Origin of the sequence: Ruegeria sp. ANG10 (assembly GCF_040705255.1) — a bacterium.
Classification (GTDB): Bacteria; Pseudomonadota; Alphaproteobacteria; order Rhodobacterales; family Rhodobacteraceae; genus Ruegeria.
Genome location: NZ_JBFCVU010000013.1, coordinates 1 through 57,671, shown reverse-complemented (window position 1 = coordinate 57,671; position 57,671 = coordinate 1). Strand labels below are relative to the sequence as shown.

At 58.3% G+C, this 57,671-nt stretch carries 52 protein-coding genes (1 of these 52 running past the window's edge); 18 read left to right on the top strand and 34 right to left on the bottom strand.

Going from position 1 to position 57,671, the window contains the following annotated elements; translation table 11 throughout:
• The 6 genes in view from AB1A64_RS20465 to AB1A64_RS20440 are tightly spaced (at most 58 nt apart) and all read right to left on the bottom strand, a layout consistent with a single transcriptional unit that may run on beyond the window.
• A protein-coding gene (locus tag AB1A64_RS20465; RefSeq protein ID WP_366553719.1) for a DUF6638 family protein crosses the window boundary here: on the bottom strand, positions 1-1,184 show its 5' portion. The gene continues 154 nt to the left of window position 1, outside the view; only the first 1,184 of its 1,338 coding nucleotides appear in the window; the start codon lies at positions 1,182-1,184; its stop codon lies beyond the left edge, outside the window.
• Positions 1,185-1,242: 58 nt separating this feature from the next.
• Entirely contained in the window at positions 1,243-1,593 is a 351-nt protein-coding gene (locus tag AB1A64_RS20460; protein WP_366553717.1) for a hypothetical protein, read from the bottom strand.
• On the bottom strand, positions 1,590-3,524 hold the full coding sequence (locus AB1A64_RS20455) for an ATP-binding protein (RefSeq protein ID WP_366553715.1): 1,935 nt from the start codon (positions 3,522-3,524) through the stop codon (positions 1,590-1,592). The genes AB1A64_RS20460 and AB1A64_RS20455 overlap by 4 nt, the downstream gene beginning before the upstream one ends.
• Positions 3,525-3,580: 56 nt before the next feature.
• Positions 3,581-4,702 carry a hypothetical protein gene (locus AB1A64_RS20450; RefSeq protein ID WP_366553713.1) on the bottom strand — a complete coding sequence of 374 codons (1,122 nt, stop codon included), beginning with the start codon at positions 4,700-4,702 and terminating at the stop codon, positions 3,581-3,583.
• Positions 4,702-5,016, bottom strand: coding sequence for a hypothetical protein (locus AB1A64_RS20445; RefSeq protein WP_366553711.1), 315 nt, complete (start codon positions 5,014-5,016; stop codon positions 4,702-4,704). Before AB1A64_RS20445 ends, AB1A64_RS20450 begins: the two co-directional genes overlap by 1 nt.
• Positions 5,017-5,030: 14 nt before the next feature.
• Positions 5,031-6,113, bottom strand: a complete 1,083-nt coding sequence (locus AB1A64_RS20440) for a hypothetical protein (protein ID WP_366553709.1) — start codon at positions 6,111-6,113, stop codon at positions 5,031-5,033.
• Between the two features lie 249 nt (positions 6,114-6,362).
• On the opposite strand from AB1A64_RS20440, the gene AB1A64_RS20435 reads away from it, so the two are divergent.
• Together AB1A64_RS20435 and AB1A64_RS20430 are read left to right on the top strand one after the other, a co-directional pair.
• On the top strand, positions 6,363-7,838 hold the full coding sequence (locus AB1A64_RS20435; protein ID WP_366553707.1) for an NAD-dependent succinate-semialdehyde dehydrogenase: 1,476 nt from the start codon (positions 6,363-6,365) through the stop codon (positions 7,836-7,838).
• 397 nt (positions 7,839-8,235) lie between these two features.
• Positions 8,236-9,102 (top strand): alpha/beta hydrolase, encoded by an 867-nt coding sequence (locus AB1A64_RS20430; RefSeq protein ID WP_366553705.1) that lies wholly within the window; start codon positions 8,236-8,238, stop codon positions 9,100-9,102.
• Between the two features lie 135 nt (positions 9,103-9,237).
• Here the strand turns inward: AB1A64_RS20430 and AB1A64_RS20425 are convergent, their stop codons facing one another.
• The 6 genes from AB1A64_RS20425 to AB1A64_RS20400 all read right to left on the bottom strand — a co-directional run bounded on the left by AB1A64_RS20425 (position 9,238) and on the right by AB1A64_RS20400 (position 15,445).
• A complete protein-coding gene (locus tag AB1A64_RS20425; protein ID WP_366553703.1) occupies positions 9,238-9,705 on the bottom strand; it encodes an Hsp20 family protein in 468 nt (155 codons plus the stop codon).
• A 122-nt stretch (positions 9,706-9,827) separates the two neighbouring features.
• Complete coding sequence (locus tag AB1A64_RS20420; RefSeq protein ID WP_366553701.1) at positions 9,828-10,643, bottom strand: trypsin-like serine protease; 816 nt, start codon at positions 10,641-10,643, stop codon at positions 9,828-9,830.
• Positions 10,640-11,431 (bottom strand): trypsin-like serine protease, encoded by a 792-nt coding sequence (locus tag AB1A64_RS20415; protein ID WP_366553699.1) that lies wholly within the window; start codon positions 11,429-11,431, stop codon positions 10,640-10,642. The genes AB1A64_RS20420 and AB1A64_RS20415 overlap by 4 nt, the downstream gene beginning before the upstream one ends.
• A gap of 118 nt (positions 11,432-11,549) precedes the next feature.
• Positions 11,550-12,866 (bottom strand): glycolate oxidase subunit GlcF, encoded by a 1,317-nt coding sequence (gene glcF / locus AB1A64_RS20410; RefSeq protein ID WP_366553697.1) that lies wholly within the window; start codon positions 12,864-12,866, stop codon positions 11,550-11,552.
• Positions 12,867-12,870: 4 nt separating this feature from the next.
• Positions 12,871-13,971, bottom strand: a complete 1,101-nt coding sequence (glcE, locus tag AB1A64_RS20405; RefSeq protein WP_366553695.1) for a glycolate oxidase subunit GlcE — start codon at positions 13,969-13,971, stop codon at positions 12,871-12,873.
• Between the two features lie 25 nt (positions 13,972-13,996).
• Positions 13,997-15,445, bottom strand: coding sequence for an FAD-linked oxidase C-terminal domain-containing protein (locus tag AB1A64_RS20400; RefSeq protein WP_366553693.1), 1,449 nt, complete (start codon positions 15,443-15,445; stop codon positions 13,997-13,999).
• An 82-nt stretch (positions 15,446-15,527) separates the two neighbouring features.
• Here AB1A64_RS20400 and AB1A64_RS20395 point away from each other — a divergent pair, with 82 nt between their 5' ends.
• A complete protein-coding gene (locus AB1A64_RS20395; protein ID WP_366553691.1) occupies positions 15,528-16,238 on the top strand; it encodes a DUF599 domain-containing protein in 711 nt (236 codons plus the stop codon).
• Positions 16,239-16,273: 35 nt separating this feature from the next.
• Entirely contained in the window at positions 16,274-16,621 is a 348-nt protein-coding gene (locus AB1A64_RS20390) for a hypothetical protein (protein WP_366553689.1), read from the top strand.
• Between the two features lie 3 nt (positions 16,622-16,624).
• On the opposite strand, the gene AB1A64_RS20385 is transcribed toward AB1A64_RS20390, so the two are convergent.
• The 4 genes from AB1A64_RS20385 to AB1A64_RS20370 form a co-directional block, all read right to left on the bottom strand.
• Complete coding sequence (locus AB1A64_RS20385; RefSeq protein WP_366553687.1) at positions 16,625-17,110, bottom strand: NAD(P)H-dependent oxidoreductase; 486 nt, start codon at positions 17,108-17,110, stop codon at positions 16,625-16,627.
• A gap of 1 nt (position 17,111) precedes the next feature.
• Entirely contained in the window at positions 17,112-17,582 is a 471-nt protein-coding gene (gene rlmH / locus AB1A64_RS20380) for a 23S rRNA (pseudouridine(1915)-N(3))-methyltransferase RlmH (RefSeq protein ID WP_366553685.1), read from the bottom strand.
• A gap of 44 nt (positions 17,583-17,626) precedes the next feature.
• Complete coding sequence (gene rsfS / locus AB1A64_RS20375; protein ID WP_058276550.1) at positions 17,627-17,986, bottom strand: ribosome silencing factor; 360 nt, start codon at positions 17,984-17,986, stop codon at positions 17,627-17,629.
• A gap of 164 nt (positions 17,987-18,150) precedes the next feature.
• On the bottom strand, positions 18,151-19,500 hold the full coding sequence (locus AB1A64_RS20370; protein WP_366553682.1) for a mechanosensitive ion channel domain-containing protein: 1,350 nt from the start codon (positions 19,498-19,500) through the stop codon (positions 18,151-18,153).
• 90 nt (positions 19,501-19,590) lie between these two features.
• Here AB1A64_RS20370 and AB1A64_RS20365 point away from each other — a divergent pair, with 90 nt between their 5' ends.
• The 7 genes from AB1A64_RS20365 to AB1A64_RS20335 all read left to right on the top strand — a co-directional run bounded on the left by AB1A64_RS20365 (position 19,591) and on the right by AB1A64_RS20335 (position 25,539).
• Entirely contained in the window at positions 19,591-19,689 is a 99-nt protein-coding gene (locus AB1A64_RS20365) for an isopropylmalate isomerase (RefSeq protein ID WP_170351859.1), read from the top strand.
• 53 nt (positions 19,690-19,742) lie between these two features.
• Positions 19,743-21,146, top strand: a complete 1,404-nt coding sequence (gene leuC, locus AB1A64_RS20360; protein ID WP_366553680.1) for a 3-isopropylmalate dehydratase large subunit — start codon at positions 19,743-19,745, stop codon at positions 21,144-21,146.
• Between the two features lie 37 nt (positions 21,147-21,183).
• Positions 21,184-21,738, top strand: a complete 555-nt coding sequence (locus AB1A64_RS20355) for a DUF308 domain-containing protein (RefSeq protein WP_366553678.1) — start codon at positions 21,184-21,186, stop codon at positions 21,736-21,738.
• Positions 21,739-21,780: 42 nt separating this feature from the next.
• Positions 21,781-22,386 carry a 3-isopropylmalate dehydratase small subunit gene (gene leuD / locus AB1A64_RS20350; protein WP_366553676.1) on the top strand — a complete coding sequence of 202 codons (606 nt, stop codon included), beginning with the start codon at positions 21,781-21,783 and terminating at the stop codon, positions 22,384-22,386.
• Between the two features lie 331 nt (positions 22,387-22,717).
• On the top strand, positions 22,718-23,548 hold the full coding sequence (locus tag AB1A64_RS20345) for a hypothetical protein (RefSeq protein ID WP_366553674.1): 831 nt from the start codon (positions 22,718-22,720) through the stop codon (positions 23,546-23,548).
• The gene (locus AB1A64_RS20340; protein ID WP_366553672.1) at positions 23,545-24,588 is read left to right on the top strand and encodes an endonuclease/exonuclease/phosphatase family protein; all 1,044 of its coding nucleotides are present in this window, start codon (positions 23,545-23,547) and stop codon (positions 24,586-24,588) included. Before AB1A64_RS20345 ends, AB1A64_RS20340 begins: the two co-directional genes overlap by 4 nt.
• A gap of 57 nt (positions 24,589-24,645) precedes the next feature.
• A complete protein-coding gene (locus tag AB1A64_RS20335; protein ID WP_366553670.1) occupies positions 24,646-25,539 on the top strand; it encodes a LysR family transcriptional regulator in 894 nt (297 codons plus the stop codon).
• On the opposite strand, the gene AB1A64_RS20330 is transcribed toward AB1A64_RS20335, so the two are convergent.
• Positions 25,536-26,063, bottom strand: a complete 528-nt coding sequence (locus AB1A64_RS20330; RefSeq protein ID WP_366553668.1) for a redoxin domain-containing protein — start codon at positions 26,061-26,063, stop codon at positions 25,536-25,538. The genes AB1A64_RS20335 and AB1A64_RS20330 overlap by 4 nt on opposite strands.
• Positions 26,064-26,154: 91 nt before the next feature.
• Between AB1A64_RS20330 and leuB the strand changes: the two genes are divergently transcribed.
• Positions 26,155-27,258: a 3-isopropylmalate dehydrogenase gene (leuB, locus tag AB1A64_RS20325; RefSeq protein ID WP_366553666.1), complete on the top strand. Its 1,104-nt coding sequence runs from the start codon at positions 26,155-26,157 to the stop codon at positions 27,256-27,258.
• Positions 27,259-27,320: 62 nt separating this feature from the next.
• Here the strand turns inward: leuB and AB1A64_RS20320 are convergent, their stop codons facing one another.
• Positions 27,321-29,504 (bottom strand): PBP1A family penicillin-binding protein, encoded by a 2,184-nt coding sequence (locus tag AB1A64_RS20320; protein ID WP_366553664.1) that lies wholly within the window; start codon positions 29,502-29,504, stop codon positions 27,321-27,323.
• A gap of 259 nt (positions 29,505-29,763) precedes the next feature.
• Between AB1A64_RS20320 and AB1A64_RS20315 the strand changes: the two genes are divergently transcribed.
• Positions 29,764-30,102, top strand: a complete 339-nt coding sequence (locus AB1A64_RS20315; RefSeq protein WP_170351849.1) for a P-II family nitrogen regulator — start codon at positions 29,764-29,766, stop codon at positions 30,100-30,102.
• Between the two features lie 34 nt (positions 30,103-30,136).
• Positions 30,137-31,465 carry an ammonium transporter gene (locus tag AB1A64_RS20310; RefSeq protein WP_366553662.1) on the top strand — a complete coding sequence of 443 codons (1,329 nt, stop codon included), beginning with the start codon at positions 30,137-30,139 and terminating at the stop codon, positions 31,463-31,465.
• Positions 31,466-31,537: 72 nt separating this feature from the next.
• Here the strand turns inward: AB1A64_RS20310 and AB1A64_RS20305 are convergent, their stop codons facing one another.
• The 4 genes from AB1A64_RS20305 to AB1A64_RS20290 form a co-directional block, all read right to left on the bottom strand.
• The gene (locus tag AB1A64_RS20305; protein ID WP_366553660.1) at positions 31,538-32,722 is read right to left on the bottom strand and encodes an amino acid aminotransferase; all 1,185 of its coding nucleotides are present in this window, start codon (positions 32,720-32,722) and stop codon (positions 31,538-31,540) included.
• Entirely contained in the window at positions 32,722-33,576 is an 855-nt protein-coding gene (sseA, locus tag AB1A64_RS20300; protein ID WP_366553658.1) for a 3-mercaptopyruvate sulfurtransferase, read from the bottom strand. The genes AB1A64_RS20305 and sseA overlap by 1 nt, the downstream gene beginning before the upstream one ends.
• Positions 33,577-33,656: 80 nt before the next feature.
• Positions 33,657-33,926 (bottom strand): hypothetical protein, encoded by a 270-nt coding sequence (locus AB1A64_RS20295; protein ID WP_366553656.1) that lies wholly within the window; start codon positions 33,924-33,926, stop codon positions 33,657-33,659.
• 29 nt (positions 33,927-33,955) lie between these two features.
• Positions 33,956-34,519: an XRE family transcriptional regulator gene (locus AB1A64_RS20290; protein WP_366553857.1), complete on the bottom strand. Its 564-nt coding sequence runs from the start codon at positions 34,517-34,519 to the stop codon at positions 33,956-33,958.
• A 106-nt stretch (positions 34,520-34,625) separates the two neighbouring features.
• Here AB1A64_RS20290 and ilvD point away from each other — a divergent pair, with 106 nt between their 5' ends.
• Positions 34,626-36,458, top strand: a complete 1,833-nt coding sequence (ilvD, locus tag AB1A64_RS20285) for a dihydroxy-acid dehydratase (protein ID WP_366553654.1) — start codon at positions 34,626-34,628, stop codon at positions 36,456-36,458.
• Positions 36,459-36,573: 115 nt separating this feature from the next.
• A complete protein-coding gene (locus AB1A64_RS20280; RefSeq protein WP_366553652.1) occupies positions 36,574-37,020 on the top strand; it encodes an NUDIX domain-containing protein in 447 nt (148 codons plus the stop codon).
• A gap of 1 nt (position 37,021) precedes the next feature.
• Here the strand turns inward: AB1A64_RS20280 and AB1A64_RS20275 are convergent, their stop codons facing one another.
• Positions 37,022-37,840, bottom strand: a complete 819-nt coding sequence (locus tag AB1A64_RS20275; protein WP_366553650.1) for a sulfotransferase family protein — start codon at positions 37,838-37,840, stop codon at positions 37,022-37,024.
• 140 nt (positions 37,841-37,980) lie between these two features.
• Here AB1A64_RS20275 and AB1A64_RS20270 point away from each other — a divergent pair, with 140 nt between their 5' ends.
• Entirely contained in the window at positions 37,981-39,558 is a 1,578-nt protein-coding gene (locus AB1A64_RS20270; RefSeq protein WP_366553648.1) for a DUF5928 domain-containing protein, read from the top strand.
• Between the two features lie 36 nt (positions 39,559-39,594).
• On the opposite strand, the gene AB1A64_RS20265 is transcribed toward AB1A64_RS20270, so the two are convergent.
• Together AB1A64_RS20265 and AB1A64_RS20260 are read right to left on the bottom strand one after the other, a co-directional pair.
• Positions 39,595-41,091: an aldehyde dehydrogenase family protein gene (locus AB1A64_RS20265; RefSeq protein ID WP_366553855.1), complete on the bottom strand. Its 1,497-nt coding sequence runs from the start codon at positions 41,089-41,091 to the stop codon at positions 39,595-39,597.
• 18 nt (positions 41,092-41,109) lie between these two features.
• Positions 41,110-42,216 (bottom strand): saccharopine dehydrogenase NADP-binding domain-containing protein, encoded by a 1,107-nt coding sequence (locus AB1A64_RS20260; protein ID WP_366553646.1) that lies wholly within the window; start codon positions 42,214-42,216, stop codon positions 41,110-41,112.
• Between the two features lie 401 nt (positions 42,217-42,617).
• Here AB1A64_RS20260 and AB1A64_RS20255 point away from each other — a divergent pair, with 401 nt between their 5' ends.
• Entirely contained in the window at positions 42,618-46,208 is a 3,591-nt protein-coding gene (locus AB1A64_RS20255) for a flavoprotein (protein ID WP_366553644.1), read from the top strand.
• Here AB1A64_RS20255 and AB1A64_RS20250 read toward each other — a convergent pair.
• The 9 genes from AB1A64_RS20250 to AB1A64_RS20210 form a co-directional block, all read right to left on the bottom strand.
• Positions 46,205-47,368: a hypothetical protein gene (locus tag AB1A64_RS20250; protein WP_366553642.1), complete on the bottom strand. Its 1,164-nt coding sequence runs from the start codon at positions 47,366-47,368 to the stop codon at positions 46,205-46,207. The two genes, AB1A64_RS20255 and AB1A64_RS20250, sit on opposite strands and share 4 nt — an antisense overlap.
• Positions 47,369-47,384: 16 nt before the next feature.
• A complete protein-coding gene (locus AB1A64_RS20245) occupies positions 47,385-50,648 on the bottom strand; it encodes an adenylate/guanylate cyclase domain-containing protein (protein ID WP_366553640.1) in 3,264 nt (1,087 codons plus the stop codon).
• Positions 50,649-50,844: 196 nt separating this feature from the next.
• Positions 50,845-52,131, bottom strand: coding sequence for an amidohydrolase family protein (locus tag AB1A64_RS20240; protein WP_366553638.1), 1,287 nt, complete (start codon positions 52,129-52,131; stop codon positions 50,845-50,847).
• Positions 52,132-52,139: 8 nt separating this feature from the next.
• Complete coding sequence (locus AB1A64_RS20235) at positions 52,140-53,081, bottom strand: ABC transporter permease (RefSeq protein WP_366553636.1); 942 nt, start codon at positions 53,079-53,081, stop codon at positions 52,140-52,142.
• Complete coding sequence (locus AB1A64_RS20230; protein ID WP_366553634.1) at positions 53,081-54,154, bottom strand: ABC transporter permease; 1,074 nt, start codon at positions 54,152-54,154, stop codon at positions 53,081-53,083. The genes AB1A64_RS20235 and AB1A64_RS20230 overlap by 1 nt, the downstream gene beginning before the upstream one ends.
• On the bottom strand, positions 54,151-55,668 hold the full coding sequence (locus tag AB1A64_RS20225) for an ABC transporter ATP-binding protein (RefSeq protein WP_366553632.1): 1,518 nt from the start codon (positions 55,666-55,668) through the stop codon (positions 54,151-54,153). The genes AB1A64_RS20230 and AB1A64_RS20225 overlap by 4 nt, the downstream gene beginning before the upstream one ends.
• 39 nt (positions 55,669-55,707) lie before the next feature.
• On the bottom strand, positions 55,708-56,697 hold the full coding sequence (locus tag AB1A64_RS20220) for a BMP family protein (RefSeq protein ID WP_366553630.1): 990 nt from the start codon (positions 56,695-56,697) through the stop codon (positions 55,708-55,710).
• Positions 56,698-57,049: 352 nt separating this feature from the next.
• Entirely contained in the window at positions 57,050-57,325 is a 276-nt protein-coding gene (locus AB1A64_RS20215) for a hypothetical protein (protein WP_170351938.1), read from the bottom strand.
• 121 nt (positions 57,326-57,446) lie between these two features.
• On the bottom strand, positions 57,447-57,671 hold a 225-nt coding region (locus AB1A64_RS20210), incomplete at its 5' end, for a hypothetical protein (RefSeq protein WP_366553628.1).

The window sequence follows — 57,671 nt, the reverse complement described above, 5'->3', positions numbered from 1 at the left end:
TAGGCTTTCTTGGTCTCGGGCCAACCGGCATAGGTGTTGTAAAACAGTTCTTTGTGGCAGATGAACATTTGGCGCGGGTCCAGCGGGGCCAGCTCAGCCAGCAGCATGTTCACCAGATCACGGTTCGGCGTATCGGTGGCCCGCAACGTGAAGAAATAGGCCGGATGGTCCGAGGTGATGCGCGGCCACGGACCACCATCCTTCGCCCAGCGCAGTAATTGGCCCAAACCGTGATAAGCCTCGGGCAGGCGGTCTGCGTGATTACGGGCCAGCCGCCGCATGTCGCCACGATCCAGCCCCGTCAGGTCAACGCCCGCATCCGCCGCCGCGTCGACGGTCAGGAAATCCATCTTTTGCTGCAGGATCGCGGTGGCATCCACGCCCCGCGCTTTGACGATTGGTTCTACCAAGTCGTTATAGTCAAGAAACTTGGCGATCTGATTTCGCTGCGACAGCTCGAACGTGTATTTGATCTTCAGATCGTCGGGTTTTTCGCCCATGCAGATCGCCGCCGGGTGGTCCAGATCCGGGAACAGATAGAGCCCACCGAAATGCGCCGTCCAGAAGTTGCGTTGCTCAAACGCGGTGTGGCGCAGGCGAACGGGGTTGCGGGTGACGTCGCCGGTTTCCTTGGCGGTTTCAATCATCTTGGCGATCAGAACATCATCGAACCAGGCGTCCTCTTGGGTTTTGAACTGTTCAACCATCCCTGCCAATTGCTGTGCCTTGCGCAGAGTGCCGCCTGCAGTGTCGGCCTCGATCTCGATCTTTTTGATGTTCAGTAGGTCACGCGGCGTGCTGAGTTTGATGACCGAATTCACCAACTCTCCGGCCACCGCATCGGTGGCGGTCAGGGCGAAAAGCTGCGCCTCGTTCATCTCGATGAATTCTCGCAGGATATCGCGCGAGGTCGAGAATTTGACGTTAAGCAAAGGCGCGCGTTTCTGCTCGGTCGTCAGCAGGATGAACTGCCGGTTGACCCCGTTGGGGTTGAGGTAGAGCTCATCCTCCAGCTCAATCCCCACCTCCGGCGAATAGCCCGAGATATCCACATGGAAATCCGTCAGCGCCGTGGTCTTGCCCGCCAGATGCTGCAACGCGCGGTTATACCGCTCGATCAGAGCCGGGCTGGAGATGTGGACGAGGTTGCCAAACATCAGGCCTTTTTCGATGAGGCGGATCATGAGACGTCACCGATCCATTTGCTAGATCGCAGACGTTGTCGGTCTAAAAATGCCATCTCTAAGGCTCCCAGATTCTGCGCAATCCGAAGGAAAGCACGCAAGGAAGCAAAGAAAAGGGTGCGAGCAACAACAGCCATCCGGGGTTAATGATAAATAAAAAAAACTGTACGAGGATTGTTTTCCCGGCTGCTTCAAAGAAATCTCCACCACCGAAAACGTGGTGAAACCCAATAACTATTGCAGGAACAACGAACATGCTAACCACAAAAGAACACAACAAAGCATCAAACAGTCGGTGGTTCTTCTCAGGATAAAATCCCGCTTCCTCGGTGGCCTCGATTGGCGTGCCATGGCGCCAACCGATCAAAACGGAAGCTATTGCCGCCAAGCTAAACAAAAGGAGCATCATTCTCCCCTCCCCTCCAGATACCGCCGTTTGGCCTCTTCCATCCGAGCCATCTCACGCACCGCGTCTTCGATGGCGACCTCGTCGCTCTTGTCGGCATAGCGGAACTCACTGTCGGCGTAGCGGTTGATCTCTTGCATCACCATTTCCACCGTGATCGGCTGGCGCAGGTCCTCGATCATCGCCTTTTTGGTGTCGTAGTCGCAGAACAGGAACAGGTCAGGGTTTTCCATCCATTCGTCGGGCAGTTCGAAATCCATCGCGCGGACCTTGACCGCGTCGGTGATGTTCTTGATCGCGCGGCCAGTAAAGCGTTCGTCCGCCTGTTGGATCGCCTTGAGGTAGGTGCCCAGCTTGGCGATTGTGTCCATTTGGCCGATATCGCTGGACACCCGATCATAAACCTGCAGCAGCGCTTCCTCATGCGGGCGGGAATGACTTTCGAAACTGGCGGCGACGGCCTTTTTGATTTCCTGTGCAGCATAAGCTTCGTGTTCGCCCAGCGGGATGTCGTGGTTGCGGCCCATCAGCAGGTGCAGGATGTCGATGTAATCCTCACGCGTCTGCGGCCCGTCCACGAGGAACCGCGCACCTGCCCGTTGGCGTAGAGCGTCATCCACATTCTCAGGGTAGTTCGAGAACATGCCAAAGGTGCAGTTGCCGCGCACGACCGTGTTGGCACCCGCAAAGCTCTCCATCAGCACGGCGGTGATTTCCAGCTGACCGGCTGACGACTGCCGGTCGCCGCGTTTGCCCGCCAGCTGATCGATATCGTCGATGGTGCCAAAGCCGATGACCGAAGGGTCGATGATCGTGTTAATAAAGGCTTTGGCATTCTGGCCGGATTTGCCCTGATAGCTGTCGATATTGTCGGTGCTCAGGTTCTGATAGCGGAACGGATAGCCCGCGTTCTGGCAATAGTCGTTGATCAGCCCGGCCATCATCTGGATCAGAGTGGTTTTACCGGTGCCCGGCTTGCCGTCACCCATGAAGGTAAAGATGAACCCGCCGAGTTCCGCAAACGGGTTCAGGCGGCGGTCGAAATCATAGGCCATCACCATCTTGGCCAGCTTCATCGCCTGATATTTGGCGATGTGGTTGCCGACCACCTCGTTCGGTTTCTTGAACGTCATGGTCAGCGTTGTGGATTTGGCTTTTGAAGCCGGTTCGAACCCGCGGATCGTCAGGTCGTCTGCCTCAATATGCCAGGCGGCATTTTGGAACGGGATCAGATGACCAGCGGATTTGGAACGCAGGGCGGCTTTTTCCATCAACTGTTCAGCATAGGCGCTGGTGGCCGCGATCAGGTGTGCGTCGTCGGGGGCGTGTTTGGCCAGGGTCTGATCCAGTTCCCACAGCGCGCCGTGTAGGGCAAGTTGACCGTTGTCGGTCAAGACCTCTTCGATCTCACCAATATCAGCAGTGGTTTCGCCCAGATGCGAGGACATCAGATAAGCCAAAGCATTGCCGAAGGTATGCGAGGTGATCAGAGCCTCAGCCGTCAGCAATTCCGAGAACTCGGTCTTGCGCGCGGCGGGCAGATCGCCCGCAAGGTTCGCGCGTTTCAGGTCTGCCAAAGGTGTCTGTTCGGAATAGGCTTCACTCACCGCCAGAGCAATGGCTATTGCACGGCGGATTGCCTGCTGCGTCGTGGCCTGCGGTGGCGAGACCAGCGCATCGCCATCATCCGAAGCTTCGATCTGTTCAACCAGATGCACCCCATCCGCGCGCGCAGTGCGGCGTGTCACCAGACCAGGGGTCGTGGACCGAAACCGCCGCCCCGTGGACACACCCGGTGAACGCTCGACCGCCGCATCAACCGCCTTCGCAATCCGCGGCGCGTGTTCAAACCCATTCAGCAAGGCGGTCGCCGCCGGATAATGTTTGCGAATATCCGCCTCGCGCAATTCCATCTGATCAGACGTCAAACTCATCTCAAAACCGCCCTTGCTTCATCTTTTCAAAAATACTCTCGCCGAAGGCGAAATCCTCAATATCTCAACACCTGCCCGGCCTTGCTGACGACGAACTTGCGCACGTCGGCAAAGCCCGGCGGGTTGCGCTCGGCCAGCACCTGAAACGGGCGTTGGGGCAGAATGATCGACCGCTGGGTGCGCGTGGCACCGGTCTCGGCCCCCTGCCCGCCGAACGGGTCCAAAGCGAACACCTCACGCTCGACGGTGGAAAACCACCCGGCGCGTTCTTCGATCACGTCTTCGCTTTCCAACTCTTCCGTTGTCCACGCCAGCGCCCAGTCCTGACCTTCCGGCGCCTGTGCGTCTTCCAGCACCTGCCGCAGTGGCCCGGATTGCTCAGTATAGGCCGAGGAATACATCGGACCCACGTGGATGCGGCGCAGGTGTTTGGGGTGCAGGTCGTCGAAATCCTGATCGAAGCCTTTGGCGATGGTCACCAGTTTCAACCCGCCCAAGGACTGCGCCATCAGATGCGCCTGTACTTCGGGCCAGCGACGTTGATCTTTGGGCAGGGCGGTTTTGCCGCTGTCCTCAAGCTGCATTAGATAGATGACCGGCAGGTTGATCTGGCTGTCATAGACCGCCCAGTGGATCATAAACTTGCGCCGCTCGCCCTCATTGCCGATCCAGAGGCATTCGGGATCGTTGCGGGCCCAGAACAGCTGACCCTTCAGCAATTCCTCGTAATAGAGCCTTTGGGACAGCGCGAATTGCAGCTTGGTCGGGATTTCCTGATCACCGATGATAGTACGAACCATGTCAGTTTTCAGGTCGTCTTCCGAGGGCATATTCGCCAGATGCACCTGCGCCTGCTGCGCGTCGTTGGCCATGGTAAGCAGCTCGGCCGCCACCGGAAACCCACTGTCACGCTTATCCATGGCGAGGCTGCCAAAGAACCGCCCCGTATCGCGCCCGACCAGCAGGTATTTCATGCTGAGCGCGCGGAAAGTGTAGAGCAGCCCCGAGAGGTAACGCGACACGATCCGCACTTCTTGCTTGCTGATCGCGCCCTCAGCCTCCATCGTCGCCGCCACGCGCAGAAGGTGGACGGTGATCACCTCGAATTTGCGGAAATAGCGGCGCGAGGCGAAGGTGTCGGTCAGGCCGACATGGTCTTGGGTGGGGTTAGTGTTCATCAGTCTCCACCATCGCCGCCGCCGTCGCCATCTCCATCCCCGTCTCCAGAGTGAAAACCGTCAGCTTCGTTATAAAACGCAATTTCCGCCGAGACGGGGTCTTCCTGCTTGTAGATATGATACACTGCATATCCGACACCAAAAAACACAACAAATCCTACCAGGGCGAAGAACGGTAAGCCCGTAATCACGGCGAGTACAAGACCTATGCCGATGGCAAACCATCGCATAAACATTGCTCTTTCCACCCAATCTGGCAGGTCGATATCTTTGCGTGACAATCCCGAAGGGGAGTGTTTTCCGCTGTATTGCATTGAGAGGGTGTCCTTCAGGACCCACCATACAAATTCTTATCATGCTTCTCGACAATCGAGGCAAACCGACGGGCAAAGCGTTCGTCTGCCTTGGCCTTTTTCTCCAGCACATCGCGGGCAAAGACCATGTGGTCCTCATGCGCCTCAAGCATGTCAGCCATCTTCTGGTTGGTCGCGGTGCCGATGGCTGCCATGGCGGTCTGCGCCTCTTGGTCGGTCTGCACGCCGATCTCGTTGATGCGGTGGGCCACGTCCTGCTGCTGCGCGGTTTTCAGCGATTTGGTCAGGGCGTCATACAGGACCACGCGCTGCTGGGTGTCTGTCTGCAGCTTGTTGATCAGCACCATCTGCGTTGCCGCCTGGTTTTGCAGTGAATCAACCCAGGTTTTGCCCTTTTCGATGTAACGCTCCAGAGTCTGGGATTTGGCCAGCTTGACCTGCTCTTCCTGAACCTTGGCGTTGTATTGCTTGTTCAGCTCTGCCAGTTCGGTTTCCAGCTGGGTACGCGCGGCGGCGTCCTGTTCGACGCTGATCTTGTTTTCCAGAGTGATAATCGTCGGGTCCATGCCCTGAATTTCGGCGCGCAGAGCCTCCAGTTCAGCCACGGTCGCCTCACGGTCATCCAGCGTGCCAGTCAGGTTTTCTTCGACCTTCACGCGCTGTTCTTCCAGCACGGACAGTTGCCCTTGCAGCAATTGCACAATCACGTCGGACTTGGCGATCAGATCCTGCAGCTTGTCATCGATATTTGCAGTGCGCATCCGTTCCTGCCGCATCGATTCCGATTTGCCCTTGGCGAAGATGCCGACAAATGATTCCCACCCGGTTTTCGAGCGCATCTCGTCAAAGTCTTTGGAAAACGCGTTGGTCACATCGTCCAGACCCATGATCAGCTCAGCGATATTGGCGTTCATCACCTCGGTATGGGCATGCACGTCTTCAAGCGTTGCATTTTCGATGTCGATATCCGCCTCGGTGGTGCCGATCTTGGCACGGGCAGCTTCGATACGTGATGTCAGCCCCTCAATCTGTGATTGGCTTTCACGGACTTTCGCCTGAGTCTCTTCTATCAAGGCATCAAATTGGTGGTTCGACATCTCTGCTATCCCTTTTTTCTTTATTTACCCAATAAGATAGGGAATGTTACGGGTGTTTACATCCCCCTGGGTCCAAAATTCCTCCAGACTTTGACAAACTCAGCCTGAAAAAGATAGGCGTGAAGCACAGCCTTGAACTGAAGGTTATTTGATCAAATCTGGATTGACCCGCTGGCGATAGTGGACATAGACATTCCGGACCCCACCTGATTGGGTGCGTTGAACCCATTTTCTGCCGGAGGCTGACCCATGCTGGACGCGACAACCGATCTGAAATCCCTTCTGAAAAACCCTGACCTGCTGGTGACCAAAGCCTATATTGGCGGTCAGTGGGTGGATGGCGACAATGGCACCCTTGCGGTGACCAATCCGGCCCGCGGCGACGTGGTGGCCGAGGTTGCCGATGTCAGCCGGGCGCAGGTGGCAGGCGCCATCGCGCAGGCCGAGGCAGCGCAAAAAGAATGGGCCAAGCTGACCGGCAAAGAACGCGCTGCAATCCTGCGCCGCTGGTTCGACTTGATGATGGAAAACGCCGAGGATCTGGGCAAGATCCTGACCGCCGAGCAAGGTAAACCGCTGGCCGAGGCCGTGGGTGAAATTGCCTATGGTGCCTCGTTCATCGAATTCTTCGGCGAAGAGGCCAAGCGTGTTTACGGCGAAACCATTCCCGGCCATCAGCGCGACAAGCGGATCACGGTGCTGAAACAGCCCATCGGTGTGGCGGCTTCGATCACCCCGTGGAATTTCCCCAACGCGATGATCACACGCAAGGCGGCCCCGGCGCTGGCAGCAGGATGCGCCTTTGTGGCCCGTCCGGCCACGGAAACCCCATTGTCGGCGCTGGTGCTGGCGCTGCTGGCGGAACAGGCGGGCGTGCCTGCAGGCGTGTTCAACGTCGTGCCCTCGTCCCAGGCCAGCGAGATCGGCAAGGAATTCTGCGAAAATCCCGGCGTGCGAAAGCTGACCTTTACAGGCTCGACCGAGGTGGGGCGCATCCTGCTGCGTCAGGCCGCTGATCAGGTCATGAAATGCTCGATGGAGCTGGGCGGTAATGCACCCTTCATCGTGTTCGACGACGCCGATCTGGATGCAGCTGTCGAAGGCGCGATGATGTGCAAGTTCCGCAACAACGGCCAGACCTGTGTCTGCGCCAACCGCATCTATGTGCAGGCCGGTGTATATGACGAATTCGCTGCCAAGCTGAAAGCCGCAACCGAGGCCCTGCAAGTCGGCGACGGCCTGAATCAGGGCATCACCACCGGCCCGCTGATCAGTGACGAGGCCGTCGCCAAGGTGCGCGAACACATCGCCGATGCCACGGAAAAAGGCGGCGTTATCCTGACCGGCGGCCTGCCGCATGATCTGGGCGGCACCTTCTTTCAGCCCACCATCGTCACCGGCGTGACGCAGGACATGAAGGTCGCGCAAGAGGAAACCTTTGGCCCGCTCGCGCCCCTGTTCAAATTCGAGGACGTAGATGATGTGATCGCCATGGCCAATGACACGATCTTTGGTCTGGCCTCGTATTTCTATGCCAAGGACCTGAGCCGCGTCTACAAAGTGGCCGAGGCGCTGGAGTACGGCATCGTGGGCGTGAACACCGGCATCATCTCGACCGAGCTGGGCCCGTTCGGCGGCGTCAAACAATCCGGCCTGGGTCGCGAAGGCAGCCATCACGGCATGGAAGACTATCTTGAGATGAAATACATCTGCATGTCGGTCTAACCCAAACGGGTCTTAGTTTGGATGCGCTTGCCACAAAAGCGCATCCAAAGCATCGCCATACTTCAATGGGCGCCGCCGGATCCTAACGCAAAGCGCTGCCCGGCCTGACCTCGGGCGAGGCGTTTGTGGCGACCGGCAATGTCGCCTCGGGGCCACTCTGTTCTGGTTGATTGAGCCAATAACCGAGGGAACCGACTTTCAACTTTTACGTAGGGTTGGTCGCGCGTAATTTTTCGTGATTTTTTAGTTGGCCTTGAGCCCAATTTGACAACTGCATTTCATTATGCGGACCAACAGTTATGGTACCTCAAAGTGAGAACGCTCTTACCCTTGGGTCAAATTTCGTCAGCAGCCTAATAACTCACTGCTCAATGTATTTTCGTTTTAGGAGAACAACTTGACCGAACATATAACTCTCAGAGATGGTAGAACGCTCGCATTCAGCATTTACGGCGATCCAAAGGGAACTCCGGTGATTTTTAGCCATGGGTTTTCCGACTCTCACGTCATTCGTCAACCCGACGACAACCTGACTGCTTCGCTTGGAGTGCGATGGATTGCAGCGGACCAGCCCGGTGTCGGAGGGTCGAGTCCGAAGAAGGATCGGAAAATGGTCGATTGGGGGGCTGATATGAAGGATCTGGCTGACCATCTTGGCCTTGATACCTTCAACGTGGCTGGCCATTCCGGCGGCGGCCCCCACGCTTTGGCGGTGGCATTTCACATGCCGGACCGTGTGCGCAAGGTTGCGCTCGCGTCTCCGGTGGCGCCATTCGATGAGCCTGGCGTTACCAAAATGCTGGTACTGAAGGATCTGAAGACCATCGCGAAACTGCGCCATCTGACTGTATTGATCCGCTGGGCAGAGCGTATGGGCGCGAAAAGTGCTTTGAAAGACATCCCTTCATATGTGGAATCTGTCGTTGATCAAATGCCTAACGAAGCCAAGACAATGCTCCGCAATCCAGAGCAGCAGGCCTTGTTCGAAGAGAACTTTCGTCTCGGTTATCAACAAACCGAGGAAGGCGTTTTTGAAATGACGATGGCTCTTTGGGACTGGGGATTTTCGCCAAAGGCGATCCGGCAGCCAGTGGAGATGTTTTATGGTACTGCGGACGACATCATCTCACCGGAAATGCCACGACACCTATGTTCTGAAATTCCAAACTGCACGGCGCATGAGTGGCCGGGCGCAGGGCATTATGGGTTTGTGGATCGCGAGCGGTGGACCGAATTTGTCGGTGCGGTCGCCAGTCTATCTTAGCAAGCCAAAGGTACATTGTTCGCCTAGCGAGCACTTGATGGCCTAAAAACAACGCCCCGCGTCTGGAGGAACGCGGGGCGCATGGTGCGACGATCCAGAGAGGAGGAGATCGCCGCGGCGTGACGGTTAACCGCTTTAGTTCACGGCTTTGGCGTCGACTACATCCTTTTCAATGGCATTGGCCGAAGCAATCTCGATCCGGCGCGGTTTCAGGGCCTCGGGCACCTCGCGTTTCAGGTCGATGTTCAGCATGCCGTTTTCGTGGTTGGCGCCGGTGACGCGCACGTGGTCGGCCAGCGCAAAGCGGCGCTCGAACGCGCGGGTGGCGATACCACGGTGCAGGTAGCTGCGCTCTTTATCTTCGGCGGCTTTCTTACCGGCGACGATCAGCGCGTTTTCCTTCACTTCGACCGACAGGTCTTCTTCGGAAAAACCGGCGACAGCAACCGAGATGCGATAGGTGTCGGCATCGGTTTTTTCGATGTTGTAGGGCGGATAGCTGGGCTGAGCCACATCATTGGTCAGAACGCGGTCCATCATGTCTGCGATCTGGTCGAAACCAATGGTGGCGCGGTGCAGCGGTGCAAAATCAAAAGTACGCATATTTCATATCCTCATGTCTGAGCGATCTACGATTTGCCCTCCGTTCGGACGGGCGTTTGAGTATCTCAGGCCCCGTTCACGGCGACCCGGTACAATTCACATGGGGAGCATTTTGAACGAGTTCAAGACCCGTCGGATGAGATGAATTTGGCACCGGAACTGGACTTGTCGGACCCCACCTGCAACCGGCGAATCTTGGCCTTGGGCTGAGGTGCATCACGGCGCAGGTCAGCTTTCAATTCAGAAACGATCCCAGACAGTTCCATGCCATACCCAACCTTGCGCCGACCATCAAAACCACCCGCGGATACAACCGACAGAATCTGCCAGCGCGGTCCTTTTTTCGCCAGAATGGCCGACCCAGACGACCCAAAGGTCACGTCACAGTCAAAGCTGATCAGCCCGCGACCGCGTTGAAGGATACTGCACGAACGCTGGCGCGTAATCGCCTCGGATCGGCCTTGCCCGTAGGATGCAACGCTGATCTCGTTGCCGTTGATCCGCCCCTCGTACAGCGCAAACGGATCGGCGACACCATGCGGAACCGGTGCATCCAGGCGCATCAGCGCTACGTCGATGCGAACTCGCGGCGCCGAGACCGGCGCATTGGCCACAAAATCCGGATGGGTAGCGATCTGGATGACTTTATGGTCGGCCAGAGAGTTACCGTTGCTCAATCCGGCACGGAACGTCACTTCTCCGGGTTTATAGGGCCGGCCGGTGGCCTTATCCAACGCACAATGGGCCGCCGTCAAAACCAGATCCCGCGCAATCAGCGTGCCGGTGCAAAAGCCCTTATTGCCGATATCCAGACGGCCCACCGCCTCCCAGCCATAAAGGTCGCCACGATCCGTCAACTTGCGTTTTCCGGTTTGCGCATGGGATGCGGTCGACAAGACAGACAGGCATAACAATGTGCCCAGCAGAATTCGTATCATGGCTTGATGAACCTCGCGCCGATGTTTCGTTTGGATGTCCCGTCAGGGGTCGCAGCCAGAAAGCCGCGCCCAGCCGACAGTTCAGCTTGCAACAGATGCAGCGACCCTTCGACCGGGGTACCGACGGCAACGCGCTGGCCGTTCAACTCGGCCTTGGCGGCCACCACGGACACGATACGGGGGCGGTCGCCCTCAAAGGAAAAGACCGGTGCCCCGGATGAGCCGAACTCGACATCGCAGGACATTACCAGAACTTCTGACCGGCGGGTCATGACCGAGCAGACTTCTTGCAGTGCCGGGGCTTCGGCCCGGTCCTGCCCGTATGAGACAACGCCCACCTCTTCCCCACGACGCGGGCGATCGCCGGTTTCAAACGGGATCACAGTGGTGTTGCGAATGGGTTGCCACAGCTCGATCAGCGCAATGTCATTGCGCAACCGTGCAGTCGAGGTTTCATTGTCATAGCGATAGTCCGGATGCACCACCGCCTGCCGCGCCGCGCGATAGGCGGACGCGCGGCCCAGACGCCACGCGGCCAAAAACTCGACCCCGGACAGATCGATCCGCTGACCGGTTGTTTTATCGTACAGGCAATGCGCGGCGGTCAGCACCAAAGTTGGCGAGATCAGTGTACCCGTGCAAAACCCCGATCCGTTTATATCCAGACGGCCAACGGCCATCCACGCCCGCCCGGCATCGGTGGTGTCCAGGCTTTTTAGCCCACTGTCCTGCGCCGCGGCCGCTATCGGCATCAATGCCAGCGCTAAAGCCCTGATCCAGTTTTGCAAGCGGTTCTCCGGCGTTGATGTTGGATCACCTTCCTACGGTCGTGGTGGGGCGAAAATAGGGCAGCCGTGCCGGGTCTGGTTTCGTCTGAAAACTGATGCCCCGCTGCATCAGCCAGGCTTATCTGAGGATCGGAATCTGTGCCCCATCACCAGGTTGCAAGGCCCGTGGTTTGGGGCCGCCGGTGGCCCAGTCCAACAATTCAACCGTGTGCAAAACAGGAATATCTGTGCCCGAGCCGATTTGCATCATGCAACCGATATTGCCCGCCGCGATCAAGTCAGGTTTCTTCGCCTCAAGCGTTTTCACTTTGCGCTTCTTCAACTGGCCCGAGATTTCCGGCTGCATCAGGTTATACGTACCGGCGCTGCCACAGCACAAATGGCTGTCAGTAGGCTCTAATACAGTGAATCCCGCCTTTTTCAATAAAGTCTTGGGATGGGTTTTGATCTGTTGCCCATGCTGCAGCGAGCAGGCCGCGTGATAGGCAACGGTCAAGTTCTGGTTCGTACCCTCGGGAAGGTCCAGCTGCATCAACAATTCGCTGATATCCACCGCGATATCTGCCACCCGCGCGGCGTCTTCGGCCAGAGGGTCATTGCGGAACATATGCCCGTAATCCTTGACCGTCGTGCCGCAGCCCGAGGTGTTGATGACGATGGCGTCCAGTCCACCGCCATCCATCTCGGCCGTCCAGGCCTTGATATTGGCTTGGGCCGCTTTGTGACTGTCGCGGGTCTTGCCCATGTGATGGGTCAGCGCGCCACAGCACCCGGCCCCTTCGGCCACCACCACCTCACACCCCAGTCGGGTCAGCAGGCGGATGGTCGCGTCGTTTATATCGGTGTTCAGCGCCTTTTGCGCACAGCCCGTCATCAAGGCCACGCGCTTTTTGCGCGGCCCCTCGGACACAAAGCTTTGCGGGTCGTCATTGCGGCTGACCGGAGGGATATGCTTGGGCGCCATCTCTAACATCGCCCGCAACCGTGCATCTGGCATGAGGAAGCGAAACGGGCGGCCCAGTTTCGCTCCAAGCAGCGCGCAGCGGAACCGTGTCGGGTAGGGCAGAATTTGCGCCAGTATCCAGCGCAGCGCACGATCACTGAAAGGGCGCTTGTAGTTCTGTTCGATATAGTCCCGCGCGTGATCCACCAGATGCATGTAATGCACGCCGGACGGGCAGGTTGTCATACAAGCCAAGCAGGACAGACAGCGATCGATATGCCGAACAGTTTTTTCATCCGGCACACGCTCATTCTCGAGCATGTCCTTGATAAGGTAGATACGTCCGCGCGGGCTGTCGAGTTCATCGCCCAGCACCTGATAGGTGGGGCAGGTCGCGGTGCAGAACCCGCAATGCACACAGCTGCGCAGAATTTCATTCGCGCGCTGGGTTGCCGGGTCCTTTAGTTGCTCTTCGGTAAATGTCGTCTGCATCGGCTTATCCCATTAGGTCCGGATTGAAGAGACCGCGTGGATCGAAACGCTGCTTTAACCCCTGTGTTAGAGACTTAACTCCGGCAGGTTCAGGCTGAAATTGGCCCAACGTTTCTATTGTGTCTGCCATAGCCCGAACAAGTGTTGCGTGGCCGTCAAATGCGCCCAAACGTGCGCGCAGATCGGCTCCCTGTGAGACCCGTGCCCAGATCAGACCCCCGCCCCAATCGAACAAAAACTGGTCCGCTGCCAGACGCATCGAAACATCGGGCGCGTCGCTTGGCTTGACCGAAATCCGCCAGACGTCGCCGTCTTGACCCTGAAACGGCTTAACATCACGCAGGCCTTGCCACAGGTCCGCAGGATCCGAGATTTCAGTGACCTCACCAAATCCGGTCAATACGGACCTCAGCTGGCCGACGCGATAGGACACCGAGTCAGAAAACCCCTCGATCCGCAAAAAGGTGCGCCCATCTTGAGGGTCATACGCGGCCCCGTTGACCTCAAATGGAGATTTCAGCGCTGCGGACATGGCTTGTACCGCGTCTTCAGCATCCGCCACCTGTACAGCCAAGGTCGCAGAGGATTCGGGCTTTGGCAGCACTTTCAGCGACACTTCGGTCAAAATCCCCAACGTGCCCCAGGACCCTGCCATCAGCTTGACCAGATCGTATCCGGTGACGTTTTTCATCACCCGACCGCCATTCTTGATCACTTGCCCGTTGCCATCGACATAGCGCACACCCAGCAGGAAGTCCCGGCAAGCCCCGGCCTGAATACGCCGCGGACCCGAGATATTGGCCGCCACGACGCCGCCGATGGTGGGCTCTCCATCCGTGCCCAGCAGGCCACGATGATCCATAGGCTCAAACGGCAATTGCTGGCCTTCTGCCTCCAGAGCGGCCTCAATTTCGGCCAAGGGTGTACCGGCCTGCGCCACAAGGGTCAGCGCGCCGGGTTCATACAGGGTTATGCCGCTTAGACCCGTGGTGTGAATGGTTGCGTCTGGCCCGCCAATACCACGGGTGCCACCACCGGCAATACGCACCGGATGGCTCAGCCCGGCCACCATCTCGGCCAGTTCGGTTTCCGTCTTGGATTTCATCGTATTTCTTCTGTGTTAGGGTCTGTTACTCGGCGGCCAGACGCACATCGCGCCGGGATGCTGACGCGTCCAGAGGGAACACTTTGGCGGGGTTCAGCAACCATTTCGGATCAAACACGTCCTTGATCGCCATCTGTGCTTCCAGATCTTGCGGCGCGTATTGATGTGTCATCAAATCCCTCTTTTCCACGCCAACCCCGTGTTCACCCGTCAGGCAGCCGCCCACATCGACGCAAAGCCGCAGAATGTCGGCTCCAAACGCCTCGCATTTCTCAAGATCGCCGGGTTTGTTGGCGTCGAACAAGATCAGAGGATGCATGTTGCCGTCACCCGCATGAAACACGTTGCCGACGGGCAGGCCGTAGTCTTGGCTCATCTCGCCGATCCGGCGCAACACTTCGGGCAGGGACGAGACCGGGATCGTGCCGTCCAGACACATATAGTCGTTCATCTGCCCCATGGCTCCAAAGGCCGATTTCCGGCCCAACCAAATCTTGGCGCTTTCCTCGGGCGATTGGCTTTCGCGAATTTCCACCGGGTTATGACGTTTGGCAATCTCGACGATCTTCGACAGTTGATAGTCAATCTCGGCCTCGGATCCTTCGACCTCGATGATCAGCAGCGCCGTGCAATCGGGATAGCCTGCTTTGGCAAAATTCTCACAGGCCCTGATGCACAGCGTGTCCATAAACTCGATCGCGACAGGCAGAATGCCCGATTTGATAATGTCCGAGACACAATGCCCGGCGACTTCGTTGTTGTCGAAGCCAATCAGCACCGGTCGGGCGCCCTCGGGTTTGCGCAGGATGCGCAGCGTTGCCTCGGTCACGACACCCAATTGCCCTTCCGAGCCGCAAATCACCCCCAGCAGGTCCAATCCACCCGCATCCAGATGCGCGCCGCCGATCTCAACCACACTGCCATCCATCAAAACCATGGTCACGCCCAGCAGGTTGTTGGTCGTCACACCGTATTTCAGGCAATGCGCCCCGCCGGAATTCATCGCAACATTGCCCGCGATGGCGCAGGCCAGTTGTGACGAAGGATCGGGGGCGTAAAAGAAATCCTCTTCCTCAACGGCCCCGGTCACACTCAGATTGGTGCGGCCGGTCTGAACGCGGATAAAGCGGTTGTCATAATCGGTCTCCAACACCTCGTTCATGCGGGCGATGCCCAGAATGACGCAATCCGCCGTCGGCAATGCCCCGCCCGCCAGAGACGTGCCCGAACCGCGCGGCACCACCGGCACGCCTTCGGCATGGCAAATGCGCAGCACGTCCGAGACCTGTTGCGTGGTCGCCGGCAACACCGCCAGCATCGGAGGACATTTATACGCCGTCAGCGCATCGCATTCATACGCGAGGGTTTCAGCAGCATCATGGATCACGGCATCTTCGGGCAAAACCGCTAGCAATTGCTGCAATACGGCGTCCCTTCGGCGTAAAATTTCTGGGTTTGGCGTTGGCATTTCCATGGCGATCTCTCCGATTTGGTAAAATAATATTACCAATTTCTACATCTGGCAAGTTCTCTTGGCCGCGCGTAGTGTCGCGACCATGACCTGGATTGAACGCGCCCTGGTGTTTTCACCACTCGACTATGCGGCCATTGTGCTGCTGTTTTGTGCCTGGCAGTGGATCGGCTGGCGGATCGACAATCCCTCACCGCGCAAGAATTCCGTCACGATGATGATGGATGATTTTCGCCGCAACTGGATGCACGAGATGGTTACGCGCCAACCGCGCATGTTCGATGCGCAGATGGTGGCCACCATGCGGCAGGGCAGCACGTTTTTCGCCTCGACCACGATGATTGCCATAGGCGGCGGGCTGGCCTTGCTGGGCAATACCGAACGTCTGGCCGGGGTGGCGCAGGATCTGGCCATAGGCAGCGCCCCGGCGCTGGTCTGGGAGATCAAGATTCTGATTGTACTGGCTTTTCTGTCCAATGCGTTTCTGAAGTATGTCTGGGCGCATCGCCTGTTCGGCTATTGCGGGGTGCTGATGGCCGCCGTGCCCAATGACCCCGAAGACCCGCAGGCCTATCCCCGCGCCGCGCAGGCCGCCGAGATTTGCGTTACCGCCGCGCGCAGCTTCAACCGTGCCCTTCGGGCGACCTATTTTGCGCTGGCCTCGGTGACATGGATATTGGGGCCGGTTGCCCTGTTCATCGGCACCGCCGTCACCTTTGGCGTGTTGTACCGGCGGGAATTTGCCTCGCATTCACGATCGATCCTGATGGACCTACCGCCCAACACAGGTTCGTGATGACGCGGGTGCGTCGCACACCCTATGGTCAGCGCATGCGATATTTGATTCTCAGCGCCCTTTTGGCCAGCCCAGCCGTTGCCGATCCGCCGGTGATCGAGAATGTCTCAGCCCGTCAGAGCGGCAATACGTGGCGATTCGACGTAACGATCCGCCATCCCGATACCGGCTGGGATCATTACGCAGATGGCTGGCGTGTGCTGGATATGGACGGCAATGAACTGGGCATGCGCGTGTTGCACCATCCACATGAGAATGAGCAGCCCTTTACCCGATCGCTGAGCGGCGTGGCCATTCCTGCGGGTGCCACACAGGTTCAGATTCAGGCGCGCTGCAATGTCGATGGCTGGAACGAAAGTACTACAGTTGTTGATTTGAACTGAGTCTCAGAACACACCCAGGGCCAGACCCGCAGCCAAAGCAGCACCGATCTCGCGACAGTGTTCCAGTTGTTCGTCCGGTATAGTCTTTTCCGCCAGAATCGCCTCGGGCGTTTGCGCATGGGTGCAGATAATCAGTGGCGGCTGCACCTCTTTCAACCGCCAGCCGGTGGCGATCCGGGCCATTTGGCGCGCAGCATTCTCACCATCGGACCCAGCACAAACCATTTGGGCATAGGGGCGCCCTTCGATTTTGCCCAGCACGGGATAATAGCTGCGGTCGAAAAACTCTTTCATCAAACCCGAAATCGCGGCTAGATTCTCGGGCGCGCAGAAAACGTAGCCATCGGCGCGCAGGAGATCGTCCGGTCCGGCCTGATCAGCGGGTTTCAGGATGGTTTCGGCCTCGTCCCGCGCCGCCTCAGCTGCGGCTTTGGCCATTTGCCGGGCGCCGCCGGTGCGTGAATGGTAGACGATCAATAGCTGCGCCATGTCAGACCCGGTGATAAGGGCCGCCCGACAGGATAGTTGCGGCCCGGTAAAGTTGCTCGGCCAGCATCACACGGACCAGCATATGGGGCCAGACCATTGACCCGAATGAGATGGAAAAATCGGCCTCGTCCCGCAGATTAGGGTCTATTCCGTCCGCCCCGCCAATGATCAGCGCCAAATCCTGACGCCCGGCATCGCGCCATCCGCCCAGCTTCTTGGCAAATTCCGGCGAGGACATCAGCCGCCCGCGTTCGTCCAGGGTGCAGATCACAGCCCCCTTTGGCAGTGCCTTGCGCAACAGCGCGGCTTCGGCCCCCATGCCTGCGTTTTTTTTGTCTTCAACCTCGACCACACGTGCAGGACCAAGGCCCAGTGCGCGGCCGGTCCGGTCAAATCGGGTCAGGTAATCGTCAAGCAGGGTCTTCTCCGGTCCGGCACGCAATCGCCCGACCGCACAAATGCTTATACGCATATTTCTCTCGCCGCCGACCTGTTAATGCAGGTCGGGATGGCGCCTCAGTTCGCCGAGGCGCTGCCGCCCTGAGGCAGCCACATCTTTTCCAGCTGATAGAATTCACGCACTTCGGGGCGGAAGATATGGACGATCACGTCGCCCGTATCGATCAGCACCCAGTCGCCGGCATCCTTGCCTTCGACCTTCGAGGTGAAACCGAATTCCTGCTTGATGCGATCCGTCAGCTTTTCCGCCATGGCCGAGACCTGACGGGTCGACCGACCCGAGGCAATCACCATGTGATCCGCAACCGAGGACTTGCCCTGCAGGTTGATCTGCACGACATCTTCGGCCTTGTCATCGGAAAGTGAGGAAAGGATACGTTCAAGCAGCTTGTCGCTGATTGACTGAGAGTGGGCCATTACACTGGCACCATCATCGGCGGGCAAACCCGCCTGGTTATGTAGAGACAGGACATAGTCCTCCTTTGTTGCGCGCCGCCAAACCCCGGCGTCGGGGTACTAATAAGGTAACAAGGTGAATGCAACATTTCAATGAAACGCCGCTATGCGGGGCGCACAGGGGATCACTCTTTGGCGACCTGTTGCGTGGCTGCGTCGGACAACAATCGAACCTCGCGTTGGGGGAAGGGGATGGAAATACCTTTGGATTGGAACGCATCCCACAGGGCCAGATAGACATTGCCTCGGATATTGGTCAGCCCCTTTGTCGGGTCACTGATCCAGAACCGCAGGACGTAATCCACGCTGCTGTCACCGAATCCGGTGATGTGGCAAACCGGCTCGTGCTTGCCGCCACTTAGCACACGCGCCACGGATTTGACCGCACCGATAGCCGTCGCACGGACGTTGTGCGGGTCGTCATCATAGCTGGTGCCGAACTCCAGGTCCAATCGCACAAATTTGTCGGAATGCGACCAGTTCACCACCTGATTGGTGATCAAATCCTCGTTCGGGATCAGGTACTCCCGCCCGTCCCGCGTCACGACCGAGACATAACGCGCGCCCAGCGCATTGATCCAGCCGAACGTGTCGCCCAACGAGATTACGTCGCCCGGCTTGATCGACCGGTCCATCAGGATGATGATCCCGGATATCAGGTTCGACACCACCTTTTGCAACCCGAACCCGATCCCCACACCAATCGCACCGGACAGCAGCGCAATTCCGGTCAGGTCAAAGCCAAGCGTGCGGATAGCGGCCATAAAGACAGCCCCATACAGCAGCACCTGAATGCCTTTGGCCAACAGAACCTGCATGGAAGGGGTGATGTCGTCATTGCTCATCAATCCCCGCTCGGCCGCGCGGGTGCCAATACGGGCCAGCGTCAGCAAAATGCCGATCAGCAGAACCGCCTTGATGATCCCCAAAGCCGAGATGTGCAGATCGCCAATGGAAATCGCCACCCCGTCCAAAAACTCGGCCACGTCATCGGTCAGATTCAGCGCAATCAGTGTTGCATAGACCCACATGGCCCATTTGAATATCCGCCGCAGGGTCCGGTTGCGCACCAGCCGCGCCACAAGGGCAATGGCCAGCCACGCCAAGGCCAAAGTCGCAAACACGCCGATAATGTAACTGCGCGACGGCCAGGTGACTTGCTGCATCAGAAGATACAACGCCCAGGACATCACTACGAAATAAACCAGCGTCAGGCGCTGCATGAGCTGCACCAAGGTCCGCAGCCGCCATTTCGGCCAGCCCGAGCGGGACCGTGCCCAGGTTTCCCACCGGCCTTGCGTCACCAATTTCAGAAGGACGGCCAGCACCCACAGAACCACAATGATGACCAACTGGTGCTGCCGCCAGCCCGGGGTGACAATCAGCTCGACAAGGTTTTCGAATTGCACGGAAAAGCCCGCGACCATGTTTTCATAAAGGTCCGACAGCGAGCTGGGGATCAGGTCCTGATTCATGGCTCCAGCTTGGACAGCGTTGCACAATGATGCAAGTCTGACACCGGATTGAACCTTGATTGACGGCAAAGCCCGATATATCTGGTGCGCATGAGACTCAATCTGGCCCCTGCACCGACGTTGCAAGACCGCACGCGCCTGCGTGAACGGTTCTTTGGGGCCGCCCGCACGGTTCTGGCCCGCCTATAAGGCGCGTCCAGCCACTCGCCAGCAATTTCTCATTTAAATACGGGAGAGGACCCATGTCCCCCAAAACACTCTATGACAAGATCTGGGATGCTCATGTCGCGCACGAAGCCGATGATGGCACCTGCCTGCTGTATATCGACCGCCACCTGGTGCACGAAGTCACCAGCCCGCAGGCGTTCGAAGGCCTGCGCATGGCGGGCCGCAAGGTGCGCGCACCGGAAAAAACCATCGCCGTGCCGGACCACAACGTGCCAACGACACCGGATCGGGTGAACGGGATCGAGAACCCGGAATCGCGCATTCAGGTTGAAGCGCTGGACAAGAACGCCAAGGATTTTGGCATTCACTATTACCCGGTGCATGACGTGCGTCAGGGCATCGTGCACATCGTCGGCCCGGAACAGGGTTGGACCCTGCCCGGCATGACCGTCGTCTGCGGCGACAGCCACACCGCCACCCATGGCGCGTTTGGCGCGCTGGCCCATGGCATCGGCACCTCCGAGGTCGAGCATGTTCTGGCCACGCAGACGCTGATCCAGAAGAAATCCAAGAACATGAAGGTCGAGATCACCGGCAAATTGCAGCCGGGCGTGACCGCCAAGGACATTACTCTGGCCGTGATTGGTGAGACCGGCACCGCTGGCGGCACCGGCTATGTCATCGAATATTGCGGCGAAGCGATCCGTGATCTGTCCATGGAAGGTCGCATGACCGTCTGCAACATGGCCATCGAAGGCGGCGCCCGGGCGGGCTTGATCGCGCCGGACGAAACGACGTTTGAATATGTCAAAGGTCGCCCGCACGCACCTAAAGGCGCGCAGTGGGAAGCTGCGATGGACTGGTGGAAGACGCTCTACACTGATGAAGGCGCGCATTTCGACAAAGTCGTGACCCTGCGCGGAGAGGATATTGCGCCGGTTGTCACATGGGGCACCAGCCCCGAAGACGTGTTGCCGATCACCGCGACCGTACCGCATCCTTCGGATTTCGAAGGCGGCAAGGTCGAGGCGGCTCGTCGTTCGATCGAATATATGGGCCTGGAAGCGGGCCAAAAGCTGAGCGATGTGAAAATTGACACCGTCTTTATCGGATCGTGCACCAATGGCCGTATCGAAGACCTGCGCGCCGCCGCCGAAATTCTGAAGGGCAAAAAGATCAAGGACGGTCTGCGGGCCATGATCGTACCGGGCTCGGGCCTGGTGCGCGCTCAGGCTGAAGAAGAGGGTCTGGCGGATATCTTTAAAGAGGCCGGCTTTGAATGGCGTCTGGCCGGGTGTTCGATGTGTCTGGCGATGAACCCGGATCAGCTGGCACCGGGGGAGCGCTGTGCCGCGACCTCAAACCGCAATTTTGAAGGCCGTCAGGGCCGGGGCGGACGCACGCACCTGCTGAGCCCGGCAATGGCTGCCGCAGCGGCAATCACGGGACGGCTGACAGACGTCCGTGAATTGATGTAAGGTCCCCTCATATCTAGATATTTGAGGGATTGAACACATGAGTGACTGGATCAAATGGTTCCTGCTGGGGCTGCTGTCGATAGCATTTGGCGTCTTTGCGCTGGGCAATGCGATTGCGGCTTCGGTTGCGGTGACGGTGGTGACCGGGGTGTTGCTGCTGATTGCAGGCGCGTTGCAGGTTGTCGGCGGGTTCACCGTCGAAGGCACTGGTAACAAGATCCTGTCTCTCATCATGGGTGTGGTAATGCTGTTTCTGGGCTGGTCCTTTCTGGATCACCCGCTGCAGGGCACCCTGACCTTGGCGACGGTGATGCTGGTTCTGTTTATGGCAGGTGGCATCGCGCGGGTCATTCTGTCGTTCCAGATGAAAGGAACGCAGTTTTTCTGGCCCACGATGATCTCGGGCATCTTGTCGATCGTCCTCGCCGCTATCATCTGGACTTATGTGGGCAAGGAACCCCAGGCTCTGCTGAGCATTCTGGGGATCTTCCTGGGCATCGAAATGCTGTTCAACGGGTTCGGATTGGTCTTCATGGCGCTCTTCATCAAGAACGCACCCAAAGACGAAACAAAAGAAGCGAAACAGGCTTAAACGCGGGGCACGGGCGCAGCCTTCTCCCGCAGGAGTGTGAACATGGAAAAGTTTGACAAAGTCCACGGGGTGGCTGCCCCAATGCCACTGATCAATATCGACACCGATATGATCATTCCGAAAGTGCATCTGAAAACCATCAAACGGTCCGGCCTTGGCGTCGTGCTGTTTGACGAGATGCGCTATCACGATGACGGGCAGGAGAACGAAGAGTTCGTCCTGAACCAACCCGCCTATCGCGAAACCGAGATTCTGGTGGCTGGCGACAATTTCGGCTGCGGCTCGTCGCGCGAACACGCACCCTGGGCAATCAAGGATTTCGGCATCAGGGTGGTGATCTCGACCAGCTTTGCCGACATCTTCTATAACAACTGCTTCAAGAACGGCATTTTGCCGATTGTGGTCGAAGAAGAACATCACGCGCTGCTGATGGAAGACGCCCACAAGGGTCAGAACGCCCGCATGACCGTGCATCTGGAAAACCAGCAGATCACAACCTCGGATGGCATCGTGATCGAGTTTGAAGTCGACCCGCACCGCAAACATTGCCTGCTGAACGGTTTGGACGATATTGGCCTGACGATGGAAAAAGACCATCACATCGACAAATTCGAGGATCACGCAGGCCAGGCCCGCCCCTGGGTGTGATTCTGTGGATGAATCTGTGGATACTCAACCTAATGGGGTCGCTTCGGCGACTCCATTCGCATTCTTGGGGTCAAAAGTTTAAAAACCACAAGATATAGGTATCAATTTGAGATACACGTCGGATTTGCGTCGAAAATGATGCAATCCCGCACCAGTTGCGCCATCTTTTTGCCCGAAATTACGTGTTTTCTGCACCCTGGCTTGAGCGAAATGTCGCTTATCGTCAAAGTTGGCGAGACAGAGGCATCCGTCAAAAAATTACGCGGCGGGCACAAGTTGGAACGTAAGCCGGCAAAGAATCGGCTACTCCGGTTTGGAAAGGGTTCGGATAGTGATTGCGCGCACAACTGGGGCGGCAATTCGGGGAATAATGGTTGCACTGATGGTGCTAACCCCCGCGTTGTACCTGCCCGTATCGTCAACGAATGGCACCGAGATTGTCGTCTTTCTCGCCATTCTCGCATTCTTTCTGACGTTTGCTGAATATAACTCGGCCTTTCCCAGCTTTATCGAATTCCGCGACGCACCACCTGTGAACCGCCTGCGTTTTGTCGGGTTGATGTCGATGATCACTTTCCTGACGCTGATCTGCAAAGACGCCTATGCGCCCAGCGATCTGACCGGGCTTTTCTATGCGTTGGGGCTGGGCATCGCCAATGTTGTCGATTTCCCGTATTCGCCGGTTCGGCTGGTTGTGCTGGTGCTGCCCGCCGATGCCAACGCGCCGCTGATCGAATTGGTGCGTATCTCGGCCAGTGTTGCTTATGTTGCCGCGTTGGTGACCATTGCCAGCTTTGCCTATGCGGTGAAGATGCGCGGCTGGCCTACCGGCAACGGTGCGTTCAACGTCTGGACCAACCTGCCGCTGTTTGACCCGACCAAGGGCGGCGACGTCGTCACCCGCCTGCAACGGGACGGGCGCCTGAATATCTCGATCGGGGTGCTGCTGCCATTCCTGATTCCAGCGCTGATCAAATTGCTGACCGACTATGCCAACCCGATCTCGCTGAGCAATCCTCAGACCATGATCTGGACCATGAGCGCCTGGGCCTTTTTGCCCGCCTCAATGATCATGCGCGGCATGGCGACATTGCGCATCGCCAACCTGATCGTTGAAAAGCGCCGCGCCTATTCCACAACCGAGTCCACACAGACCGCATGATCCGCATTCTTCTTCTGTTGCTGTTGCCGGTAATGGCACAGGCAGAAACGCTGCGCATTGCCACCTTCAACACCGAGCTGAACCGCGACGGGCCGGGTCTGTTGCTGCGCGATATCCAGCGCGGCGACCCGCAGGTACAGGCGGTGGTCGACGTACTGGTCGCAGCCCGGCCTGACATTGTAAGCCTGCAAAGCATCGACTGGGATATGGATGGACTGGCTTTGACTGCTTTGATCGACCTGCTGCGGGCCGCGGGGCTAGACTATCCCCATCACTTCGCCGCCCAGCCCAACGCGGGCCTTGAGACCGCTTTGGATCTGAACGGAGACGGGCGCACCCATGGCCCGGCAGACGCGCAGGGCTGGGGTCGTTTCAGCGGTCAGGGTGGGCTTGCGGTGCTGTCACGGCACCCTATCCGCACCGACAATGTGCAGGAGTTTACGAATCTGCTGTGGCGCGACCTGCCGGGCGCGCTACTGCCGGTGACGGAAGACGGCCCCTTTCCATCGGAACAGGCCCAGCGCATTCAGCGCCTGTCTGCCGTGGCCCATTGGATCGTACCAGTGGACACACCCATCGGTGCGCTGGATCTGATGACCTTTCACGCCGCCCCACCTGTGTTTGACGGCACCGAGGACCGCAACGGGTTGCGCAACCGCGACGAAATCCGGCTTTGGTCCGCAGTTCTGGACGGAAAATTGGGGCATAGGCCCCAAGGCCCCTTCGTGATCGCCGGAGATGCCAACCTGGACCCGACACGCGGCGACGGTCGGACCGAGACGATGCGGGCATTGTTGGCTGATCCGCGCTTGCAGGACCCACACGCAGATCAACCATTGGAGTCCCAGACCACCGTGGTCTGGAAGGCGGTGGGCGAAATGCGGGTGGATTACGTGCTGCCCTCGGCCGACCTGCAAGTTACCGCAGCGGGGGTGTTCTGGCCCAAACCGGGCACGCCTCTGCGCGTCGCTGCTGAACAGGCCAGCAGACACCGGTTGGTCTGGGTCGACATTGCTGCGCCCAAGCAGCTTTCGCACTGATCCATTCATTTCACTTCTGTAATTGCCGCCAGGCTCGGAACGTGTATTCATTTCTGAATGGATAAATCTCTTACTCATGCCGACTGGTCTTTGATCCAAAGCTTTCTGGCCGTGGCTCAGACCGGCTCGCTATCGGCAGCAGCGCGGCAATTGGACCGCAGCCAACCCACGCTGGGCCGCCAGATCCACGCGCTTGAGGATGAGCTAGGCGTGTCCCTGTTCGACCGGCATGCGCGCGGCCTGAAGCTCAGCGATGTCGGCACCCAACTGCTGCCGATGGCGCAAAAGATGCATTCAGCGATGACGTCATTCAGTCTGGCGGCAGCGGGTCAGGCGCAGCAACTGGAAGGGACGGTGCGCATCACCGCCTCGGTTTTTGCATCGCATCACTTGTTGCCGCCGATTCTGGCACAGATACGGGCCCAGGAGCCAGCCATTCAGTTGGAGTTGGTCGCAACGGATACCATCGAGAACCTGCTGTATCGCGAAGCCGACATTGCCGTACGCGCCTATAGGCCCGAGCAATTGGATCTCATCTCGCGCCATCTTGGGGATTTGCAACTTTGTTTCTGTGCCGCCCGGACTTATCTGGATCGCGCTGGACGGCCACAGCAGCCAGAAGAACTGTTCAACTACGATCTGGTTGGCTTTGACGCCAACGAGTTGATGATCACCAAGATGCGCGAGCGTGGCTGGCCCGCCAGCAGGGACAGCTTTGCCACTAGGTGTGATCTGCAAAGCGCCTATTGGCAACTGGTCCGCGCAGGCTGTGGCATCGGCTTTACACAGGTTCAGGTGGCAATGGCCGACCCGGATGTCGAGATCGTGCTGCCCGACCTTGATGTTCTGTCACTTCCAATCTGGCTGGCTGCTCCGCAGGCCATGCGACAGACCCCGCGCATTCGCAGGGTCTGGGATTTGCTGGCCGACGGGTTGAAGGCCAGCCTTTAAAGCGCGCCGGTATAGGTGCCGCGCGGCGGGTAGTTGTTGCCCAGAGTGAATTTCAGACCGCCAACAATGTCGGACATGGCAGGCCGGGCAAACGGCGTGGTCTGTTGCCACGCATAATAAAGCATACGGTTCGGTGCGATAAAGAAATGACCGGGCTCGGCGAACAGGTCAGGTTCCGCACTGCCTTCACGCGCGGTTGAGATGTTCAGCCCCCAATCATCCCGCGCCGCGGCCAGCGGAAGGCTGTGCCCAACACGCAGCCGCGAAACACCGGCCTTCTCGACCGTTTCCGCTACACGCTCGGCCGTGTCCGTGGTGATCATGATCACTTCGATCCCCAATTCGGCAAACTCATCCAGAGCCGCTTCGACCTCGGCCATCTGCTTGATGCAGATCGGGCAGTGCAGGCCGCGATACTGAATCACCAGCGTGCCGTTTTCACCCTTGTCGGCATCCAGATCGAAACGTCCATGGCTCACGGTTTCAATTTTCAGCTCAGGAACGGGGTTTCCCGGTATCAACATGTGTTTTCCTCGTGATTTGGCCGGATCGTCTCATTGACCCGATGCGGCGCAGACGCTAGGGCCTTTGCGACGAAACGCAAGGAGATCCTTCATGTCCAACCCCTCGCTCCTCATCCTGCCCGGAGACGGAATTGGCCCCGAAGTCATGGCCGAAGTGCGCAGAATCATCGGCTGGTTCGGCGAAAAGCGCGGCCTTCACTTTGACGTGAGCGAGGACCTGGTGGGCGGTGCGGCCTATGACGCCCACGGCAAGCCCCTGTCGGACGAGACCATGGCCAAGGCACAAGAGGTCGACGCCGTTCTGCTGGGGGCCGTGGGCGGCCCGAAATACGACGATCTGGATTTCAGCCTGAAACCCGAACGCGGGTTGCTGCGTCTGCGCAAGGAAATGGACCTGTATTCCAACCTGCGCCCGGCGCAGTGCTTTGACGCGCTGGCCGATTTCTCGTCGCTGAAAAAGGACATCGTCGCCGGTCTGGATATCATGATCGTGCGCGAACTGACCTCGGGCGTCTATTTCGGCGAGCCGCGCGGTATCTTCGAGGAAGGCAACGAACGTGTCGGCATCAACACCCAGCGCTATACCGAATCCGAGATCGAACGCGCCGCACGTTCGGCCTTTGAGCTGGCGATGCGCCGGAACAAAAAGGTCTGCTCGATGGAGAAGGCCAACGTGATGGAATCGGGCATCCTGTGGCGCGAGGTCGTGGACCGTGTGGCCAAGGAATACCCCGAGGTCGAGCTGTCGCACATGTACGCAGACAACGGCGCGATGCAGCTGGTGCGCGCACCCAAACAGTTTGACGTGATTCTGACCGACAACCTGTTCGGCGACATCCTGTCGGATTGCGCAGCAATGCTGACCGGTTCGCTGGGCATGCTCCCGTCGGCGTCCTTGGGGGCACCGATGGCCAATGGCCGCCCCAAGGCGATGTACGAACCGGTCCACGGCTCGGCCCCCGATATCACGGGTCAGGGCAAAGCCAACCCGATCGCCTGTATCCTCAGCTTTGCCATGGCGCTGCGCTATAGCTTTGATCAGGGGGCCGAGGCGGATCGACTGGAGGCCGCGATCGAGAAGGTTCTGGCTGACGGTGTCCGTACTGGTGACCTGCTGGCTGATGAGGGCGTTCAACCGGTCTCGACCACCGAAATGGGTGACGCGATTCTGGCGGCGCTGGACAGCAGCCTATAATCAGAGACTTAGTTAAAACAGAAAGGCGGTGCCCGGTGCACCGCCTTTTTTTTGTCGGCACCTCAGTTGCCGAAGATGTTTTTGAACAGGTTGTTGATCGCATCTTCAAAGCCACGCCCCTGACGTCGTTGCCGTTGTGGCTGCGCCGTCCGTACCGGAGGGTCAGGGGCCAACATGGGCAGCGGAGTGGGCGTCATACCTTCGGTCACGCGCAGCATGGTTTCTTTCCAGATCTCTGCAGGCAGGCCACCCCCGGTCACACCGGACAGGGGCGTATTGTCGTCATAGCCCATCCAGACACCGGCCACATAATCCGCCGTGAACCCGATAAACCACGCATCCCGCGCAGCCTGCGTCGTGCCGGTTTTTCCGGCCACCTGCCAGCCCGGCAGCTGCGCCCGTGCGCCGGTGCCTTCGGACACCACACGCTGCATCATCCAGGTCAGCTGCTTGGCGGCTTTGTCATTAATCACCCGCTCACCAATGCCCGAGCTGGTCACCATCACCGGCGTATCATCTTCCAGCAGCTTCAGCTCTGAAAGGCCGTAAGGTTCCACAGCAGAGCCGCCATTCAGTATACCGGCATAGGCACCGGTCATTTCGATCAGCGTGCTTTCCGATGCGCCCAGCGCCAGCGCCGGACCCTGCGCCAGATCGCTTTCAATACCGAATTCGCTGGCGACCGTGCGCACATTGTCCAAGCCCGCAATCTCGGCCACTTTCACTGCCGGGATGTTCAGCGAATTCTTCAACGCATCCGCCAGCGTCACCCGACCGTAGAACTTGTGGGTATAGTTCTTGGGACACCACTGACCGGACCCCGGAATGTTGACGCAATAGGGCTCGTCCATAACCGTATCCAGCGGTGAATAGCCCAGCTCCAAAGCAGTGGCATAGACAAACGGCTTGAAGGATGACCCGGTCTGGCGCAGCGCCTGCGTAGCGCGGTTGAACGCACCGGAGACCCGCGTTTGGCGCCCGCCGACCATGGCGCGTACAGCGCCATCCGCAGACATCACCACAATCGCGGCCTGTGCTTTGGACCCTTCGCGAACCTTTTCCTGAAAGATGTATTTCAGCGCTTCTTCCGCCGATTTCTGCAAACGCTGGTCCAGCGTGGTCTTGATCACCACATCATCCGTGGTGTCAGCACCAAAATAGCTGGGCAGTTCGGTGATGACCCAATCGGCAAAATACCCGCCTGCTCGTGCCGCTGCGGCTTCAGACAATTGCGCCGGGTTGTTACGCGCCTGAGTGGCTTGGGCGGTGGTCAGGTAATCTTGCGCCTCCATCAGCCCCAGCACCAGCCGCGCCCGGTCCTGCGAGCGTTGCAGGTTATTCGTGGGCGCATAGCGCGTGGGGGCCACCAGCAGACCGGCCAGCATCGCCGCCTGTGCCGGGTTTACCTCGGCCGCGGAAATACCGAAATAGCGCTGGCTTGCAGCCTCGAACCCGCGGGCACCGGCACCAAGGAACGCGCGGTTGAGATAGATGGTCAGAATCTCATCCTTGGAATATTTGACCTCCATCGCGATCGCATAGACCGCCTCCTTGCCCTTGCGCCAAAGCGACCCCTGACGGCAATCGGATTCATAGGCGGCCTCAGAGTCCCATTCGCTGGGCACGTACGGCACACCCAAGCACAGCAGCTTGGCGGTTTGCTGCGTGATGGTTGATCCGCCGTGACCTGACAATGGTCCACGCCCCTCACTCAGGTTGATGCGCACGGCGCTGGCCACACCCCGGGGGCTGACGCCAAAATGACGATAGAACCGCTTATCCTCGGTGGCGACGACAGCGTTCTTTAGGTGAGGTGAAACAGTGCCCGCCGTGATCACCCCGCCGAACTGATCCCCGCGCCAGGCAAAGACCTTGCCATCGCGATCCAGCAGTGTGACCGACCCCCGCGCGCGGCCATCCAGCAACTCATTCACGTCGGGCAGCGTGGTGTAGACAACCCCGACAGCCAGCGCCAACAGCATCGCAGCCACCGCACCGACGCGCCAGGTCACACCCCAGATCAGCCGCCAGACCCAACGGAAGAAACGGCGGAAAATACCCCCACCACCGCCACCGGATTTCCGGCGCGTTTTCTTTCGCGTGGTCCTGCGAGTCGTCGTTTTGCGCGCGACCGCCTTCTTGCCCGCGGGTTTCGCGGTACGCTTGGTCGCCGCCGGCTTGCGCCCTTTCGACGGGTATCTTTTGTCCGCAACAAGCGGAGCCTTTCGGCGCCTGGACTCAGTCATGCTCAAACTCTGCCCGGTTATCGTTTTGAGGCACAATACCCTGCCACGCCGACGAAGTAGAGGTCTGAATTTCCGGCAATCGCCCTCTTTAAGTTGCCTATTTTTTACGCATTTGCCAAATTTTGTGCAAAAATTGCGCACTTTGGCGCGCATTCCCCCTGCGTCGTCCCCCCTAAACCGTTCCTTCCCGCGATCAGTCGCGCTCTTTTTCTGCAGGTGCAAACAAGCCGGACCCACCGGGGAAGCAGAGGGGAATAGCGTGAAACTGATTATTGCGACAATCAAGCCGTTCAAGCTTGAAGAGGTGCGCGAGGCACTGACCGACGCAGGCCTGCAAGGCATGATGGTGACCGAGATCAAGGGCTTTGGCTCTCAGTCCGGCCACACGGAAATCTATCGCGGGGCCGAATACGCCGTGAACTTCGTACCAAAAATCAAGCTGGAGATCGTGGTGCCTGCCACGATGGCCGACCAGATCGTCGAAACCATCACCAAAACCGCCCGAACCGGCAAGATCGGTGACGGCAAGATTTTCGTCCTCGATGTCGAGCAGGCCCTGCGCGTGCGGACCGGGGAAATGAACGAAGAGGCGCTGTAAGCGCTCTCTATCCCAAAATATTCGAGGACTGACTATGAACCTGATGAAATCTCTCATCCCTGCCGCCGCGATCATCGCGTTGCCGCAGATGGGTCTGGCGCAAGAGGCAGCTGCCGAAGGCGAGGCCGCGCTGCACACCCAGTATATCTTCACTACTCTGTTGTTCCTGATGGGCGGCTTTCTGGTGTTTTTCATGGCTGCCGGTTTTGCCATGCTGGAAGGTGGCCTGGTGCGTTCCAAGAACGTGGCGATGCAGATGATAAAGAACGTGGCGCTGTTTTCCATCGCCGCGATCATGTATTGGCTGATCGGCTTCAACCTGATGTATCCGGGCGATGGCTGGTCCATCACCGGTTGGTTGGGTCCGTTCTTTTCGACCACCAAGCTTGATCCCGTCGGCGTGGGTGCCGATGCGGCCGCGCTGGACTATGCCTCGGTCGGTTCAGATTTCTTCTTCCAGCTGGTCTTTGTGGCCGCGACTGCATCGATCGTCTCGGGCGCTGTGGCGGAACGCATCAAGCTGTGGCCCTTCCTGGCCTTTGTCGTCGTGCTGACCGGCATCATGTACCCGATCACCGGGTCGTGGCAGTGGGGCGGTGGTTGGCTGTCCGAAGCCGGATTCTCGGACTTCGCCGGGTCGACCGTGGTGCATTCGGTCGGTGGCTGGGCAGCACTGGCTGGTGCCATCATCCTTGGCCCGCGCATCGGCAAGTACAGCAAAGACGGCAAAGTCATCCCGATCCCAGGCTCCAACCTGGCGCTGGCGACCTTGGGGACATTCATCCTGTGGCTGGGCTGGTTCGGCTTCAACGGCGGATCGCAGCTGGCGATGGGCACCGTGGGGGATGTCTCGGACGTGTCGCGCATCTTTGCCAACACCAACATGGCTGCCGCTTCGGGTGCCGTCGCAGCGCTGATCATGACCCAGCTTCTGTATAAAAAGCCAGACCTGACCATGGTGCTGAACGGCGCACTGGCCGGTCTGGTGTCGATCACCGCCGAACCTTTGGCCCCGACCCTGTTCGGCGCACTTTGGATCGGTGCTGTGGGCGGTATCATCGTGGTCTTTGCGGTTCCGATGCTGGACAAGTTCAAAATCGACGACGTGGTCGGCGCAATCCCGGTTCACCTATTCGCAGGTATCTGGGGCACTATCGCCGTCATCTTCTACGGCGAAGCAAACCTGATCACGCAATTGACCGGTATCATTGCCTACGGTGTGTTCACTTTTGTCGGAGCTCTGGTCCTGTGGATGATCCTGAAAGCCACCGTCGGCATTCGCGTCAACGAAGAGGACGAGATCAACGGTCTCGACATGGCAGAACTGGGTATGGAAGCGTATCCCGAGTTCTCTAAAGGCTAAGAGTTAAACGCTCGCGAAACAAAAAACCCGGGCGTTCGCGCCCGGGTTTTCTTTGACTAAAGCTAGCGGATTTCAAACCCCGACGTCGACAATCGCCTTGGCCAGAATTGGCACGGTGGTCGCGTTTAGACCGGCGATGTTCAGGCGGCTGTCGCCGACCATGTAGATACCGTGAACGTCGCGCAGTTTCTCGACCAGTTCCGGAGCCGCACCGAGGCGCGAGAACATGCCGCGGTGCTGGGCAATGAAACCAAAGCGGTCCGAGCCGCTGAGTCGTTGCAATTCATCCGACAGCTGCTGACGCAGGCCCAGCATGGACAGGCGGACCTCTTCCAGCTCGGTGGCCCAGTCGGCCCGCAAGGCGTCGTCATTCAGAATGGTGGTCACCACGCGCGCGCCATGGTCGGGCGGGAAGGAATAATTCTGGCGGTTCAGAAACGCCAGCGTGGCCTGATTCAAAGCTGTCTGCGCCGCATCGTCACTGATCGCCATCAACAGGCCGGTACGCTCGCGGTAGATGCCGAAGTTTTTCGAACAAGACGCCGCGATCAGGCAGCGTTTGACCGACGAGGCCACAAGTCGGGCCGCCTGCGCGTCCGCCTCAAGGCCGTCGCCAAAGCCCTGATAGGCAATGTCGATCATCGCAACCAGACCACGTTCGTTGATCAGGTTCACGACCTCTTGCCACTGCACCATGTTCAGGTTGGCACCGGTCGGGTTGTGGCAGCAGCCGTGCAGCAGCACGACGTCGCCCGCCTTGGCGGCCTTCAGGTCTTCGATCATGCCGTCGAAATCGACACCGCGTGTTTCACCATCGAAATAGCGGTAGGGGACCATCTCCATCCCAAGATAGTTCAGAATCGACAGGTGGTTCGGCCAGGTCGGGTTCGACACGAAAACGCGCGCCGATGGGTTGGCCATGCGGATCAATTCGAACGCCTGACGACAGGCACCGGTTCCACCCGGAGTGGCCACGGCAGCAATGTTACCGCGCGGCACGGACGTGCCCAGAATCAAACCAATCATCGCATCCGCATAGGCCGGATCACCGGCCAGACCGGTATAGGCTTTGCTTTCCTGCTCCTCCAGAATGCGCTTTTCGGCGGCCTTCACCGCGCGCATTACCGGGGTCACACCTTCGGCATTCTTGTAGACGCCGACGCCCAAATCGATCTTTTGATCACGCGGGTCTTCGCGGTACATCTGCACCAATGCCAGAATTTTGTCGGCAGGCTGCGGTTTGAGGTTCTCGAACATCAGTTCTCTCCGGTTGCGACGGGCAGGGTCGGGAAGGCACCCCATTCAGCCCAGGAGCCGTCATAAAGCGAGTGGTCTTTCTTGCCTAAGCGTTCCAACGCCAAGCTGAGGATGGCGGCGGTCACGCCCGACCCGCAGGATGTGATCGCAGGTTTGGACAGGTCCACGCCTGCAGATTCGAACACAGCGCGGCAATCATCAGGCGATTTCATCGTGCCGTTCTTGTTCAACAGCAGGTCAAAGGGCACGTTGCGCGACCCCGGAATATGGCCCGACCGCAGGCCCTCGCGCGGCTCAGCCGCAGTTCCGGCAAAACGGGTGGCGGACCGGGCATCGATAATCTCATGATCGGCCAGTTTGGCAGCGGCCGACACCTGCGTCACATCCCGTACCAGATGGTTCTGCACACGAACGGTCATGTGGCGATCCCGAATGATCGGCGGCAGGTCTTCGATTTCACGGCCCTCGGCCTGCCATTTCGGCAAGCCGCCATCCAATACGGCAATGTTTTCCTGACCCATCAGCCGAAACAGCCACCAGACCCGCGCCGCAGACATCAGTCCGGCACCGTCATAGACCACGACCTGATGCCCATCCCCCACGCCCATCGCCCGCAGGCGCGACATGAATTTCTCGACCGGTGGTGCCATATGCGGCAGGTCCGAACGCTGATCGGAAATATCATCGATATCGAAGAACCGCGCACCGGGAATGTGGGCGGCATCATATTCCGCCTTAGCATCCCGTTCCTGTTGCGGCAGATACCACGACCCGTCCAGAATCCGTAAATCAGGATCCTTGATATGGGCGGCAAGCCATTCGGTGGAAACGAGTGTTTTCGGATCGTCCTGCATCAAAGCCTCCCCTAAGCGAGCTTGAGTTTTCCCTATACGCGCACGCATTCGGGTTCAAGACTGGATGGGGTCTCGCCCGCCTAACGCGCGCGCCTGAGACGGAAAAACTGAACGATCCCGATCATACTGATCAAAATCCAGAAAGATTCGATCAACATCGACGCCAGATTGAAATTCTGAAGCAGTGAATAGACGATCAGGATCGACCCTGCGAGATTCAGCACCGGGAACGCCAGATCGTCCGAATTCATCATCCGCATCTGAGTGGCGAAATACGCAGCTACCACGACCAAAGCACCGAGTGAGCCAATCGCATCCGCCAGTGTCAGAGTTTCCAGAAAAGCGCCCATATCTTGCCTTTTGCTAAGTGGGGTCAGGGTCAGCCGATCGCAGCCAGCGCATCCAATTGTGCATAATGGTGCATGTTCAAAAACGCAGCCCCCTGATCACCGGCGCGATAGCCATGCGGCAGGTCCGCAGCAAACCGCAGGCCCTGCCCTGCCTGAAGCGCCACCCACTCACCATCACGCAAAATCTCAAGCGCGCCGTTCAGGACAAAGACCTCTTCGGTCACGCCAGTCGCGTGGGCGGCGGATTCGTGGCTTTGGTTCGGCGCAAGTTCCACATGAAAGGTCTCGGCCCGCAGGGCGGGGTCAAAGGGAAAGACGATCTTAACCTCGATGCTGCCGGGAAAGGTCACCGTGCGAAACACGTCAGGCGTGGCCGTATCCCGAAACGCCGCCGGTCCGATCAGCGCGCTAAGGGGCAGTTGAAACCCTTTGGCGATCTTCCACAGCGTCGCGATGGTCGGGCTTGATTCGCCGCGCTCGATCTGGCCCAGCATGGCCTTGCTGACCCCGGTCATGTCGGCAACCTTGGACAGGCTCAGCCCCGAGGCCGCCCGCACATCCCGTAGTTTCAGTGTAATATCGTCCGGTGCCATCTGATCGTCTTTCGAATCCTCTTGTGCGTTATAGCGCACATGTGGTACGTGCGCTATAACGCACACATCCCGCATATCGCAACCGGGGCAAAAGGGAAACAGCATCATGCCAATGTACCGATCCAGAACCTCTACCCATGGCCGCAACATGGCCGGTGCCCGTGGCCTTTGGCGCGCCACCGGTATGCAGGATGACGATTTCGGCAAGCCGATCATCGCCATCGTCAACTCGTTCACTCAATTCGTTCCCGGTCACGTGCACCTGAAGGATTTGGGTCAGATGGTTGCGCGCGAGGTTGAGGCAGCGGGCGGTGTCGCCAAAGAGTTCAACACTATCGCGGTGGATGACGGCATCGCCATGGGTCATGACGGGATGCTGTATTCTTTGCCGTCGCGTGAGGTAATTGCGGATTCGGTGGAATACATGGTCAACGCGCATTGCGCCGATGCAATGGTCTGCATCTCAAACTGTGACAAGATCACCCCCGGCATGCTGATGGCCGCGATGCGCCTGAACATCCCGGCCATCTTCGTCTCGGGCGGACCGATGGAGGCGGGCAAGATCGACATCGCCGATCTGGACGTCAAGAAGATCGACCTCGTCGACGCGATGGTTGCCGCCGCTGATGACAAATACACCGACGAACAGGTGCAGCATATCGAAGAAAATGCCTGCCCCACCTGCGGGTCCTGCTCGGGTATGTTCACTGCCAACTCGATGAACTGCCTGGCCGAAGCGCTGGGTCTGGCGCTGCCGGGCAATGGCTCGACCCTGGCCACCCATGCTGATCGAAAAGACCTGTTTCTTGAGGCCGGTCGTCGCATCGTCGAGATCACAAAACGCCATTATGATCTGAACGAAAAAGGCTTCCTGCCGCGCGAGATCGCAACCTTTGAGGCGTTTGAAAACGCCATGAGCCTCGACATTGCCATGGGCGGATCGACCAACACGGTTCTGCACCTGCTGGCCATCGCGCATGAGGGCGAGGTGCATTTCACGATGTCCGACATGGACCGCCTCAGCCGCAAAGTCCCCTGCCTGTGCAAGGTGGCGCCAAACACTGAAAATGTACACATGGAAGACGTTCACCGCGCCGGGGGCATCTTCTCGATCCTGGGTGAGCTTGGTCGCGCGGGGCTGCTGCACGAAGATTGCGCCACCGTGCATTCCGCCACGATGGGTGAGGCAATCGCGAATTGGGACATCAAGGTCGCGAACAACCCCAAAGCACAAGAGCTGTTCAAGGCCGCCCCGGGCGGCGTGCGCACCACCCAGGCCTTCAGCCAATCGAACCGGTACAAGGAACTGGATATCGACCGCGAAGGCGGTGTAATCCGGTCGAAAGAGCATGCCTTCAGCCAGGATGGCGGTCTGGCGGTTCTGTTCGGCAATATCGCCCGGGACGGCTGCATCGTTAAAACCGCGGGCGTTGATCCCAACAGCCTGACCTTCACCGGATCGGCCTATGTCTGCGAAAGCCAGGATCAGGCGGTCAACGACATTCTGACCGGCAAAGTCGAAGCGGGCGACGTGGTGGTGATCCGCTATGAAGGCCCGCGCGGCGGTCCGGGGATGCAGGAAATGCTGTATCCGACCTCGTACCTGAAATCCAAAGGTCTGGGCAAAGCTTGCGCACTGCTGACCGATGGCCGGTTCTCGGGCGGCACGTCGGGCTTGTCGATTGGCCACGTCTCACCAGAAGCCGCCGAGGGCGGTGAGATCGGACTGGTGCGCCCGGGCGACAAGATCGAGATCGACATCCCCAATCGCAGCATCCACCTGGTCGTGTCAGACGAAGAACTGGCAGCGCGGCGAGAAGAGCAGGACGAAAAGGGATGGGTGCCGGCCGAGCCACGCAAGCGCAAGGTGTCGACCGCGCTCAAAGCTTACGCCAAGCTGACAACAAGCGCTGCGAAAGGTGCTGTGCGCCAAGTGTGACGAAGCAGTTTCCAAACCACCGAAACTACAATAGCTTGAAAGGCCTCGCTAACAAGAATAGCGAGGCCTTTCTCTTTTGCATTCAATGATATCCATAGAAAACTCGGTGAAAACCATGACATTCTGGCGCCCGCATAACGGTATCCGCGTCAAAGCCATAGGCTTGCATTGGCGGGAGGGTAAACTCCTCGCTGCCGAAGTTCCGGATGACACCGGCCGTATCAAGGGCGTGCGTCCTTTAGGTGGATCGGTCGAATTCGGCGAAACGTGGCACGACGCGCTGAAGCGTGAGTTCAGGGAAGAGCTTGATGTGGCGATAGAAATCAGTGGACAACCACTGGTGATCGAGAATCTCTACCAGCACGAAGGCCATCAGGGGCATGAGATTATTTTTGCGGCCGAGATCCAGTGCCCGGAACTTCTGAATTTGCCCGACACCCCGATCTCATTCGCGGAAGACGATGGTCAGAGTTGGACGGCAGGTTGGTTCAGTCTGGATACTCTGGATATTGGCGGCCCAGAGCTTTACCCAACCGGCCTGAAGGATCACCTGCTCCGTTAGCTCAGTCGCCCAGTTTGGCGTGAACCTCATCCAGATCGATTTCACCGATCGGCATCTTATTCGCCGGGTTCTCAAAATCGTATCGGAACAGTTCGAAATCCTGTTTGTAGATTTCGTAGACCAAATGCATGGACAGATCGTCGAAATAATCCTCGACCGGATGCGCTCGTTTAGGACCATGCCCTTCGGATTCGTTGAACCGTGGAATATCTGAAAGGCTGACCGCGTGAGGTGTGTCCAGATTTTCCAGCACCCCTTGCATTCCGTCATTGAATTTCTCGGTCCAGAAAATGCGGTCGTAACGCCCACCATTTACGATGAAGGTCGAGACATGCCCTGACACGGCCGACCAGTGAATGTCCGGGTCCATCGGTCGGCGCCAGCGGATCGTATCCCGCGCAAACAGCAAAAAGCGGCGAAAACTGGCGATCTGGTCAAACTCACCCTTACCGTCATCGCCGCCCACTTCGATCCCGTAATTGTAGATCAGCGTCGGTACCAGATTGCCGCGATACCGGCTGCCATTGCGCTGAATACCGCAAATCTTGTCAAAGAACGAGCTGAGTATCCGGGTGTACGGATTGCGCACACATGTAAAGGAGTAAGAGGCGTGCTTGCGAATATTGCTGGAAATCCGGGCCTGGCTGTCAGCAAAGGCCCATTTGTGCATACCGTCCTTGGCGTCGTGAATATCGCCATCGAAAAACCGACCGTGGTCCGAATAGTACATGATCTGCCCGATGGTCGAGCACGCACATTTCGGCACAACACGGTACACCATACTCTCACTCTCGGTCATCCATGTACCGGGAAAACCCATCTGCAGTGCCTCCTCAGCGGGTCAAATTAACCACACGCGCCCGCCTAGGGTTCTAAAAAACCAAAAATATTCTGTTTATTCAATCGCTCATCCTCAGTATCAGAGAGCAAACAGGCAGAAACGGACGAAACAGACGCAATATGGCAAAAATTGCCTATATTCTATTGTGCCACAAGGACCCTGACGCGATCATCGCGCAGGCCGAGCAACTGACAGCCGCAGGCGACTGCATGGCCATCCACTTTGACGTGCGCGCCAGTGCGGCCGCGTATGACCGCATTCGCAGCGCGTTGAAAGACAACCCGAATGTGGCTTTTGCCGCCAAGCGCATCAAGTGCGGTTGGGGCGAGTGGTCTTTGGTGCAAGCGACCCTGTATGCCGTACAGGCTGCGGTGGATGCGTTTCCACGGGCCACCCATTTCTACATGCTGTCCGGCGATTGCATGGCGATCAAAACTGCCGAATACATCCATTGGTTTCTGGATCAAAACGACAAGGATTTCGTGGAAAGCCACGATTTCTTTGCCAGCAACTGGATCAAGACCGGCATGAAGGAAGACCGGCTGATCTATCGCTTTTTTTTCAACGAACGCACCCAGAGCAAGCGGTTCTATGCCGCATACAACCTACAAAAACGCTTTGGCCTAACCCGCGACATACCAGCGGATATTCAGATGATGATCGGCAGCCAGTGGTGGTGCCTGCGCCGCCGCACGGTCGAGATGATTCTGAACTTCCTGCAACAGCGCCCGGATGTGGTCCGCTTTTTCTCGACCACCTGGATCCCGGATGAGACGTTTTTCCAGACCCTTGTCCGCCATCTGATCCCCAAAGAAGAGATCGAAAACCGAACCCCCACTTTCCTAATGTTCTCGGATTACGGGATGCCGGTGACCTTTTACAACGATCACTACGACATGCTGTTGGGGCAGGACTACATGTTTGCCCGCAAGATCAGCCCCGAGGCGCATGAGTTGAAAGAACGGTTGGGCCAGCTCTATGCCAGCGAAGGGGTCGAGTTCCAAATCTCGGATGAAGGGCGGAACCTCTATGGGTTTCTGACCGGGCGCGGAAGGGTTGGTCGCCGTTTTGGGCAGCGCTTTTGGGAGGCCGGGAATACCCTGGGTCCCGAACGCGAACTATATCTAATTGCTTGCAAAAAATGGCACGTGGCCAAGCGCCTGGTCGATCAGATCACGTCCGAGACCGACATTCCTTGTGTCGAATACCTGTTCAATGAAGAAGACACCCTTCTGCCTAATCTTGGCGGTATCGAGACGACGCTGGTCAAGCGCTCCCGCCACCGGCGCGCGGTCGTGCGGATGATGTTCGATCATTTCCAGACCGACAAGCTGGTGCTGTGTGTGGACCCGGCCAATCTGGATATCATTCAGGATTTCTGCTCGGACCAGGTCAAGACCCGGGTTCTTGAGATCGAGTGCGACTATTCTGACGACTATCTGATTGGCCATGCCCGCCGGGTCGGTCTGGCCGGAGAAAACAGCCCATCGGAAACCGTGGCGCGCCTTGTGCCGGCCTTGCGCAATTCGCTGGCCTATGAATCCGAATTGATCCGGGGTGCGGGGTTCGACGGATACTTGCGTATCCGCGAGGTCAACACGCGGACTGAAAACGAAGAGGTAATGGCCGAGTTTCTGAATGTCCCAGAAGACAAGGCGCAGGCCGTGATGCGGCTGGATTACCTGTTTGCGGACTGAACCGGCGGCACCCATAGATGCCGCCGGGAGGGTCTATCAGATGTCGAACTTCACGCCTTGGGCCAGCGGCAATTCCGCCGAATAGTTCACTGTGTTGGTTTGACGCCGCATATACGCTTTCCACGCATCCGAGCCGCTTTCGCGCCCGCCGCCGGTTTCCTTTTCACCACCGAATGCGCCACCGATTTCGGCCCCTGAAGGCCCGATATTGACGTTGGCAATGCCGCAATCCGACCCGGCTGCGGTCAGGAACTGCTCGGCCTCGCGCATATTCAGCGTGAACACGCAAGACGATAGCCCCTGCGGCACGTCGTTCTGAATCGCGATGGCATCCTCGAAATCGTCATAGCCCATGACGTAAAGGATCGGGGCAAAGGTTTCGGTCTTCACCACATCACTTTGGCCGGGCATTTCGACGATGGCTGGCTCCATATAGACCCCGGCGGGAACGTCTTCGGTCACGCGGTTCCCGCCGAACACGGTGCCGCCCTCGGCTTCTGCGGCTTTCAGCGCTGCGGTCATTGCCGCGCCCGAAGCCTCGTCCACCAGCGGACCGATCAGCGTGCCTTCGGCCAGCGGGTTGCCGATGGGCAGACCGGCATAGGCCTTTTTCAGACGGTCCACCAGTTCTTTACGGATCGAGTTGTGGACGATCAGGCGACGCAGCGTGGTACAACGCTGACCAGCGGTGCCCACGGCCGAGAAAACAATCGCCCGCACCGCCATTTCCAGATCGGCTGAGGGGCCGACGATCATCGCGTTATTACCGCCCAACTCCAGAATGCACTTGCCGAACCGCTGCGCCACGATGGGCGCCACCGCGCGGCCCATGCGGGTTGAACCCGTAGCCGAGATCACCGGCACATCCTCGCTGGCCACCAGCGACTCGCCCAGCGCGGCGCCACCGATCAGGGTTTGCAACAGGCCCTCGGGTGCATCGCCGAACCGGGCCAATGCGCGTTCAAAGATTTTCTGGCAGGCCATCGCTGTCAGCGGCGTCTTCTCAGACGGTTTCCAGATCACAGTATCGCCGCACACCAGCGCCAGCGCCGCATTCCACGACCAGACAGCAACGGGGAAGTTGAAAGCCGAGATCACACCAACCGGACCCGCCGGGTGCCAGGTCTCCATCATCCGGTGGCCCGGGCGTTCGGATGCGATGGTCAGGCCGTAAAGCTGGCGCGACAGACCAACGGCGAAATCGCAGATGTCGATCATCTCCTGCACTTCGCCCAGACCTTCCGAGGTGATCTTACCGGCCTCCCAACTGACCAACGCGCCCAAATCGTCCTTGGCGGCGCGCAGTTCCTCACCCAGCAGGCGGATCAGTTCGCCCCGGCGCGGCGCAGGCACAGTTCGCCATGCCTTGAAGGCCGCTTTCGACCGGGCAAAGATGGCCTCCATTTCGGAAACAGGAGTCTCATGCACCTCGGCCAGCAGGCTACCGTCAATCGGCGAGGTCACTTTGAGCGTGCCGCCGGTCAGGTCGGCCTCGGTCAGGTCCAAATTTGCCAGGGTGGGTTGCGCAGTCATCACGATGTCTTTCATATCTCAGGCCGCCTTGTTTTGTTCAGTTACATCACCGGCGCGATAGAGCCGGCCAAATTCGGTGTTGAGGAAATCGGGCAGGTTCACCTGTTCCTGCCGGATAAATCCTTTTGCGGGCAGACCCCCTGTGCGCATTAGATCGACCACGCCCAGAACGCCTGCAGCGGTGGTGACCTGAATGGCGCTCCAAACCTGTCCGTTGAGGGTGCGGGCAAAGCTTTTGTTGATCAGGGATTTCTCGCGCAGCGTGCCGTCGATCAGGCCCTTTGCCGTGCAATAGACCAGCACCACATCCTGATCGGTGCGCGGCAGCGCGGTCTCGAAGATATCCTTCAACAGATCGCGGCGGCGTTCCAGCCCCAGATCCTTAAGTAGCAGCTTCAGGATATCGCAATGACCCGGATACCGGATCGAGCGGTAGGACACCGCCCGCGCCTTACCCTCAAGCGTTTCGGGCAGTGTGCCCAGACCGCCAGACGTGTTGAAGCATTCGTACTCTACCCCGTCATGGCCCAGCACCTCGTAATCTTCCAGCGGTGCGGTTTTCACACGCTCGCCGTTTACGATGGCATCGCAGGGGTTGCAGTACTCGTTGATCAACCCGTCGGTCGACCAGGTAAGATTGTATTTCATCGCGTTGGTCGGGTAGAGCGGCAGTGCCCCCACCCGCATATGCAGGCTGTCCAACTCATCAAATTCGGCCGCCAGCGACGCGCCAGCAATGCCAACGAACCCCGGAGCCAGACCGCATTGCGGCATGAATGCGGTGCCGCTGTCTTCCGCCAGTTCGCGCACCGCATTGGTGGCTGCAACGTCTTCGGTCAGGTCAAAATAATGCGCGCCGGCGGTCTTGGCCGCTTTGGCAATCTTCGGCGTCAAAAAGAACGGAGCAGCCGAGATTACGGCATCAAACCCGGTCAGTCCCTGGGTCAGTTGCGCCTCATCCCCCACATCAATCTGCCGGGTCGCAATCCCCTGTTTGTTAAGAACCGATAGCGCCGCCAGATCGCGGTCGGCGACGGTGACCGAATAGTTCGACGATGCTTGCAGCAGGTTGGCGATCATCTGACCGATCTTGCCTGCCCCTATGACACAAATATTCCAGCTCAAAACGCGCCTCCTCTTTCGTTTAGGAAAAGTATGGCGGGTGGGCTGTTCGATCCGCAGGGGTATTCTTGACGAAAACGCGGAAAGTTACGTCACTATGACGTAAAATCCGACATATTGCTCGGTTTATAAATGACAGAAAGCGGGCGACAAAAGCCGCAACCCGAACTCGTATAGTCAAATCAACAACATCGGTGATTTTTGTGTCCAAATGCGATACGGTACGCGCAATTGGGCCCATTTGTTCGCGCTGAACGTGCGCGTTCTGCTGGCCCGGCCAGTGCAGATTAACCGTCGGGCCGGTCCTTTATTTCTGTTTGACCATCAGACGCCTGACACATGCCACTAGACGCAGCACTGGTTCTTTGACGGCATTCACGGCTTTAGTTCAGGGGGGAACAGACGTGCCTAAAGACCCGATTGAAAATACTATTTCCTATCATCCAACCAAATCCGAATGGGCGTTGATACAAGAAGTTCTGCCCGCAGATGATCCAACCGTAATCCAACCGCATTTCGAGTGTTTCGAGGTGGCTGAGGATACGATCCTGCCATCGCAGGGCATGTATGTGGTGCTGGCTGGCGAGGTGCATCTGCGGCAGGACGAGACGGTTCTGGCAACGGCCGATACAGGCGATTATTTCTACGAGGAACATCTTGAAATCTTTGATATTCCCGTCAGCCTCGAAGCTTTGGCCACGCCCGGTACCAAGCTTGCTTACCTGTCCAGCAACCACTGGCTGGAAATTCCGACTGAAATCCGCGAGGCCTGCTATGACACCCTGTTCGGTGATCTGGTCAGTGTGCATTTGCAGAACTTTCAGCAACCCATCAATTGCTGCAGCGTGACGGCGGCGGCGCTAAGCATGTCGGCGCTGGGGTTCAGTTGCGAGGTCAACGATATCTTTCGCGAATGCGCCCTGCCCACGTCCTTCGTGGTCAATGACGGTATTTCACTGGGTGAGCTTTACGACGTCGCCTGCACCTTCATCCACACGCAGGGACTGCGCGACAAGGTGCAGGTTCAGGCCTATTTCATGGATGAGGCCACGACCTCGGTCGAAATTTTGCTGAAGGCGATCGACGAGTCCAACCGGCTGGGCGGGGATAACGACATCCTGGTGGCAAATTTTCAGGTCGGAGTGGCCCATGGCAAACCAACCATGCCGGGTGGGCATTTTGCCATCATCGCCAAGTGCAATCCCAGCACTGGGCTGGTGCATATGATGGACGTCCACCCCGAGAAATACGGCAAGCTGTGGGTCACCACCATCGACCGGCTGTGGGCCGGGATGTCGGACCGCGACGGAACTTCGATGCGATCACGGGGCATCCTGCGGTTCTCGGCGCGTGAGGCAGTGAAGACCAACCTGCAAACGCTGCAGCAGGACTGCAACTATGTGGACAGCACGTTGTATCTGGCCAAAGACCCCAAGAAGCGGCGCAACCTGTTCCGGCGGGCCAGCCCGAACATGAACTCGTTGGGTGTGCTGGCCGAAAGCCTTGCGATTTTAGGGGATGAGCAGGTCGATGAAGACAAGCTGCTGATTGCCACGCAGACCGATTACACCGACGCCTTAAGCCGTGTTTCCACCGCCAAGGAAATGCACAGCCTTGCGCAGAGGTACCTGAGCCAATCGCCCGATGTGCATCTGGGCAGCACGTTCCACAGCTATGCCTTGCGACGTGATCCCGAGGAGATAACACCCGAACGCTGGTTCCAAGATCATTTGCGCTTGCTCAACAGCGATGATGATCGGCACCTGATGATCAACATCGACTTCAACCGCGTGCTGGGATTCGAAGTCATCCGCCCGCCCGAGAACGTGTATCGCGAAACGGCCTTGCTGGAAGAGTTCTGGTGCCTCTGCATTGCCTATGACGAGGATACCGATCTGGTGACCGTGGTGGATATGAGCCCCGCGACCTCGCAGGTATGGCAGGCCCCGCGCGGGCATATCTTCCGCGGCCTGCGCGATGTGAAAAACCCCGCGATGCTGGTGATTGAAGAGCACGAGCCCCCCGAAGACCCCACCGACGTGGCGCGCATCGTCGCGACCAACCCGCTTGTGCTGTTTTACGCCGATGAGGACCCTTGGTCCTATATGCTGCGCAGCATCCTTTCGAATATCGGCATCACCCACATCAAGCTGATCGACATCGAAGGCCACGGGGCCAATGTGATGAAGATCCGGCGCCAACTGAATGTGCTGACCGGTAAAGAGAAACCGCCCTACCTGTTTTTCCAGGGCAACTGTCTGGGCAGGCGGTCGGATATCGTCGATATGATCCTGAAAGGCGAGTTACAGGAACAGGTGCACGAGGCCGGGTTGCCGGTGTTACTGCGTCATGAATCCCCCAGCCTAGACAAGAACATCTTTGGCTATCCCAAGGGCGGGTTGACCGATGCGCCGACCGAAAAGCGCAACGTCTTGCTGTGCGCCTGCGGATCGTCGGCGGCCGACAAGGTGCCGGAACTGGTGGAACGGATCACTCAGGCCGGGCACAACGTGAAACTGATCCCCTCGGTCTCGGCCGAGAGGTTCTTTCGCGATTTCGGTGCCGAAAGGATCGAGCGATGCATCACCCATAACGACTATTACCGCGACGATGACGAGTGGAACTTTCGCTATATCGAGTTTGGAATGCCCCTGCGCGCCTCGCATCTGGCGCTGTGCGACTGGGCCGATTGCGTGATCGTGGCGCCGGTGACCTGCAACACGATGGGCAAGATCGCCAATGGGATTGCCGACAACCTGCTGACCTCGGTCTTTGTGGCGTGGCAATATCGGAACAAACCGGTGATCCTCTGCCCCGCTTGCAACACCAATATGTGGAACAACGTCACCACCCAGAACAATGTCGAAAAACTGCGCGATCTGGGTATTGATCTGGTCGGGCCGCGCAAGGGGCGGCTGTCCAACGGCATGATGGGGATCGGTATGATGGCCACCCCGGATCAAATCATGGAGGTTCTGGACGAAGCCTTCGAAGAACTGGCCGATCAGGAACACAACATCTGCAAATGGGCGCAAGAGGCCGCCGCCTCGGACGATTTCGCACAATGGGATCGGGTGTTTCGGGCCATAGATAACGGTATGGCCGGGATCGACATCGTGGACGACCAAAACGGCGATACGCTGCTGCACTATGCGGCAGGCGGCGAAGGTGAAATGAACGAGAGCGGGCTGAATCTGGGCAAGCCTGACCTTGAGGCCGCACAGGCCCTGATTAACCGTGGCATCAACGTCAACGCCAGCAATGACCACGGCTTTACCAGCCTGCATGTGGCGGTGATGAACAATTCGGTCGAGATGGTGGAGATCCTGTTGGGGGCCGACGAAATCGACGCCAGTTCCTGTATTCATTTTCTGCAGAACCCGAACAATACCAGGGGCCACAAACTCTCGGAAGAGATCGTCGAGATGCTGGACGATTGGGCCAACACGCACACACTGACCGAGCTGAAGGAAGAAGAGGAAAACGACCTGATCGAAGATCGGGAAAAGACCTATCTCTACTTCACTTACGGTTCGTTGAAAAAAGGCTTTCCCAACCACGACGCCCATGCCGAGGTGTTGGATGATTTCGTGGGCGAGGCGATCACCCGGCAACGCATGCCCCTGATCGTGCCGCACGAACCGTTCTGCGACAATCCGAACTGCGGCTTTCTGCACCGGATGGCCACGTTGATCGACCAGAAGGGCCGTGGCAAGGCCGTGCGAGGCGAGGTCTATCGCGTCTCATCCACCGGGATGAAAGAACTGGACAAGCTCGAAGGCTATCACGGCCCCAACTCGCCCGAGAATGTCTATGTTCGCAAGCGGATCAACGTGTTGATAGATGGCGTGAAAAAGCCCGCCTATACCTATGTAATCGCGCATCCCACCAAGTATCTGGATGAATGGGAACAAGGCACATCCGGGATCGTTGCGGAATACACGCTGGATATGGCCACCGGCACGCCAAAACCGGGGTTTCAGCCGACAGCCTAATTGTGGGTTTCGATCACGGCCTCAACCTCGGGCCCGGCCTTAAGGCTAAGGTTGTAGCCCGTGATCGCCACCATGCACAGAAGGACAAAAGGCCAGAACGCGGCCTTTGGATACAGGTTATCCTTGTAATGGATAAGCCGCAGGGACGGCACAGCCTCGGATGCAAACAAGTAGGTGTTCACGGAAACCGCCAGCAACAGGAAATACATCAGGAAAAAGAACGACTCCATGTAGATCACCGGCGATCCGGCAAAGCCTTCACGCAGCTGTACATGGGCCAGCAGGATCACGAAAAAAAGAACCGAGCATGTGCCGATCACGCTGGAGGTACTGAAATCATGCCGTTCGACCAAATCGGGGCGGCGGGTCACGGTCATCACTGCGCCAAACAGCAGCATCGTCACCACGATCAACGGGATCATGTGGACAATGAAAGCATTTCCGAAATTGCGCTTGATGACGAAGTTATAATGCAGTTCCGGCAGGTTGGTCTGGAACTCGTTTTCGCCAATGCCCAGCGTGGTATCCAGATCGGACAAGCGATAGTCGAAATAGGTGTTCTCACGCTCCCACGTACCCATGACGATGCGGGGATCTATGCCGAAAATGTCGGCGGGTCCGGTGGCGGGATAGGATTTAAAGTCCGGTATTAGAGCCACATTTACATCAAACTCACCGGGCCAAAACCGGACCCAGACGGTTTTATGGTCGAACGGGTAGCTGGTGTAGTCAAAGCTCTGCCGCAGGGTCTGTTCAAAATACCAGCCGATCAGGGTCGCGCCGTCCTGATCCATCCTATACGCCTCTTCAATTACACCATTCGCGGCATCGACGGCCTCGGGCAGGATGAACCCGACCTCTTTTTCGGTTGGCTTGATCGCGTCATGTACGCCGTCTTCGTAATGTTGCCAGACGTAGCCGCTCACGCGCACGTCGCTGGCGCCGGTAAAGCTGAAGGATTTGATGAAGATGCCGGTTTTGACCCGATAGTCGGGCGCATTGCCCAACTTTTGTAGATACTCATCGACTGCGACCTGATCCGGCAATTGCGTTGGATCGCCCTCGAAATGGTTCAGCGCGACCAGTAGTTTGAACAGCACCACGGACAGAGCAAGCGTCAGGGCACCGGAAATCAGCCAAACCTTCTTTTCGATGCTCATTCAGCCCCTCGCCCGCTTAATTCAACCGCCCGACCAGAGACTGCGTGATGCCCATCTCGGAAAAGCGCGCGCCCAGCGCTTCGAAATCTTCATGCGCCGTCATCGGGATGCCCCAGCCCCCGCACGCGGCCAGAACCTTGGTGTGCTGTATCGACAGATCGACCATAGGCAGGGGTTCTTCGGCGGTGAACTTCGCCAAAGCGTCCGCATATTCAGTGGCCCGGTCCCATTCCTGCCGCGCCAGCATGACGGCGCTGGCATCGGGGTAAAAATGCAGGTGGCTGTGCCCAACGCAGCCTTCGGCGATGATCTGGGCCCCCAGCTTCAGGTGCTGATCCTGTTTACTAGGGTCTGTTTCGGCCATGGCTAACGCCGATAGCGCCTTGGGCCCCACGAAATTCCGACCATGTTCCAGCGCGATATCGACAGCGCGCTGACCGGTTTCCCGAGCATCGTCCAATTGCCCCGCGTAGACCTGCGTACGGGCAAGATGTTCTAACGCCTGCGCCTCAAGCCGCTTTGCGCCTACGCGGCTGGCAATTTCGGCCGAAACTGTGAAAGTCTCCAGCGCCTGATCCAACTCACCCAGAAACGTATGCGCAACGCCGAGGCAGGTCTGGGCCACGCATTCCGGCACAAAGGCAAAGTATTTCTGGGACACTTCGATGGCTTCTTGCGCATCCAGCTTGCCCTGCGTCACATCGCCGGTATAGCTGCGCGCCACGCTGAGATTGTGCAGGTTGGCCGCCAGATCGCGCACCAGCCCCTTTTCCCGCGCGCGTTCCACCGCCTGCGTATAGAACCCAGATGCTGTCTGCATGGTCGCGTTCATGAAATTCGCATCGCCAAACCCGCTAAGCGCGCCGACCTCAAGCCGTGCCGATTCCAGCTTTCTGGCCAATGTTAGAGCCTTTTCGTTGCTTTGCAGTGCGTCCTCGACCCGGCCCAGCGGGAAATACACATTGCCACGGACATAATTGATCTGGGCAATGTCGCGTTCCGATCCGCACCGCTCTGCCGCGATTTCGGCGGTGTCGAGGCTTTGCAGTGCGTCTTTGTACAAACTGGCCTGCCGTGCGGCCTGCGCCAACCCGATATGGGCGCGGGCGGTCTGTTCATCCGTTTCGGCCAGATCGGCGGCTTCTTTGAATTCACGCAAAGCGTCATCCGACAGGCCTTGCAATCGGTGGGTTTCCCCACGGGCACAGAACAAATCGAACCGCACCCCGGATGGCGCAGGCAATTCCAGTGCCCGTTCGATCAGCGGGCTGGCATCGTCGAACTGGAACCCCTGAATCAGTTTCTCTGCGGCTTCCAGATAGGCCTGCGCCGCGTTGGTGGCGCCCGCCCGATCCAGATGTTGCGCCCGCAGGGTGGCATCACGATCCTCGAACCATTTCGCGGCCTGACGGTGCAGCCGCGCGCGTTCGGATTTCACCAGCGTCGCATATGACCCGTCGCGGATCAGCGCGTGGGCAAACATCAGATCGGTTCCTGCCTCGCGGATCAGGGCGGACCGGATCAGGGTCGAAGTGTCCAGATGCCCTTCACCTAAGACGTAGTTCAGCACCTCGGGCGAGAACCTCTGACCCAACACCGAGGCCGCCTGAATCGCCGCCCGATTTCGCCGGTCCAGCGCATCCAGCCGCGATTGCACGATGCCCTGAATGCTGCCCGGCACGGATTCGCGTTTCAGCACGTCGATATTGCGCAAGAGCTGCTCCAGAAACAGCGGATTGCCCCCGGCACGCTGCACGCAGGCATCCAGCAGTTCAGGATCAACACCGGTAAACTCCTGAACCAGCTGTCGTGCCTGTTCGTCTCCCATCGGTGCTAACTCCAATTTCGAAATCAGCGCCCCTTCGGTTCCCATTTGCCATTCACGGTTGATGGGGTCGCCCTCGACCCGGCTGGTCATCAGCAAGACGCAGGGCAGATCGCGCGTGGTCGCGGCGATATGGGCACAAGCGGTCAGGATATCAGGGGCGGCCCAATGTATATCCTCGATCTGGATCAGCATCGGCGCGTCGCGGCTGCGTGCCGCGATAAGTTCGTCGATCACCTGCCGTCGCCCCCGCTGGCGGGTGGTGTTGTCCATTACCGCATAAACCTCGGCCAGGCCGGGGTCTTGCTCCAACTCAAGCAGCGCATTTAGGTGCGTCGCGTTGGACGGCGACACCCAGCCTTTTTTCACCGCTTCTTGTGCCATTGCCGCGCAAGTGGCAGCATCATCCATGGCCTCAAGTCCCAAAATGCTGCGGGCAACGGACTGGATGGCCGAATGCCCCTCACGCGCGCCAAAATCCATGACCAAGCCATTGTGGATCGAGTAATTGAGGCCTGCGGCCATTTCGGCCACCTGCTCGGACAGGTGGGTCTTGCCGATGCCCGGCTCGCCCAGAACGATGTGCACCTCACCCTTGCCATGCTGTTGGCAGCGGTCGAACGTGGCCGAGAACAGCGACATCTCGCGCTCGCGACCGACAAAGCGATGCCGGCGCGATCGGATGTTGCGCGCCATCCGTTCCAGCCGCCACAGTTCAACCGGCTCGTTCAGCCCCTTGATCGGCTTTTCACCCAGCGACTCGCCGACAAAAAGCGGCCCTAACGCGCGCTGAATGTCATGCGACACCAAGGTTTCACCCGGCGTCGCCATATCGGTGATGCGCGACGCCAGATTAACGCCGTCACCGGTCACCGTGTATTCAGTATGAGCCTGACTGCCGGTTGTGCTGGCGATTACCTGACCAGATGCGATGCCGATATGGCAGGACAGCGGCGGGTTCAAACTGGGAAGCACCGCATGAATCTCCAGCGCTGCCCGCGCGGCCCGCTCGGTGTCGTTGGTATGCGATATCGGCGCTCCAAACACCGCCATCACCGCGTCCCCGATATGCTTGTCGATCCGGCCGCCGAATTTTTCGACCACATGATCCACCTTGGCAAAAAACGCGTTCAGCAGTTCATGCATGTCCTCGGCGTCCAACTCGCTGGTCAGGCGGGTAAAGCCGGTCAGATCGGCGAACATAACCGTGACCTGCCGCCTGGCGGGTTCCAGCGGAGTTTCGGGCTCATAGGGTTGAACGGTTTCGATTGTCTCAAGCTCGGCAATCGCGCGCAGCAGCCTGCGGCGGTCTCCGACAGCGGTCACTCCGATTTCGATCAGGTCTTCGCCCGTCAGATCGGGCAAAATTGCGAAATCAATTTTGTTATCCAAAAAGGCTTGCGCATAGTCAGATAGTCCAAGTGCGCTTAGCCAGTCCCTAAGGTCCTGAGACATGTCGCCCCTCTGAAGCCCCCAACTTCAGTCACAGACCTAGCACAGCAGACCCGTCGGAGTCTGCAATGGTTAACGAATTTAATGTTTATGTACGCCCATATGCACGAAACAGGAGCATCTGACCGCAGAGATTCAGGATGAACTTATCGAGATTTGCCGTGTTCAAACCTTTAACACCGTGGGGCCTTGTCAGATTTCAGCTTGTGAAAGGCACGCGTGCCTCATCCAGAGATGTCTGCCCGTCGGGTAAGGTCAGATCATGGATCACTGGGTTTGACCGGGCGATAACCCGGCCTTTGCGCACCACGGTCAGACGATGGGCGCGCAGGCGGATCGCCTCGATCTTGTCGCTGGCCTGCAGCAGCACGAAATTCGCATCACAGCCTTTGGCTACGCCGTAACCCTGCAACCCCATGATCCGGGCCGAGTTTTCGGTCACCGCATCGAAACACCACGCCATATCAGCCCGGCTGGACAGCTGACCCACATGCAACCCCATAAAGGCCACGTCCAACATGTCGGCCTTTCCCAGCGAATACCACGGGTCCATCACACAATCCGATCCGAACCCCACGGTGATCCCCGCATCGCGCAATTCGCGCACGCGGGTCTGGCCGCGGCGTTTGGGATACGTGTCGTGGCGACCCTGAAGCATAATGTTGATCAACGGGTTTGGGATTGCATGCACCCCAGCCTCGACCATCAACGGGATCAGTTTCGATACATAGTAGTTGTCCATCGAATGCATCGAGGTCAGATGCGACCCTGCCACCCAGCCATTTAGACCCAAACGTTTGGTTTCGTAGGCCAACGTCTCGATATGGCGGCTTTGCGGGTCATCGCTTTCGTCACAATGCATGTCGACCATCAAGCCACGTTGGGCCGCGATTTCGCATAATTGGCGTACAGAGTCGGCTCCGTCCGCCATGGTGCGTTCGAAATGCGGAATACCGCCCACCACATCCACACCCATATCCAGCGCGCGGATTGTGTTCTGCATCGCTGTCGGGTCACGCAAAACTCCGTCTTGCGGGAAGGCAACCAATTGCAGATCCAGATAATCCTTCACCTGCTCACGCACTTGCAGCAGGGCTTCAACACCCTTCAGCTCATCATCGCAGGTATCCACATGGCTGCGGATCGCGCCAATCCCCTTGGCCACGGCCAGCTCGCAATACCGCATTGCACGCGCAACGATGTCCTCGACCGTTTGGATCGGCTTCAACTCTCCCCACAGCGCGATACCTTCCAGCAATGTGCCCGAGACATTCGTGCGCGGATTGCCCAGCGATAGAGTCGCATCCATGTGAAAATGCGGATCAACAAACGGGGGTGAGACCAGCTGTCCACCTGCATCGATTACTTCGCCAGCTTCGGCTGTGATCCCGGATTCAATCGCGGCGATCTTGCCATCCGCGCAGGCAATATCAATTCCGGTCTGGCCATCGGTCAGGGTGGCATTCTTGACGATCAGATCGAACATGACGTTTCCTATCGTTGGCCCTTGAACCAGGGGGTGAGCAAAGCACGCGGATAATCCGCCGACCGCGCAGCAACCACAAGGGCGATGATTGACAGAATATACGGGGCCATCAGGAACACTTGACCGGGCACCAGCGCACCGATTTCGGTCTGCAATCGCACCTGCAATGCGTCGAAGGCCCCAAACAGCAGCGCGCCCAACAGCGCCTTTCCTGGCCGCCAGCTGGCAAAGATCACCAGTGCGATGCAAACCCAGCCGCGCCCGTTGACCATGCCAAAAAAGAAAGCGTCAAAAGCGCTCATGGTCAGAAAGGCTCCCCCCAAAGCCATCAGGGCCGAGCCCGCAACAATGGCCCCAATCCTCAACCCATAAACCGACAGGCCTTGTGCATCGATGCTGTCCGGGTTGTCTCCGACGGCCTGTATGGCCACGCCCAAGGCGGTTCGGTTCATCACGTACCAAACCGCCGCCACCATGAGCAGCGCCAGCCAAGTCAGTGCGGTTTGCTGGAACAAAACAGTCCCTAAAAAGGGTAGATCTGATAGTACGGGCAAATCCAGCGGCTGAAATGGCTCGATCCGCGGCGGTGACGACACGTTCGGCAATGCAGTGCGATAGGTGTAATAACTGACGGACGTTGCAAACAGAGTGATCCCCAACCCCGAGACGTGTTGCGACAGACCCAAAGGCACCGTCAGGATCGCGTGCAATAGGCCAAAAAAGGCCCCGGCCAGCGCCGCGACCAGCACGCCGCCCCACAGCCCCGCGCCCAGCCAGACGGCCATCCAGCCGCACATGGCACCGACGACGAATATCCCTTCGATGCCGAGGTTCAGCACGCCCGCCCGTTCACAGATCAGTGCACCCAATACGCCAAAAATCAGCGGCGTAGCGATGCGCAAGGACGCGGCCCAGAAGCTTTCGGACAGCAGGATATTGAGAATATCCATCAAGGCGCTGCCCTCGCGGTACTGGCTCGAACGATCCGATAGCGAGCAAAGAACCCACCAACCAAAACGCAGAGCAACGAAACCGAAACCACCAGGTCGGCCAGAAAAGACGACACGCCCATGGCGCGACTCATACTGTCAGCCCCTACGAACACGGATGCGATAAACAACGCGGCGATCACCACGCCCACTGGCGACAACCCCGCCAGCATGGCGACCACGATGCCGGTATAGCCAAAGCCCGGCGAAAGGTCCGAGGTCAGATACCCCTTGAGCCCGGCGACCTCGCTAACCCCGGCCAGTCCCGCGAGACCACCTGACAAGATGGCCACGCCAAACAGTGAGCGGTTTACATTGATCCCGGCGTGGCGCGCGGCCGCAGCGTTTTCGCCCACCGCCCGCAAACGGAATCCCCAAACAGATCGGGCCAGCATGAATTGCGCCAACCCGGCCAGTATCAGAGCCACAATCAACCCTGAATGCACCCGCATCCGCTCGATCAATGGCGGTAACATACCCTGATCCAGGATAGGGGCGGATTGCGGCCATCCCAGGCTCATTGGGTCCTGTAGGGCTCCTTCCAGCATCATCTGAACAAAGATCAGAATGATGAAATTCAACAGCAATGTGGTTACCACCTCATCGGCGCCAAAACGGATTTTCAGATAGGTCGGGGCAACCATCCCCGCCGCACCCGCTGCAGCACCCAGCACGACGATCAGCGGTAACAACAAGATACCATGGACATCCAGCACCCCCGACCCAACCGCCACAGCCGCCATCGCACCCAGATAAAGTTGCCCTTCGGCCCCGATATTCCACAGCTTGGCGCGGAACGCCAAAGCGGCGGCCAGACCGGTAAAGATCAGCGGTGTGGCGCGCGTCAGCACTTCGGAAAATGCAAAAACAGAGCCAAATACGCCGCGAAACATCTCTTGATATGCCAGGATGGGGTTCGCCCCCGCGGCAAGCAAGGGGATGGCGGCAAACCCCAGAGCAATTATGGCGGACAGGATAGGAACGCCCAGGGTAAAGGCCCGCGACTGAGTCTGGCGCGGTTCAATGCGGATCATGCTGGTTCTCCTGCCATCATCAGCCCGATCTGTTCGCGGTCGCGGCCGGGGGCCTCGTGCAATTCACCATCGCGGATTACCACGATGCGGTCGGCCAACCCCAGAATTTCATCAAGATCTTCTGAGATCAAAACCACTCCGGCCCCACGTTCGCGCGCCTCGAGCAGGCGGCGTCCGACCTCGGCAGCGGCCCCCATGTCCAGGCCACGAGTCGGTTGATTGGCCAGGATCAGACGCGGTGCCCGATCAAACACCCGCGCCAGAATAAGCTTTTGTATATTGCCACCTGACAGCAACCGCGCCGGGGCTTCGACACCTGGCCCACGCACGTCATAAGCCTTTGCAAGGCGGGTGGCGTTCTCTTCGATCGCCTCATGTCGCAACAGGCCGCGCGATTGCACGTCGCTGTCACCCAACCGCTCGATCACCATGTTTTCTGCAACGCTCATCGCGCCAACGATGCCTTCGCGGTGGCGGTCCTCGGGGATGCGCCCCACGCCTGCCCGTATCATTGATGCCGGGTTTAGCGTGCCAATTTCAACTCCATCTACCTTGATTAGACCCTGTTCTGGCTGAACAAGACCCGAGATCACATTGGCCAACCCGCTTTGTCCGTTGCCAGACACCCCGGCGATCCCAAGGATTTCATGCGCATGCACGGTTAGATCTACAGAACTGAGCGTATCGCGCTTGGACCGGCCAGAAACCGACACGCCGGACAGGCTGAGCACCGGGACACCCGGTGCCATGGTGCCCCCTGCAAGTTCCGGTGTATCCGCCCCAACCATCATTCGGGCGATAGATTTCTCATCCGCTTCGGATGTAGCCATTTCACCAACTTTGCGTCCGTGGCGCAGCACCGCGATCCGGTCAGAAAAGGACAGAACCTCACGCAGCTTATGGCTGATGAAAATGACCGACAGCCCCTCATCCGTCATCATCCGGATGTTTTCGAACAGCGTGTCGGCCTCTTGCGGGGTAAGCACTGCCGTGGGTTCGTCCAGTACCAATATTCGCGCTTGCCGATACAGGGCTTTCAGGATTTCCACCCGCTGCCGTTCACCCACAGACAGTCGCCCCACGGGCGTATCCAGCGGCGCGGTCAGGCCACTTCGATCTATAATGGCCTGGATCTTTTGTCGGGCTTCCCGCCGGTTGCGGCGCAGCGCAAGCAGGGGTTCCGAACCCAATGTGATGTTATCCAGGGCCGAGATATTCTCGGCCAGCGTGAAATGCTGATGCACCATGCCAACGCCTGCGGCCAGCGCCACCTGCGGGTGACCCAATGGCAAGGGCCGTAGAACACCTGCTTTGTCAGCGACGTCGATAGACCCTGAATCGGGCAAATAATGCCCAAACAGCATATTCATCAGCGTGGTCTTGCCCGCGCCGTTTTCACCCAGCAGTGCCAGAACCTCACCCCGTTTCAGGGTCAGGCTGACATCGTCATTGGCGACGACCGGACCGAAGCGTTTGCTCAACCCGTTGAGTTTCAGAACCGTGGAGTCTGTCATTGGAAACACGGGCCAGTTGCTGAACCGGCCCGAGCAGTATCAGTTATCCGAGACCGGGCGGTCATCGTTCACATTCACCCGGAACAGACCGTCCAGAATCTCGGCCTGACGGGCATTCACCGCTTCTAGAACTTCTGCCGGAACCAGTTCCTCGTCCAGAACCATCGACCCGCCACCGTAGCCCATAAAGCTGTACTGGCCGTAATCCGCAGCCTCAAACGAGCCACCTGCCACATTGGCGATGGCTTTGTCGATGGTCGGTTCCATATGCCACAGGGCTGAGGCCAAGATCGTGCCGGGGTAGTCACCCGACGTGTCGATGACGTTGCCCACGGCCTTTACGCCCCGCTCAACCGCCGCGTCCGAGACACCAAAGCGTTCCGCGTACATGATATCCGCCCCTGCATCCATCATCGCGATGGCGCTTTCCTTGGCCTTGGGTGGATCGTACCAACTGTCGATGAAGGTCACGAGGAATGTGACATCCGGGTTCACTTCGCGTGCGCCATCCATGAAGGCATTCATCAGGCGGTTCACCTCGGGGATGGCATATCCGCCGACCATGCCGATCACGTTCGATTCAGTGGCCGCACCGGCGACCATCCCGGTCAGGTAGGACGGTTCGTGAATCCAGTTGTCGAAGACCGAAAAATTGGGCGCCACTGGCCCAAAAGATGACCCCATCAAAAAGGCGGTGTCAGGATAGTCCTTCGCCACCTTGCGCGCCGCGCGCTCCAGGCCAAACACCTCGCCCACAACCAGCTGTGCGCCTTGTTCGGCATATTCGCGCATCACACGTTCATAATCTGTGTTCGCCACATTTTCCGAAAACACGTATTCGATGTCACCGCGCTCGGCTGCGGTGTTCAGGGCCTTGTGTATGCGGCTGATCCATTGCTGCTCCACTGGCAGGGTATAAATCGCCGCGACCTTGACGGTTTCCGCTGCCGCCAAACCGGCGGAGAATATGGTTGAGGCAGCCGCCACAGCGGCCAGCAGTACTCTTCTTGAAAATATTGTTTTTGTCATAACACTCTCCTGTCTGGCAGGATGGCAGCATTTTTTTACTGTTCAGTCAATTTTTTCATCCATGTCCTCATGGGAACATGGCTGTATCTCAGACAATTTCGACCGTGTTTCTGAGGTTGGGGTATGGTCAAGCGCTCAGGCCCAAAGCTCGTGCTTAGGTGCCATAGGGCAAAGCGGCACCACACACGTTTTACGTGTGTCTGGCATAAAAGTTTGTAAGCAGATGTCTAAAGGATAATTCCGGTGTCACGACACATTACACCAATCTAATAACTAAAGACTGCGGTAATGGTTTTCCTGGTGACAGCGCGCCGTATTGGCGCACTGTTATTCGTTCGTTTGAACAGCTGGTTCAGTTGGTGCCCACTGTGCTTGTGGTGCTGTTTGACGACCCGCCGCCACCGCCGCCCGAAGCAGCCACACCTACTGCGGCCGCAGCCACGCCAAGTGCGGGCGCGACAAGAGGTACAAAACCAGTCACACCTTCAGCCGCAGCTGCAGCCGCCGCATCGTCCAATGGGGCTACACGAGTAGGATCGACAGGCTCCGGGGTCGTCCCGTCGGTCGCGTCCTGCGCAAAGGCGCTTGTGGTTGAAAGGGCCAGAACCAACACGGTCGCTCTGATCATCATGAATCTCCTAAAACAAGTCTTGGCCGGACGCTATCACACCCGTTCGGAGGTGAGAATGCCATTGCTGAAAAAATTTCTATAAACACGCAGATAAAACTCGCTTTTTCAGAGGCTTGCCTCAGATCGGCGCCCGCAGAACCCTCAGACGCGCTTCCTTAAATTCAAGGGTGGCCTGCAACGCTATCCGACCCAGCCACACTGCCGTTAACTCTTCAATTGCAGAATTGCCACAAGGTGTTTTGTGGATATTTTTTTTGGCGGATTGTTTCGGGACGTTTGTTTTGAAAGTTGTTAGTGAGGCGCCGATCGAAAAAGCGATAGATTGACGTGAAGATTCGAGCGG

What these genes read in the sequence shown, in the direction of transcription:
- AB1A64_RS20460 (WP_366553717.1), bottom strand. Translation starts at nt 1,593, where the DNA reads ATGATGCTCCTTTTGTTTAGCTTGGCGGCAATAGCTTCCGTTTTGATC.
- AB1A64_RS20455 (WP_366553715.1), bottom strand. Translation starts at nt 3,524, where the DNA reads ATGAGTTTGACGTCTGATCAGATGGAATTGCGCGAGGCGGATATTCGC.
- AB1A64_RS20450 (WP_366553713.1), bottom strand. Translation starts at nt 4,702, where the DNA reads ATGAACACTAACCCCACCCAAGACCATGTCGGCCTGACCGACACCTTC.
- AB1A64_RS20445 (WP_366553711.1), bottom strand. Translation starts at nt 5,016, where the DNA reads ATGCAATACAGCGGAAAACACTCCCCTTCGGGATTGTCACGCAAAGAT.
- AB1A64_RS20440 (WP_366553709.1), bottom strand. Translation starts at nt 6,113, where the DNA reads ATGTCGAACCACCAATTTGATGCCTTGATAGAAGAGACTCAGGCGAAA.
- AB1A64_RS20435 (WP_366553707.1), top strand. Translation starts at nt 6,363, where the DNA reads ATGCTGGACGCGACAACCGATCTGAAATCCCTTCTGAAAAACCCTGAC.
- AB1A64_RS20425 (WP_366553703.1), bottom strand. Translation starts at nt 9,705, where the DNA reads ATGCGTACTTTTGATTTTGCACCGCTGCACCGCGCCACCATTGGTTTC.
- AB1A64_RS20420 (WP_366553701.1), bottom strand. Translation starts at nt 10,643, where the DNA reads ATGATACGAATTCTGCTGGGCACATTGTTATGCCTGTCTGTCTTGTCG.
- glcF (WP_366553697.1), bottom strand. Translation starts at nt 12,866, where the DNA reads ATGCAGACGACATTTACCGAAGAGCAACTAAAGGACCCGGCAACCCAG.
- glcE (WP_366553695.1), bottom strand. Translation starts at nt 13,971, where the DNA reads ATGAAATCCAAGACGGAAACCGAACTGGCCGAGATGGTGGCCGGGCTG.
- AB1A64_RS20400 (WP_366553693.1), bottom strand. Translation starts at nt 15,445, where the DNA reads ATGGAAATGCCAACGCCAAACCCAGAAATTTTACGCCGAAGGGACGCC.
- AB1A64_RS20395 (WP_366553691.1), top strand. Translation starts at nt 15,528, where the DNA reads ATGACCTGGATTGAACGCGCCCTGGTGTTTTCACCACTCGACTATGCG.
- AB1A64_RS20390 (WP_366553689.1), top strand. Translation starts at nt 16,274, where the DNA reads ATGCGATATTTGATTCTCAGCGCCCTTTTGGCCAGCCCAGCCGTTGCC.
- AB1A64_RS20385 (WP_366553687.1), bottom strand. Translation starts at nt 17,110, where the DNA reads ATGGCGCAGCTATTGATCGTCTACCATTCACGCACCGGCGGCGCCCGG.
- rlmH (WP_366553685.1), bottom strand. Translation starts at nt 17,582, where the DNA reads ATGCGTATAAGCATTTGTGCGGTCGGGCGATTGCGTGCCGGACCGGAG.
- rsfS (WP_058276550.1), bottom strand. Translation starts at nt 17,986, where the DNA reads ATGGCCCACTCTCAGTCAATCAGCGACAAGCTGCTTGAACGTATCCTT.
- AB1A64_RS20370 (WP_366553682.1), bottom strand. Translation starts at nt 19,500, where the DNA reads ATGAATCAGGACCTGATCCCCAGCTCGCTGTCGGACCTTTATGAAAAC.
- AB1A64_RS20365 (WP_170351859.1), top strand. Translation starts at nt 19,591, where the DNA reads ATGAGACTCAATCTGGCCCCTGCACCGACGTTGCAAGACCGCACGCGC.
- leuC (WP_366553680.1), top strand. Translation starts at nt 19,743, where the DNA reads ATGTCCCCCAAAACACTCTATGACAAGATCTGGGATGCTCATGTCGCG.
- AB1A64_RS20355 (WP_366553678.1), top strand. Translation starts at nt 21,184, where the DNA reads ATGAGTGACTGGATCAAATGGTTCCTGCTGGGGCTGCTGTCGATAGCA.
- leuD (WP_366553676.1), top strand. Translation starts at nt 21,781, where the DNA reads ATGGAAAAGTTTGACAAAGTCCACGGGGTGGCTGCCCCAATGCCACTG.
- AB1A64_RS20340 (WP_366553672.1), top strand. Translation starts at nt 23,545, where the DNA reads ATGATCCGCATTCTTCTTCTGTTGCTGTTGCCGGTAATGGCACAGGCA.
- AB1A64_RS20335 (WP_366553670.1), top strand. Translation starts at nt 24,646, where the DNA reads ATGGATAAATCTCTTACTCATGCCGACTGGTCTTTGATCCAAAGCTTT.
- AB1A64_RS20330 (WP_366553668.1), bottom strand. Translation starts at nt 26,063, where the DNA reads ATGTTGATACCGGGAAACCCCGTTCCTGAGCTGAAAATTGAAACCGTG.
- leuB (WP_366553666.1), top strand. Translation starts at nt 26,155, where the DNA reads ATGTCCAACCCCTCGCTCCTCATCCTGCCCGGAGACGGAATTGGCCCC.
- AB1A64_RS20320 (WP_366553664.1), bottom strand. Translation starts at nt 29,504, where the DNA reads ATGACTGAGTCCAGGCGCCGAAAGGCTCCGCTTGTTGCGGACAAAAGA.
- AB1A64_RS20310 (WP_366553662.1), top strand. Translation starts at nt 30,137, where the DNA reads ATGAACCTGATGAAATCTCTCATCCCTGCCGCCGCGATCATCGCGTTG.
- AB1A64_RS20305 (WP_366553660.1), bottom strand. Translation starts at nt 32,722, where the DNA reads ATGTTCGAGAACCTCAAACCGCAGCCTGCCGACAAAATTCTGGCATTG.
- sseA (WP_366553658.1), bottom strand. Translation starts at nt 33,576, where the DNA reads ATGCAGGACGATCCGAAAACACTCGTTTCCACCGAATGGCTTGCCGCC.
- AB1A64_RS20295 (WP_366553656.1), bottom strand. Translation starts at nt 33,926, where the DNA reads ATGGGCGCTTTTCTGGAAACTCTGACACTGGCGGATGCGATTGGCTCA.
- AB1A64_RS20290 (WP_366553857.1), bottom strand. Translation starts at nt 34,519, where the DNA reads ATGGCACCGGACGATATTACACTGAAACTACGGGATGTGCGGGCGGCC.
- ilvD (WP_366553654.1), top strand. Translation starts at nt 34,626, where the DNA reads ATGCCAATGTACCGATCCAGAACCTCTACCCATGGCCGCAACATGGCC.
- AB1A64_RS20280 (WP_366553652.1), top strand. Translation starts at nt 36,574, where the DNA reads ATGACATTCTGGCGCCCGCATAACGGTATCCGCGTCAAAGCCATAGGC.
- AB1A64_RS20275 (WP_366553650.1), bottom strand. Translation starts at nt 37,840, where the DNA reads ATGGGTTTTCCCGGTACATGGATGACCGAGAGTGAGAGTATGGTGTAC.
- AB1A64_RS20270 (WP_366553648.1), top strand. Translation starts at nt 37,981, where the DNA reads ATGGCAAAAATTGCCTATATTCTATTGTGCCACAAGGACCCTGACGCG.
- AB1A64_RS20265 (WP_366553855.1), bottom strand. Translation starts at nt 41,091, where the DNA reads ATGACTGCGCAACCCACCCTGGCAAATTTGGACCTGACCGAGGCCGAC.
- AB1A64_RS20250 (WP_366553642.1), bottom strand. Translation starts at nt 47,368, where the DNA reads ATGAGCATCGAAAAGAAGGTTTGGCTGATTTCCGGTGCCCTGACGCTT.
- AB1A64_RS20245 (WP_366553640.1), bottom strand. Translation starts at nt 50,648, where the DNA reads ATGTCTCAGGACCTTAGGGACTGGCTAAGCGCACTTGGACTATCTGAC.
- AB1A64_RS20240 (WP_366553638.1), bottom strand. Translation starts at nt 52,131, where the DNA reads ATGTTCGATCTGATCGTCAAGAATGCCACCCTGACCGATGGCCAGACC.
- AB1A64_RS20235 (WP_366553636.1), bottom strand. Translation starts at nt 53,081, where the DNA reads ATGGATATTCTCAATATCCTGCTGTCCGAAAGCTTCTGGGCCGCGTCC.
- AB1A64_RS20230 (WP_366553634.1), bottom strand. Translation starts at nt 54,154, where the DNA reads ATGATCCGCATTGAACCGCGCCAGACTCAGTCGCGGGCCTTTACCCTG.
- AB1A64_RS20225 (WP_366553632.1), bottom strand. Translation starts at nt 55,668, where the DNA reads ATGACAGACTCCACGGTTCTGAAACTCAACGGGTTGAGCAAACGCTTC.
- AB1A64_RS20220 (WP_366553630.1), bottom strand. Translation starts at nt 56,697, where the DNA reads ATGACAAAAACAATATTTTCAAGAAGAGTACTGCTGGCCGCTGTGGCG.
- AB1A64_RS20215 (WP_170351938.1), bottom strand. Translation starts at nt 57,325, where the DNA reads ATGATCAGAGCGACCGTGTTGGTTCTGGCCCTTTCAACCACAAGCGCC.